Raw genomic sequence first — 48,061 nt, 5'->3', positions numbered from 1 at the left:
CTCGACATCCTGTCTCGCGAAAACGGTCGGCCGTCCTGGCCGCCCCCCTTCGGGCTTTTTCCGGTGGGACGCCTCGCCTGCGCTACCGGCCCCGAGGGCGATACCCGCCGGCTCTTCCGAGCACTGAGGTGGCGTGAGGTCGAGCCACCGCCCGCAGCACGCAGGCTCTCTGTAGGAGCCGATTCATCGGCGAACCCTCAACACGGCTAGCGCGAACGAGGCCTTGCGCCGCATCGTGCCGGCGGTTAACCGCTCGCCTCATCACTGCAAGGCCTCACTCGCTTGCTCGATGCCCTGAGGGTTCGCCGATGAAWCGGCTCCTACAGGAGACATCTGCGTTGCATGGGGGCGTGGCGTCGGTGCTCTCCGTTCAATCGACCTCAGCGTGAGGAAGAGCCGGCGGGTGCCAGCCTCGGGGGCGGTAGCGGAGGCGAGGGTGTCGGCTGGATCAGGCCCACAAGGGGGCCGGCCAGGACGGCCGGCCTTTTTCGCGAGACAGGATGTCGAGTCGGAAAACCCCAGTCGAAGCCCGGCCCGGCCCGGCCCGTAGGGCAATAGATAAACGGCCGCGCTCGCGGCCCTCCTTGGCGGGACGCCGCAGCGTGACCCCGAGGCTGGCACCCGCCGGCTCTTGCGACACACCGCAACCCATGTTGCGCATCGCACCAATTCTCAGGCATCATCGCGGTTCACCTTTTCCAGACCTTGCCGTGTCCCATACCGTCTACACCGCCGTCGTCTTCACCAGCGCCCGTATGGCCGCAGGGATGACGTCGCGTGCTCGTCGACCGTACATCGGATACTCGGCCGGGTAGGCTGTCGCGCGCTTTTCATACGCATCGACTAAAAAACCCGGCCCCGTGCCGGGTTTTTTTGTTTTCGATTCCTGAGACTTCATTTCCTCACTTCCTCCACGGCCCCAGGGCCACCGACCGATCTGGACCGCCATGACCGTTCGCCACTTCCTCTCCACCCAGGACTACAGCCGCGCCGAGATCGACGCCCTGCTCGCGCAGGCGGCGGAGTTCAAACGCTCGCCGCAAGGCCAGCAGCTGGCCGGCAAGTCGATCGCCCTGATGTTCTTCAACCCGTCCATGCGTACGCGCACCAGCTTCGAGCTGGGCGCCTTCCAGCTCGGTGGCCATGCCATCGTGCTGTCGCCGGGCAAGGACGCGTGGCCGATCGAGTTCGAGATGGGCACGGTGATGGACGGCGATACGGAAGAGCACATCGCCGAGGTGGCCCGGGTGCTGTCGCGTTACGTGGACATCATCGCCGTTCGCGCCTTTCCCAAGTTCGTCGACTGGCAGGTGGATCGCCAGGACAAGGTGCTCGAGTCGTTCGCGAAGTTCGCCACGGTGCCAGTGATCAATCTGGAGACGATTACCCATCCCTGCCAGGAGTTGGCGCATGCGCTGGCGCTGCAGGAGCATCTGGGCGACCTGCAGAACAAGAAGTACGTGCTGACCTGGACCTACCATCCGAAGCCGCTCAACACGGCGGTGGCCAATTCGGCGCTGATGATCGCAACGAAGATGGGCATGGACGTGACCCTGCTGTGCCCGACGCCGGAATATATCCTCGACGAGCGCTACATGGACTTCGCGAAGCAGAACGCGAAGGAAAATGGCGGTTCGCTCCAGGTTTCCCATGACATCGAATCTGCGTATCGCGGTGCCGACGTCATCTACGCGAAAAGCTGGGGCGCGATTCCCTACTTCGGCCGCTGGGACGAAGAGAAAGCCATCCGCGAGGCCAACAAGCACTTCATCGTCGACGAGGCCAAGATGGCCTTGACCAACCACGGTCTCTTCAGCCACTGCCTCCCGTTGCGCCGGAACATCAAGGCGACGGACGCGGTGATGGATTCGCCGGCCTGCATCGCCATCGACGAAGCCGAGAACCGTTTGCATGTGCAGAAAGCGGTGATGGCTTCGCTCATTTCCCAGTCGTCGGGCGTGAAGTCCGGCCTCGGTTTCTGATTCGACCTTTCCTTTTCGTCTATCCGTCCAACGTTTTTTCGGAGCCTTCATGTCCAGCCAAGATATCGTTCTCGCCTTTTCCGGCGGCCTCGACACCAGCTTCTGCGTGCCTTACCTGATGGAGCGCGGCTATGCCGTGCATACCGTGTTCGTCGATACCGGCGGCGTGTCGGCGGAAGAGCGCGAGTACATCGAGCAGCGTGCGCATGAGCTCGGTGCCGCCTCGCATCGCACGGTCGATGCCTCGCAGGCGATCTGGGACAGCTTCGTCACGCCGCTGATCTGGGCGGGCGAGTTCTACCAGGGTCAGTACCCGCTGCTGGTGTCCGACCGCTACCTCATCGTGAAGGCCTCGCTGGAGCGTTGCGACGAGCTCGGCACGAAGTTCTTCGCGCATGGTTGCACGGGTATGGGTAACGACCAGGTGCGCTTCGACCTGACCGTGCGCGCGCTCGGCGATTACACGATCATCGCACCGGTACGCGAGATTCAGCGCGAGCACACCCAGGTGCGCGCGTACGAGCAGAAGTATCTGGAAGACAAGGGCTTCGAAGTCCGCGCCAAGACCAAGCACTACACGATCAACGAGAACGTGCTCGGCGTGACGATCTCCGGCGGCGAGATCGATGCCTGGGAAATTCCGGGCGAGGGCGCGATCGGCTGGTGTGCGCCGCGTTCCGAATGGCCGTCCGAAGCGCTGCGCGTAGAGCTCGGTTTCGAGAAGGGCACGGCCGTGACGCTCAACGGCAAGCCGGCCTCGGGCCCGGAGATCCTCGGCTTCCTCAATCGTGAGCTGGCGAAATACGGCGTGGGTCGTAGCCTGTACACCGGCGACACCAATATCGGCCTGAAGGGTCGCATCGTATTCGAGGCGCCGGCGCTCACCGCGCTGCTGACCGCCCACCGCGCGCTGGAAGAGACCGTGCTGTCGAAGCAGCAGAACCGCTTCAAGCCGGAAATCGGCCGCAAGTGGACCGAGGTGGCCTATGAAGGTTTCTTCAACGATCCGATCAAGGCCGATCTCGAGGCCTACCTCGTCTCGACGCAGCGCAAGGTCGACGGCAAGGTCATCATCGAGACCCGCGGTGGTTCGGTGTACGCCGTGAAGGTGGAATCGAAGAACCTGCTGCACTCGGCCAAGGCCACCTATGCGCAGGCTGCCGACTGGGGCGTCGCCGAAGCCGAGGGCTTCATCAAGCTCTACGGCATGAGCTCGACGATCTGGGCGGAAGTCGACCGAGCCAACGGGAACTGATCCGGGACATGGATAAGCTCCTCGAGGACACCCTGACCCATCTGCGGGCGCTGGTCGGATACGACACGCGCAATCCGCCACGCGAGATCGGCACCGACGGCATCTTCGATTACCTGCGCGCGAACCTCCCGGGGTTTGACGTGCAGGTGACCGATTTCGGCGCGGGCGCCGTAAACCTGTACGCCGTGCGGGGCAAGCCGAAGTACCTGTTCAATGTCCACATGGACACCGTTCCGGATTCGCCGCACTGGACCGCGAACCCGCATGAGCTGCGGGTGACGGAAGACCGGGCGATCGGCCTGGGCGCCTGCGATATCAAGGGCGCGGCGGCGGCGCTCGTCGCCGTGGCCAATGCCACGCGGGGCGACATGGCCTTGCTGCTCTCGACCGACGAGGAAGCCAACGACGCGCGTTGCATTGACGGCTTCCTCGCCACGCCGCGCGATTACGAGGCGATCATCGTGGCCGAGCCGACCAAGGGTGAGGCCGTGCTGGCGCATCGTGGCATCCACTCGGTGCAGATGCGTTTCCAGGGCCGGGCAGGGCACGCCTCCGGCGAGCAGAAGCCGTCGGACAGCGCCCTGCACCAGGGCATTCGCTGGGGCGCGGCAGCGCTGGATCACGTGCAGAAGCTGTCGCACGAACGCTTCGGCGGTCTTACCGGCCTGCGCTTCAACATCGGCAAGGTCGAAGGCGGCATCAAGGCCAACGTGATCGCACCGACGGCGGACATCCGCTTCGGCTTCCGCCCGCTGCCTTCGATGGATGCCGACCAGTTGCTGGAAACCTTCCGCACCCTGGTCGAGCCGGCACCGGTGGAATAYGGCGAAACCTTCCGTGGCGATTCGCTGCCGGCAGGCGACACGGCGACGGCGGAGAGCCGTCGTCTCGCTGCCCGCGACATCGCCGACGAACTCGGCATCCCAGTGGGCAATGCGGTCGACTTCTGGACCGAGGCCGCGCTGTTCTCGAAGGCCGGTTACACGACCTTCGTCTACGGCCCCGGCGACATCGCCCAGGCCCATAGCGCCGACGAGTGGGTCCTTCTGGATCAGCTCGCACACTACGCACAGACCATCCATCGGATCGTGGACAGTGGAATCTAACAAGCACACCCGCAAAACGATCGTGCGCCTGCTGTCCTCGATGGGCAGCGCGCGCGAGATCCAGCAGTACCTCAAGCGCTTCTCGCAGCTGGACGCGGCGCGCTTCGCCGTGGTCAAGGTCGGTGGTGCCGTGTTGCGCGACGACCTGCCGGCGCTCACCTCGTCGCTGTCCTTCCTGCAGCAGGTTGGCCTCACGCCGATCGTACTGCACGGTGCCGGTCCGCAGCTCGACGAAGAACTGTCGGCCGCCGGCATCGAGAAGAAGACCGTCAACGGCCTGCGCGTGACCTCACCCGAAGCCCTCGCCATCGTCCGGCGCGTGTTCCAGGCGCAGAACCTGCGCCTGGTCGAGGCACTGCAGGAAGTCGACACGCGCGCTACGTCGGTACCGTCCGGCGTGTTCGCGGCCGACTTCCTCGACCACGAAACGCTCGGTCTCGTCGGCAAGGTGCGCGAAATCAACCTCGCACCGATCGAGGCCAGCCTGCGTGCGGGGTCCATTCCCGTCATCGCCAGCCTGGGCGAGACGGATTCGGGGCAGATCCTCAACATCAACGCCGACTTCGCGGCGAACGAGCTGGTGCGCGTTCTGCAGCCGTACAAGATCGTCTTCCTCACCGGTACGGGTGGCTTGCTCGACGGCGACGGTAACGTCATCGATTCGATCAACCTGTCGACCGAGTACGACCAGCTGCTCAAGCAGCCCTGGCTGCACTCCGGCATGCGCCTGAAGATCGAGCAGATCAAGGATCTTCTCGACGATCTGCCGCTGACCTCGTCGGTGTCGATCACGCGCCCCGCCGAGCTGGCGAAAGAGCTCTTCACGCATAAGGGCTCGGGCACCCTGGTGCGTCGCGGCGAACGCGTGCTGCGCTATGAATCGTGGGAGGGAGTCGACAAGGAACGCCTTCGCGAGCTGATCGAGTCGAGTTTTGGCCGTGCCGTGGTGCCCGACTACTTCGACCGCACGAACCTCTATCGTCTCTACGTTTCCGAGAACTATCGCGCCGCGATGGTCCTCACGCAGGACGAAGGTTTCGCGTACTTGGACAAGTTCGCCGTCCTGGACGAAGCGCAGGGCGAAGGCCTCGGGCGCGCGGTCTGGCAGGTGATGCGTGATGAGAACCCGAAGCTGTTCTGGCGCTCGCGCCACGGCAACGTGATCAATCATTTCTATTACGCGGAATCGGACGGTTGCTTCAAGCAGTCGCGCTGGAAGGTGTTCTGGTACGGCCTGGACAACTTCGCGGATATCGAACGCTGCGTGGCGCATTGCGCCACGCGCATCCCCACCTTGCAGGACTGACCGGTCATGGCAACCAAGACCATCGGCATCGTCGGCGCGCGCGGCCATACGGGCGCCGAACTGATCAAGCTCATCGCGAACCATCCGTACCTCGCACTCGCCTTCGTTTCCTCGCGTGAACTGGACGGGCAGCGCCTGGCCGATCACAGCGAGGCTTACACGGGTGAGCTGGCGTACAGCAATCTCGACCCGGAAGGCGTCGCGGCGCAGGCGGCGGACGTCGTCATCCTTGCGTTGCCGAACGGCAAGGCGGCACCGTACGTCGAGGCCATCGACAAGGCCGGCGGTTCCACCGTCATCGTCGACCTGTCCGCCGACTATCGCTTCGACGAGCGCTGGTACTACGGTCTGCCGGAGCTGTACCGCGATCGTTGGCGCGGCGAAAAGCGCATCAGCAATCCGGGTTGCTATGCCACGGCCATCCAGGTGTCGATCGCACCGATCAAGGATCTGTTGGCGGCACCGCCCGTCTCGTTCGGTGTTTCCGGTTACTCCGGCGCCGGTACCACGCCGTCGGACCGCAACGATCCGGAAAAGCTGCGCGACAATCTCATGCCCTATGCACTCACCGGTCATATGCACGAGAAGGAAGCGAGCCGCCACCTCGGGTTGCCGGTGGAATTCATGCCGCACGTCGCACCGCATTTTCGCGGGCTGACCGTGACGACGAACCTGTACCTGGCGAAGCCGGCCAAGCGCGAGGACATCGTGCTTCGCTTTGAGGCACGTTTCGACAAGGACAAGCTCATCCATGTGGTCGACGAGGCTCCATGGGTGAGCCAGGTAGCGAATCGGCATCACCTGGACATCGGTGGCTTCACGATGTCGGCCGATGGCCGTCGCGTGGTTGTCGTCGCTACGCTGGACAACCTGCTCAAGGGCGCCGCCACGCAGGCGATGCAGAACGTCAACCGTGCGCTCGGCTTCGACGAGCTCACCGCCATTCCGCTCTGAGCGAAAGGACCTTACGATGACCCAGCCGCTCTGGCAGAAATCCGATACGCAGGTCGATGCGCGCATCATGCGCTTCCTTGCCGGTAACGACGTGGTACTCGACCGCGAGTTCTTCCTGCACGACATCACCGCGAGCAAGGCGCACGTCGAAGGCCTGGCCAATATCGGCGTGGTCTCCGGCGAAGAGCGCGATGCGTTGCTTCGCGAACTCGACGTGCTGGCGGGCGACTTCTCGGCCGGCGTGTTCGTCCTCGACGATCGTTTCGAGGACGGGCACTCCGCCATCGAAGCACGCCTCACCGAGCGTCTTGGCGATGCGGGTCGGCGCGTGCATACAGGCCGCAGCCGCAACGACCAGATCCTCGTCGCCACGCGCCTGTGGCTGAAGGAAAAGCTGTCGACGCTGGAGACGCTGTGCCGCGCGATCGCCGAGGTGTGCCTGCAGCGCGCCGCCGGCGACTCGGTGCCGATGCCTGGTTACACGCATATCCAGCGCGCCGTGGTTTCGTCGACCGGCATGTGGTTCGCTGCCTTCGCCGAGGCCTTCATCGACAACACGCTGCGTGCGCGTCAGGCGCTCGCGTTGATCGACGCCAACCCCTTGGGCACGGCGGCCGGCTACGGCGTCAACGTGGCGCTGGATCGCGCCCACACGACGGCGGCGCTCGGCTTCGGTCGCATGCAGGTCTCGCCGATCTATGCCCAGCTGTCCCGTGGCAAGTTCGAGATGGCCGCCCTGGATGCCGTCGGCACCGCGCTGCTCGATACGCGCCGGCTGGCCTGGGATCTCTCGCTGTTTACCACGGCCGAGTTTGACTTCGTCAGCTTGCCCGGCGAGTACACGACGGGTTCGTCGATCATGCCGAACAAGCGCAACCCCGATGTCGTCGAACTGCTGCGGGCCAGCTACGCGAGCGTGGCCGCAGCACGTACGGAGATCGAGCAGTTGCTGTCCTTGCCGTCGGGCTACCAGCGCGACCTGCAGTTTTCGAAGGGCTCGCTGTTCCATGGGTTCTCGATGGGCCTGGGCGCGCTGGAGTTGCTGCCGGATCTTCTCGCCCGTTTCAGCTGGAAGGCGGAAAAGATGCGCGCCGCGATCGAACCGGCTATGTACGCGACGGATGTGGCGATCGAAGCGGCGGTAGCGGGTGTCCCATTCCGCGACGCCTACCGGGCCGCGGCTGAGACGGCGTCGTCGTCGGGCGAAGGACGTACGCCGGAATCCAGCCTCGCCGCGCGCACGTCGCCGGGCGCCGGCAACGACCTGATGCTGGACACGTTACGGGCAAGATTGTCAGCCCTGGCGGGCTGATCGCCGATAAATCGGCTCCTACCAAGCAGGGCGATGCCAGTTCGCGGCACCCTGCTCGGTAGGAGCCGGTTCATCGGCGATGCTCTCGTGGGAGCCGCTTCAGCGACGAACGGATGCGCCACAACGACAGGAAGGACCATGCCAACCGCTTTCGCTCCCCAGCCGCTCCCCCGCTGGCACCGCGCCGTCCTCAAGGTCGGTAGCAGCCTGTTGACCACGTCGGAAGGCAGCCTCACCGGCCGTCACGCCGAAGCCCTTGCGACCTTCGTCGCCCGCAGTCGCAGTGCCGGCCGCGAAGTTGTCATCGTGTCCTCCGGTGCCGTGGCAGCCGGACGAGGTCTCGCCACACCGGAGCGCGGCGCGGGCCTGACGGGGCGGCAAGCACTCGCCGCCCTCGGCCAGACGCGCCTCATCGCCCTCTGGCAGACTTTTTTTGATGCGCCAGTTGCCCAAGTGCTCCTCACTCACGACGACCTGCGCAACCGTCGCCGTTACCTCAATGCCCGTACCACGCTGCGCGAGCTTCTTTCGCTCGGTGCGATTCCGGTCATCAACGAAAACGACACCGTCGCCGTCGACGAACTCAAGCTCGGCGACAACGACAACCTCGCCGCGATCGTGGCGGCGCTTGTCGATGCGGACGTGCTGTTCATCGCGTCCGATATCGCTGGGTTGTACTCCGGCAACCCGCGCACCGATCCAGGCGCACAGCCCATAGACGACGTCGCCGAAATCACCGAGTCGCACCTGGCCAGCGCCGGAGGCGCCGGCAGCGCGGCAGGGACGGGCGGTATGCGCACGAAGCTCGAAGCGGCGGGCAAGGCCGCGGCGGCGGGCATCGAGACGATCCTGTTCGACGGCCGCGATGCCGCCTGTATCGACGGCCTGGCGGCAGGCGCGCTGACCGGCACCCGCCTGCGTGCACCACGTACCCGGATGGCCGCCCGCAAGTACTGGCTCCGCCACGCGCCGCCGGCCGGCAGGATCACGGTCGATGCCGGCGCCGTCGATGCCCTGCGTACCCGCGGTGCGTCGCTGCTTCCGGGCGGCGTGGTCGCGGCGGAAGGTGACTTTGCCCGCGGCGACGTGGTCGATATCGCTGACGAGAAAGCCCCCTTCGCGCGCGGCATCGCCCAGTACTCAGCCACCGATGTTCGCCGTATCGCCCGCCGGCACACGCGCGATATCGAGATCGCGCTGGGCTACAGTTACGGCGAGAACGTCGTCCACCGCGACGATCTCGTGGCCCTGACGTCATGAACGAGGTCGCGATGCCATCTTCCCTACGTGACAAGGCGCTGGCCTGCCGGGACGCCTCGGCGGCGATTGCAGGCCTGGATACCGAGGCGAAACGACGCCTCCTGCATGCCATGGCGAACGCCCTTGCCGCTGAGGAAGCCACCTTACTCGCGGCCAACGACAGGGACATGGACGCCGCTCGCGCCAACGGCACCAGCGACGCCATGCTCGACCGCCTGCGCCTCGATGCCACGCGGATCGCTGGCATCGTCGCGGCGATCCGCGAGGTGGCGACACTGCCGGATCCTGTCGGCATCACGACACGCCGCGAGACGCGTCCCAACGGAATCGTCGTCGAACGCGTGCGCATTCCGCTCGGCGTGATCGCAATGATCTACGAGGCGAGGCCGAACGTCACTGCCGATGCCGCCGCGTTGTGCCTGATGGCGGGGAACGCGGTGATCCTGCGTGGTGGCTCGGATGCGATGCATTCGAACATCGCGATCGCCACGGCCTTGCGTCGCGCCCTGAAGGCGAACAGCCTACCCGAGGCCGCGCTGACCTTGATCGACGATCCGCGTCGCGAAACCATGGTCGAGCTGCTCCAGCTCACCGACATTGTGGATCTCGCGATCCCCCGTGGCGGCGAAGGCCTGATCCGCTTCGTCGCGGAGCACGCGCGCGTGCCGGTCATCAAGCACTACAAGGGTGTCTGCCATCTTTACGTCGATCGCGAGGCAGATTCCGATCTCGCGCTACGGCTGCTTGTCGACGGGAAGACCAGTCGGCCAGGCGTGTGCAATGCGCTGGAGACCATGCTGGTTCATGCGGACATCGCCGCTGAATTCCTGCCGCGAGCCATCGCACGTCTACGCGAACTCGCGGTCGACGTGCGTGGCGACGATGCCACTCGCGCGCAGGTCGCCGACGTGACGCCAGCCACGGAAGACGACTACGCCGCCGAGTTCCTCGACCTTGTGATCGCGGTGCGCGTGGTCGACAACATCGATGAAGCCATCACGCACATCCGTCGCTTTGGCTCGGACCATACCGAAGTCATTGCCACGCGTGATGACGCGGCCGCCGGACATTTCATTCGTGCGATCCGCTCGGCCGTGGTGATGGTCAACGCCTCGTCGCGCTTCAGCGATGGCGGTGAGTTGGGGCTCGGTACCGAGATCGGCATTTCGACGACGCGCTTGCACGCCTATGGCCCGATGGGCGCGGAATCGTTGACGGTCGAGCGTTTCGTGGTACGTGGTGAAGGGCAGGTAAGGCACCCCACCTCGGAATGAGGTGCTGACGCGCGTGAGGGCCTAAGGAGCGATCAGATGCTGGATACCGACGACGAAACCGGGATGCTTTCCCGCTATTTTGTACGAAAGGGCATGAGCGATTGCAGTACATCGCAATTGATCGACCTTCTCACCGACGACGACCAGATCGTCCGGTCCTCGGCGGGTTTTCTCCTTCATATGTCCGGTGGAGATAACGCCGACTTCGAACGCCTTGCCGAGCTGGCGTCTCACGCCGAGGCCTACGTGCGCGAAGTGGCCGCGTATGTGTTAGGTCAATTCGGAACGCCCGATTACCGCTTTCATGCGCAGAGCATTCCTTTGCTGTCGCGCATGGCGCACGACGCGAATGACGAGGTCCGGCTCGCGGCCGTGTCGGCTCTCGGGCATCTTCGAGGAGACGCGGCCTGGGAAGTCATTCTCGCTTCGGCTCAGGACTCGTCACCGAACGTCCGCTGGGTCGTGGCGTGGCTGTTGGAGTTCATGGATGGGTCGGAGCATTCTGTGGCTGCCCTGGTGATGTTGACGTCCGACCCGGATTCGGACGTGCGTGCCGCTGCGCAAGAGAGCCTCGACGAGTTGCGGCGCGAAGGGGATCGCTAGGCCGACCCAAATCCGTGTGAATCCTCTCGCTCACGTCGATCATCGCGCACCGCGACTCCCATCGAATCTCGCAACGAACCGAGCTTTCGTCGCGCCTTACTGTCTCGTCAACGAGCCCTAATTGTTGGACCTACGTGTGCTCAGAGGGTGCCTACGCGTTGCGGTGAGATGAGCGCATGGATCGATGTCGTCCGTGAAAATACGATGCATTTGCGCCAATGACGGCGCGAACAATCGGGAAATTCGATGAACGACACATCCATCATTCCTGCCCTCGATCACGAGGCAGCGATCGTCGGCCTCGTAACGGGCGCTAACAGCAGCCTTCCTCCAACCTGGCTCGATGTGGTTCACGAGATTCAGCGCTGGACTTAAGACGGTTAGCGGGGCCCCCGGCGGGCCCCGCACTCATAGGGAGAGAGGTTGATGATCAGTCACATGAGTCATGCGCTTTCCGATCTTCCGGCGATTCGGGGGTTTTTGGAGCAAGTTGACAGCCGAGTTGTTCTGGGTGACTACGCGTCGTTCTGGCGAGCCATTGACGGGTTCGGTCTTCTTGTAGATCGTTCCGTATGGCGCACTTTCTACGCTTCCGTTGTGCAGAAGTTGGTCGTGGACCCGAAGTACAACGGCGGACGCGATTGGGGCGTTTACGGGTTCACTATCTGTGAATCGGACAAGATTCACTTTTCAATTCGATCAACGCTGGGTGCTTCCGTCGGTCGAAACGTCATTGATGCTCGGTCGGATCATGCTACGTCCGTAGCCTCCACTATGACGGCTCCGTCGGCGCTCATCGTCGCATCGGATGCGCCCGTTACATTCAACGTGTTCCAAGTGCCGGCCGAGGTCGATCTCGATGTCTTCGATCCCTCGGTCCGTATCCATGTTTGTGACCCGGTAATGGTTGACCCATGGACGAGGGTCGATGTTAGGGCGCCTCGTGAGACCCTTGAACTCGTAACTGATCCGGGGGACGAGTACTGCATCATTGAGCTCGCCATGCGATCTTCGATCGCGCAGAGATGGGAGTTTGATCGCCGCAGCGGCACACCGATTGGACCAGTACTAATTTCGCGTGACACTGCCGTACTGCGGTCGATGCTGGAGGAAATCGCCAGATTCCGATATGTGGCAGCCATGGATGACGTTCTCGATCTGGCAAACCATCCCGACTTCAATGTTCGGTGGGCGGCTGTTAGCTGTGCCTGGGCGATCGATCCTGTGGTCGGAGAGGCGGCGATACGACGGGCCGCTGGAGACGTCCATCCGTACATTCGCCGAGCCGCATCAGCCGCGCTCGGTAATTTAAGGAAGGGTGCTTCGAATGCCCATTGAACTGAGTGCCGTTACGTCTGAAATAATAGGTCTTGACGAATTTAGGAAGCGTGTTCTCGACAAGGTCGATCCGCACAACCCATCGACGTTGACTTCCATAGCCCTGGATTTGGCGGCCCTCGCCAATGACAAGGAACTGATGGTTCGTCAGGTAGCAATGGACATTAAGACCTGGCGGCGTCCCGAGTTTGCTATGTATTCCGCACAGAGTTGCATTCTCGATAGATTTGGCCCATTTACAGTCCGCGCAAACCTCTGGCCTTCAGTTGCCATGACGATGGGTGAGCGTGATGCGCTGTCGTATAACGCATTCCACGATCACAACTTCAGCTTCGCGACCACGAACTTGTATGGTCCCGGATACACGACCGATCTTTATGAGTTTCAGCTTCTCGGTGATTGGACCCGGGTCGGCGATGCCGTCTTGCTTGAGCATCTCGGAGAGAGGCGCCTCTCGGAAGGCATCGTCGTTGTTTATAGGAAGGGCCTGGATATGCACTCGCAAATCCCGCCGACTGGCCCTTCAGCATCGATCAACCTGATCGTCAACGACGACGATGTCTTGTTCAACGATCAGTTCTATTTTGATCCGGTCCGAGGAATCATTATCGGGACGGTCGAGAATGTAGTCGAGAAACGTTTGTCGGCTCTATCGCTCGGAAGATTTCTGGCATCAGAAGCGTCATTCGCGGCGTTGCACGCCATCTCGCGTACGAATAAATGCAAACGGTCCAGGCGTCTTTGTAACGATCTTCTCGCATGATCGTGCGTGGCAGTCATGGCGGCTTTCCGTTCTCCGTGGTGCTCTCGTCGTCAGCTTTTTGCAGGACGTGTTTCGCGACTTCGACAAGGCTCATTGTAGATAAAAGACTGCTATGAGAATGCACGTTCCCCGTCATAACCCAGGCAATAGCCCTGCATAGTTTGGAAAGGAGTCGTAACACAATTGCTTCGGACGTATGACAACGGTGTCGTACGGCGTGCAATAGGCGCAAAAGCGGATGCGCCATCTGCACGGCAATTGGCGAGGCTGTAGGTTTCGCACACTGGGAGATGGAGAGTATGAATCGAATTATGTTTGTCGGCGTTATCGCAATGGCCTTTGCAGGGGTTGCGCAGAGTGCATCGACTCCGTACAGATACACGGTAGTTCGAGCCGAGTCATCGGGCGCCACCGCCTTCTTTGCTTTGAACTTCGCACGAAGCCAAGCCGCCGCTATTTGTCAGTCGCGCTTCCGCGGAATGCTTGTCGGCGTTCCTCAGTCATGGGTTTTCAAGAGAGGCAATATGTTCAGCGCGTCGGTAACAGTGACGTGCCAGTTCACCTAATAGATCGGCCATGATGTGTGGGCTTGGCGTCTTTGCTACGTGCGTATTCGCCAAGCCCTTTCTCTCGACTCAAGCAGGACGTGTCTGGATTGCGAAAATGTCGAGCGTCGTTTGGACGGCTCGTTCCGGTCCCGTGGTTATGTCCTATTGGAGGAGCGAATTAATGGCTTTGAGGTCATTTAGTTCTACCGTGCCCGCCGCCTGTTTTAAGAGTAGCTTGTCGAGGATGAATTGGTGGCGAGCTCGAGAGTAAGTGCCGAGTGCTACGGACAGGTTCAGCTCCGCCGCTAACACGTCCGCTAAGGTACGCGTGCCGATCTCCAGACCTGCCTGCGTTGCATCGAGCGCGCCGTCCGATGATTCAGCGGCGGACTTAGTCGATTCGATTTTGCTTATGCCGCCAATGACGGAGCGATAGCGGTTTTGGATCTCGCGCGCGACCTGGCGACGTGTACTTTCCAGCTCGTCCTGCGCGGCGTCGCGCTGGTGTATTGCTTGTCGCACACTGGATTGCGCAGTATTCCTGCCGAAGATGGGGATTTTTAGCACAATGCCAACGGTGATCGTGCCGCGACCTTTGTCGCCGCGGCCGTTAGCGGCGGCCACTGCGTTCTCATTCCGCGGCCAGATACCTGTCTTCCTATATGCGACAGTTGTATCGATGGTCGGCAGGTGATGAGCGCGAGCCGAAGAAATGCGTTGTTCAGCCGATTCAACCTCGTACTGTAACGCGAGGACGATTGGGCTTTGCTCCGCTGCCTGTGAAACCCAGCTTTCCAGACCGCTAAGTGAGGGGAGGTCCAAGGGAAGCTGGGCTCGTAACTTTTTCAGGACTTCTGTCGGCTGGCCGGTGATCTGGGTCAGGGCTTCACGCGAATCGGAAAGCTCCTTTTCTGCGTCGATCACCGATGCTTTCGCAGTGCTGCGGCGAGCCCTCGCGTTCTGTACGTCACTGACGGCCGACAATCCGACGTAAGAGCGTTGCTCGGCCAGTTCCAGCTGGTGTACTACGCCTCGCTCGCTCTCTTTTGCAAACGACAGGGCATCATCGTTCATCAACACTCTGAAGTAGGTGGTGGCAACGCGGCCGGCTAGTTGCTGAAGTGCAGCGTCGTAGGCTGCATTCTGAGCGTATGAGCTCAACCTTGCAGCCCTCAAGTCGGCGGAATTGGCCAAGGAAAGGATGCTCTGGCTGGCCGTGATCGACGCGCTGCGCTTGCGGGTGACATCCGTGGTTCTTTGATTGTTCGTCTCGCCGGAGCTGCCATCTGAAGTTTGCCATCCCTGCGTCATGACGGAGCCATGGGAGGCTTGCTCGCTCAGGCTTATCTTGGCGGAGATGCTCGGAAGGAGCGGTGCTCGAGCAAGGGCAATTCCTTCGCTCGCTGAGCGTCTTAGCGAGTTGAAGCGAGAGAGGGTTGGGTCGTTAGAGCGAGCATGGTTGTAGGCGTCCAGCAAGTCGCTAGCGTAAATGCAAGACGGCATTGCTGCTATTGCAAGTGCCACGGGCATGGGTATCAAACGCATGATTTTGTCTCGCGGTGTTTAGATCGCGGCACTTCGTCATGGCACGGCCGCACTGGCCGTATGCTGCGCGATCATGTTTCACCGGGGAATTGGAGTTCACCTCGCTTGTGAGTAGGAGATGGCTTTATCCCTCGAGAACGCCTTGTTCCGCTGTCTACCGTGGGATGCGCGTCCTCCGCGTTCGCGGACTCGCGCACTGCTCTACGGCTCATGCCGCGAAGCTATGCGAGGTTCGGTGGCAGGGGCCCGGTGCGTTTCTATAAACTGAATGACGAAGCAATGGCGAGTGCGCTCAGGTCAGCTGCGAAAGTCCGCTCCGGATACGCTGGGACACATCGATCATGGGATGCCACGCTCGCTCTATTGCATCGGCGAGCATGTCCCTGTCCATTGCTACTGTCTCAAGGCGGCCGCCTTCGTCGGGAAGGAATTCAATCAAGACCCGCTGCCCATCGATCCACGCCTGTTCCCCAGCAAGAAACTCAGGATCCTCGAAACTACCCATGCCCGGCTCAGGCGGCATCGCAAACGCCGTACGTACATCGCTAGGCGCGTTGCGAAGCAGCTCCATGGCTCGCTCGTAGGTGCCGTCCTCATCGTCCAGCGCAAGCTCGACGCGATCCATGCGCGAGCCGACGAACAGCTCGATGGAACCCGTGAAAATGGCATGCACCGCAAAGCCGTCGAGGCGGGCACGCGGGTTCTTCATCACCTGGCGCAGGGCAGTGACGTAGCGATCCGTCACCTCGGGATGTTCGCGGAGCCAGGCGCTGCTCACGTCGTCGCACACGGTGACGTGCCCGTCGACCTTCGCTTCGATACCGGCGTGCGATAGACCGGCCGGACGATCGGGTAGGGTGACAGGCAAGCCGCCCGCCTTCAGCCCGAACATGACCCGACCCGGCGCGACGCGCAGCCAGTGCGTCACGGCCTGTACGACAAATCCGTCGCCACGTTCGCTATACGGCGCCGGGAACAGCTCCTGCACGCTCATGCCTGCGTCCCGCGCCACGCCTCGATCGCTTCCACAGCGCCGAGGCAATCGGCGAACCGGTTGTACAGCGGCGTCGGCGAAAGACGAATCACGTCGGGCTCGCGCCAGTCGCCGATGATTCCCTGCTGCTCGAGATAACCGAACAAGGCACGCCCCGCCTCACGACCCGCACGCACGCGCACGGAAAGCTGCGCGCCCCGCTGCAGCGGATCGTTCGGCGTCACGATGTCGAGCGTATCGTCCAGACGGCTACGGATGAGCCAGTCCAGGTACGAGGTAAGACGACGACTCTTAGCCACGAGGTTAGGCATGCCGGCGCGCGTGAATACATCCAGCGAGGCCCGCAAAGGCGCCAGCGCGAGAATCGGCGGGTTCGACAGCTGCCAGCCGTCTGCTCCGGGCGTGGGCACGAACTGCGGACCCATCTGGAAGCGCGTGGACTTGTCGTGCCCCCACCAGCCAGCGAAGCGCGGCACATCGGCGGTGGCGTGGCGTTCGTGGACGAAGCACCCGGCGACCGCGCCCGGGCCGGCGTTGAGATATTTGTACGTGCACCACACCGCGAAATCCGCGCCGCTGTCGTGCAGCGCCAGTGGCAGGTTACCGACGGCATGGGCGAGGTCGAAGCCTATGAGGCAGCCCTGCGCGCGCGCCAGACGGACGATGGCCGCCAGGTCGAAGACCTGTCCGGTGCGATATTGCACGCCTGGCAGTACGACGAGCGCCACGCGGTGCCCGTGTTCAGCGATCGCAGCCTCGATCGCCGCCATCGACAACGTGCCGCCGGGGCCATCGGGCTGAATCTCGATAAGGTCGGTAGCCGGATCGAATCCATGGAAACGCACCTGTGACTCGAGAGCATAGCGATCGGTCGGAAAGGCACCGGCTTCCATGAGGATGGCCGGGCGCTCGACCGTCGGGCGATAGAAGCTGACCATCATCAGGTGAAGGTTGACCCCAAGCGTGTTCATGGCGACCACTTCGTGCGGCTGCGCGCCGACCACCTCGGCCATCGCGTCGCGCACGTACTCGTGGTAGTGCATCCACGGCGAGCGACCGCGGAAGTGCGCTTCGACAGCGAGCTCCGACCAGTCGGCCAGTTCCGCCTCGACTGCGGCGCGGACGCCCTTGGGCTGCAGGCCGAGCGAGTTGCCGCAGAAGTAGAGGGTCTCCCGCCCGTGATGCGGCGGGATGTGGAATTCGTCGCGGAACGCGCGCAGGGGATCGGCCGCATCCTGGGACTGGGCCCAACCGCGCGTCGCTTCGAAACCGGTCATACGTTGACTACCTTGGGTATCAGGAGGGCATGTGGGCCGCCACCTCGGCGCAACCCTTGTCGAACGAGGCATTCCACTTGGCATCGCCATTGGGGCGGATGCAGCGGAGCTGGATCGCATAGCCGCCACTGTAGAAATAACGCTCGTAGTAGTCGAGCTTTACCGTGCCTTCCTTCGCCGTGTAGACGTTCTCGGTGGGCGAGGTGGCCTTGCCGGCGACGTATTCCTTCAGGCCCGAGGCGTGGCTGCGCATATTGCCCGAGAACTGCTGGAAACCGTTGAGGTTGGGCACCTGTTGCAGCGTGATCGAGACGCGCGCCAGGGTCGCATCCGCCGCGGAGGAGCCCGGTACCTGGAAGACCTGGGTTTCCGTCACGTCGCCCTGTGACTGCATGATCGGCACCCAGTTGTCCGGCACCGGCACGTGGAGGGYGCCTCCCGCCAGGGAGACATCGGTGGCCGCCGCGAAGGGGCTGGCCAGCAGGAGGACGAACGGAAGGGTACGCAGGAGGCGCTTCACGATTGAGGATTCCCCGATAGGCCGCGGCGGCGCGGCGCAACGCGGGCATTCTTGCACAGGGCCCGGCCGCGCATGGCCCACCACAGTGTGCGTTACGTCACGCCACGGCGGACATGGTCTGGAAGCGCGACAGGGGTACGCCCAGCCACTCCAGTGCCGTGCCGTGGAAGAGCCGAGCGCGGGAGGCATCGTCGAGCCCCAGGGCCTCGATGCCGCTGCCCGGCTCCTGCTCGCCCAGGGGGAACGGGTAGTCGGTGCCGAGCATCACGCGGTCGGTGCCGGCCACCTCGAGCAGGTAGCGCAGCGCGGCGTCGTCGTGCACGCAGGAGTCGAAATACAGCCGCGAAAGGTACTCGCGCGGATTGCGCGCGTTGTCGGTCGCCACCAGGTCCGGACGCATCCGGAAGCCATGTTCGATACGACCGATCGAATAGGGGAAACTGCCACCGCCGTGGGCGAGCATGATCTTCAGTGAGGGCAGTCGCTCCAGCACGCCGCCGAAGATCAGTGCGCAGGCAGCCCGTGCCTGCTCGGCGGGCATGCCGACCAGCCACGGCAGCCAGTACTTGGGCATCGATTCGGTGCCCATCATGTCCCACGGGTGGACCAGCACGGCGGCATCGAGATCGGCGGCGGCTTCGAAGAACGGGAACAGCTCGGGCGCATCGAGATTCCACTCGTTGCAATGCGAGCCGATCTGCACGCCCTGAAGGCCGAGTTCGTCGATACAGCGCTCCATTTCACGGATCGCCAGCGAYGGCGACTGCAGCGGCACCGTGCCGATACCCGCATAGTGGCGTGGGTGCGCCTGGCACACGGCGGCCATGTCGTCGTTGAGATGGGTATGCAGTTCCAGGGCCTGATGGCCCTTTGCCCAATACGAGAACATCACCGGCACCGTCGAGACCACCTGCACGCCCACGCCGAAACGCGCGTAGTCGGCGATGCGGTGATCCGCGTCGAAGGCGGACTCCCAGACCTCCCGGAAGAAGCGGCCGTCCTTGTAGATCCGGTGATGGCCGCTGGAGTGGGTCATCACCGGAAAGCGGTCGTCGCCGTAGCGGGCCGCGAGATCGGGCCAGTCACGGGGCAGGATGTGCGCGTGGGTGTCGATCTTCAGCATGGGGCCGAGTGTAGCGCCGGCCGCGGTCGGGGGCCTCTCGCGGTGCAGCACGCCGGAGCGCGCGCCGCACGATCGGGATCACGCCGGAGTGACGGAGCGCCGGGTGACCACGTGCGCCACGGTATCCACGTTGTCCGTGAGCCGGTCGGTCAGGCGCCCGATGGCTTCGGCCAGCTCCCGGTCCTTCGTTCGCGCCAGTGCCTGCACCAGCGTCCGTTGATGCAAGCGCAGATCCGGGGGCACGGTTGCGCCTTCCGCCACCGTCAGCGCCTCGCCTTGCGCACGCAGCGCCGTGGCGGCCTCGCGGATGAATGGGCCGACGTGCGCCCATTCCTCGGGTACCTGGTCGATGTCGATCAGGGCTTCGAGGGTCATCGCCGTACGGGCGAGGCGATTGCCGTTGGCGTACAGGGTTTCGGCCAGCTCCTGCAGCACGGCGGGCGTGCCGGGCTCGGCGCGCAACCGATCGACGGATGCCTGTGCATTGGTTCGCGCGGTTCGCGTGGCATTGCGCACCTGGTGACGCGTCGTCCGATCGGCCGGTTCGACCAGGGTGTCGAGGTAATCGGCATACGCACAAAGCATGTCCGACAACGCGATACGCGCGCGACTGCGCTCCCACGAAGGCCAGAGTACGTAGGCCAGCAGGGCCATGGCACTGCCCAGGGCGGTATTGAGCACGCGATCGGACATCGCATTGAAGGGATCGACGCCGTCGAACGACAGCAGGACGACCACGGTGCCGGTCAGCGCCGCCACCGCGATGCCGTAGTGCGCGCCGGCGAGATAGCGGAAGGCCACGCAGAGCACGCCCATCACCGCGATATGTGCCCAGACGATGTCCGGGGTCAGGCGTAGCACGAACGTCGTGAGCATCAGGCCGAGCACGGTGCCGACGACACGCAACAGGCCAAAGTTGAACGTGGCGGCGAAGTCGGGACGCAGCACGATGGCCGCCGTCATCGGTAGCCAGTAGCCGTGCGGCAGATGAAAGTAACGCGACACCGCGAAGGCCAGGGTAAGCACGACAGCGCAACGCACGGCATGTCGAAACGCCACGGAGTGGGGCGTGATGTTCGCGCGCAGCGTGGCCAGCGGTGATGCGCTGCGCAAGGTGTCCGGAAGCGAGGTTTCCGCGCGCTGGGCGCGTTCTTCACCGCGACTGCCGGCCCAGTTCGTGTTGCGGACCACGGCGGCGAGCTGGCCGGACAAGGCCTGGATATGGGCTCCGAGGCCCGTGCCGGTCGAGCCGGCGAGCAGCGCCCGCTCGCTTGCCTGGAGCGTTGCCAGGGCGCGTTCGGCGCGCTGCGGTGGCTCGGCTGCGTCCAGCGCGTCGGCGGTCGCGGTGAGCACGCGGGCCGCATCGTTGCGGAACATCTCGCCCATGGATTCGCGCTTCAGTTCGAGCTCGGCCATGGCGACAAGCTCGAGGCGTATGCGCTCGGCCAGTTCCAGCAGGACGCGGAAGGCTTCCATCGCACGTCCGTGCGCATGATGACGGCCGAGCAGGGTGACTTGCAGCGCGTTCATCGCATCGGTGATACCAGGGGCTTCGCCATCCTTGTGCGGCTTTTGGGCGAGGTCCGCGAGGCCGCGATAGACCAGGGCGAGCGCGGCTCGCTCCGGCCGGTAGCGCTGCAGTGGCCATGCCGCGATGGAAAACGCGGCCAGGAGCATGCCGCCGGCAAAGATGAGTCCACCGCCGGCGAGTGCGCCGTCGATGCTCTTGGGCGTGGCCGCCGTGATCACCAGGAGCAGCATGCTGGTCATGCCCACGCGTGCGATATCCGCGCCGAACACGACGAGCAAACCGCCGAAGAAGCCGCACGCGATGCAGGCGATGCACATCGCCAGCACCTGGTCGCCCAGCAGGAAGCCGATCAGCGAAGCGAGACCCGCGGCGAGTGCGGCGAGGAAGAGGCGGTTCAGGCGTTGCTGGTACGGGCCGGGCTGGTCGGAGAACATGGTATCCAGCGCGCCGGCCGCGATGCCGATGCCGACTTCCGCGTGTCCGAACGCGATGCCGGCAGTCAGCGGCAGGACGACCGCTGCGGTATTGCGCAAGGCAACCCGCATCGGTACGTCCGGCCGTTTCGTCCGGATCAACGTGTCGACGACGCTGGCGCGGAACGAGTAAGTCTGGCTCATCCGATCACGAGGCGCGCCCGGCGAATTCGCCAGTGAGCGTATTCACCGTGACTTTCTCGCCATTGGTGATGTATTCCGGCACCTGCACTTCGATGCCGGTCTGCAGCTTTGCCGGCTTGTTGCGCTTGGTGGCGCTGGAGCCCTTCAGTTCCGGCGCGGTGTCGACCACGGTGAGGACAACCGAGGTCGGCACCTGCAGGCCGACCGGCGCTTCGTCGATCACCTGCACGTAGTAGCCCTCGAGTTCCTCGACGACATAGCCGGCGTTCTCGCCGACCACATCGGGTCCGAGCGTGTACTGCGTGTAATCCTCATCGTCCATGAAGACGAAATTGTCGCCGTCCATGTACGAGAACTTCGCCTGGCGGCGCTCGAGGCTGACTTCCTTGAGCTCGTCTTCGGCGCGCAGGCTGAGGTCGAACTTGCGCTGGCCGGGGATCGAATACAGCGTGAACCGGAAGGTCACGTTGCCGCCGCGCGCCGAGGGCGAGCTGCGTTCGATATCGCGGACCTGGTACACGGTGCCGTCGTGCTCGACGACATTACCTTTCTTCACATCAGATGCTTTCATGGCGTTCGACTTCGATGTCTTGGGAGTGGGGTACGTGGCGTGGGTTATTTCGGGGCGAGGCGAACGGCGCCGTCGAGGCGGATCGTTTCGCCGTTGAGATAGCGGCTGTTGATGATGAAGGCCACGGTGTCGGCGAACTCTTCCGGGCGGCCAAGACGCGACGGGAAGGGAATCGACGCGGACAGCGACTCCTGCACCGCCGGTGGCATGCCGTCGACCATGGGCGTCCAGAAGATGCCCGGTGCGATGGTGTTCACGCGGATGCCGAAACGGGCCAGCTCGCGTGCCATCGGCAGGGTCATGCCGACCACGCCGCCTTTCGACGCCGAGTAGGCGGCCTGGCCGATCTGGCCTTCGTAGGCGGCGACCGAGGCCGTGTTGATGATGACGCCGCGCTCGCCGTCTTCGCCGGCGGCATTGGCCTGGATCCATTGCGCAGCGGCCTTGGCCACGTTGAAGCTGCCGACGAGGTTCACCATGACGGTGCCCGAGAAGGTCGACAGCGGCATCGGGCCTTCCTTGCCGAGCACGCGGCCCGCGCCGAGAATGCCGGCGCAGTTGACCACGACGTTGAGTCCACCCATGGCGGCCTGGGCGGCGGCGACGTTGGCGGTCACACCCTCTTCGGACGTGACATCGGTGCGCTGGAAGCTCGCGTTCTTGCCGAGCGCGGCGGCAGCGGCATGACCCTTCTCCTCGTTGACGTCGAAGAGGGCGACCTTCGCGCCGGCGGCGACGAGGCGTTGCGCGACGGCGTGGCCGAGACCGGATGCGCCGCCGGTGATGACGGCCCTGACCTGTTCGAGCTGCATGACTACTCCGCTGGTACGACTGACAAAGAAGCCAATCTTAGCCGAGGGCCGACCCGCACGGCTTGCGGCGCCGCCGCAGCCGTTGCCGGTATCCCTGTGGGAGCCGATTCATCGGCGAAAAACCAACGGAGCGGATTAGCTGCAACCCCATCGCCGGCAAAGCCGGCTCCCACATGGAGCAGCCTGGTCGCCGCCGTAGGCCATCAGGCTTTCGCGAGAAGGGCGGCCAATTCGGCGGAATCCGCGAGCCCGGCAAACGGCACGACTGGCTTCGGCGGCGTTTCCGGTTCCGACAGGAACAGGCCCCACACCCCTACGTCCCACCACTGGCCCAGTTTGTACCCGGCCTTCGGCCAGATACCCGCCGGAGTGAAGCCCATGGCCCCGTGCATCGCCACGCTGCTTTCGCCGGGCAAGGTAATCACGCCGACGGCCTGATTGATGCCCTGCAGCCGCATGGCATCGAGCAAGGCGCCGTAGAGGCGACGCGCAATGCCGCGGCGCCGCGCGTTCTCATGCACGTAGATCGATGTCTCGGCAATCCAGTCGTAGGCGGCGCGTTCGCGGAAGCGGCCCGCATATGCGTACGCGAGCAGTTCGCCATGGTCGTCCCAGACCAGCCACGGATGGGTGGCAAGGCGCGCGCGGATGCGTCCGCGCATGGCATTCTCGCCCGGCAGATCGGTTTCGAAAGTGATTGCGCTGGAGGCGACGATAGGCGCGTAGATGGCGTGGCAGGCGGCGGCGTCGGCCTCGGTGGCGATGCGGATCAAAGCGGCTTTTCCATGAAGATGCTGGCGGGATGCGCGCGATGATCGCCGAAGGGTGGGCAGCGGCGATAGCCGGAGCGTTCATAGAGCTCGATCGATTCGGTCTGTGCCGTGCCGGTTTCCAGCTTCACCCGCGTACCGCCGTTTGCACGCACCTGGGCCTCGAGCGCCTCGAGCATCTCCTTGCCCAGCCCCATGCCACGGCAGGCCGGCACGACGTACATGTATTTCAGTTCCACGTAGTCGCCATGGTCGACGCCGGCGCCGCAGGCGAGCGGCGTGCCATCGACGCGCGCGGTCATGAAGGTCACGTGCGGCTGGCGAAGGCTCTCCACGCCCACATGCGGCGGTAACGGCTGGTGGTAGAGGTCGGAAAGATAGCCATGCAACTGCTCGATCAACGGCAGCACGTCGTCGCGACCCGGATCGTCGATCGCGAACACCAGGCTGGGCGGTTCCGGGGCGACGATCAGGTCGCCATCGTTGAGGTGGCGCAGGAAGAAGCGATCGCAGCTGAAATGGCCGGTGCCACCTATCGGCGCGTCGATACGTGCGAAGCCGTGGCGCAGATAAAGCACCTGGGCCGCGTCCATGCCCGTGAGTGTTTCCAGGTAAATGCGCTGGAAGCCGGCACGGCGCGCGGCATCGAGGCATCGACGCATCAACCGGGAGGCCGCACCGATGCCACGTGCCTTGGGCAGGAAATACATCTTGCGCAGTTCGCAGGTGTCGTCGTCGCCGCCTTCCAGTGGCGCGATACCCGCGCCGCCAATCGCGTGGCCGTCTTTCTCGACAACGAAATAGGCATGGCGGGGGCGGGCATAGGCGGTGGACAGGCCATCGACTTCGGGATCGTGGATCGCGAAGCCGGGGCCGTCGGCGCCGAATTCAGGCATGACATGGCGGATCACGGCGGCCATGTCGGCGTCGTCCCGCGGCTCGATGGGGCGGATCATGTAATCGGTTCGCATAAGCCGATGCTGCCACGGATCGGCTTCGTTGCGGAATGGCGGCCCGCAGGCCGCCCTCTTACGCCGCGGTTCGCGCCCGGGTGACGCGGCTCGCCGTTTCCTTGCCGAGCTGACCGGCGAGCCACGCACCGGTCTCGATCAGGCGGTCCAGGTCGACGCCGGTGGTCATGCCCATGCCATGCAGCATGTACACCACGTCCTCGCTCGCCACATTGCCGGTAGCGCCCTTCGCATAGGGGCAGCCGCCGGTGCCGGAGACGGCGCTGTCGACCACGCGGACGCCTTCCTCCAGGCAGGACAGGATGTTCGCCAGAGCCTGTCCATACGTGTCATGGAAATGTACCGCGAGGGCGCTCATCGGCACCTCGCTGGCCACGGCGCGCAGCATGTCGCGGGCTTTCGCCGGGGTACCCACGCCGATCGTGTCGCCGAGGGATATCTCGTGGCAGCCCAGCTCATGCAGGCGTCGCGCCACGCGCACCACATCGGCGACGGGCACCTCGCCCTGGTAGGGGCAGCCCAGCACGGTCGATACATATCCACGCACGGCGACACCATCGGCACGCGCGCGCTCCATCACGGGCACGAAGCGTTCGATGGACTCGTCGATGGAGGCATTGATGTTGGTGCGATTGAACGCCTCGGAGGCGGCGGTGAACACGGCTACTTCCGTCGCCCCCACGTCGCGTGCTCGCTCGTAGCCCTGCAGGTTGGGTACGAGTACCGGGTAAACCACACCGGGCGCCTTACGAATACCGCGGAAGACCTCGGCGGCATCGGCGAGCTGGGGCACCCACTTCGGGCTGACAAAGCTCGTTGCCTCGATGGTGGCGAGGCCGGTCGCGGAGAGGCGGTCGATCAGCTCGATCTTGACCGCGGCTGCGAGCATCGCCTTCTCGTTCTGCAGGCCGTCACGCGGACCGACTTCGACGATGCGTACGTGATTCGATGCGTTCATGGATGTCTCGTTCAAACGGGATCGGCAAAGCGGACAAGGATCGCGTCGGCGTCGACGAAATCGCCTTGCGCGGCGGATACCGACTCGATGGTGCCGGCGCGCGGCGCCTTCAAGGCGAGTTCCATCTTCATCGCTTCCATCACCAGCAGCTCCTGCCCTTCCTCGACCACGTCGCCCGCGGCAGCGCGGACCAGCACGATGCGACCCGGCATCGGCGCGGCCAGGTGGCGTGCGGTCGTCCCCTGCGCACCGGCCCAGGCGAAGGCGGGCGCGCGTTCGACGTTCCAGCGCCGGCCGGCGTCGTCATGTACGCGGATACGCATGCCGAGCATACCCAGCGGCAGGCGCCGGGCCTGACCGTCGAAGCGTGCCGACAGCACATCGCCAGCGAGACGTGCGCCGGCAACCGTGCAGGTCGCGTCGCCGCTGCGCAAGGTGTAGTCGCCGCCATGCCCGTGGGCATCGATCTCGTGGCGGATATCGCCTTCCATCAGGGCGACGACGCGTTTGCYCGCATGGCCGATGCGCCACGCATCGGCGCTGGCCCAGGGGGAATGCGGATCGGCGGCGGCGCCTTGCTGCGCCCGTTCATCGGTGAGTAACACGGCAGTCGCCGCAGCGAACAACTCGGTGTTGCCCGCGACGCTGTCGCCGGTCAGGAATTCCTCAAGGTGGCGGTCGAGATAGCCGGTGTCGATGCGCCCTTCGACGACCGCAGGATGACGAGCCAGCCGCTCGAGGAAACCGACATTGGATTTCGGCCCGACGATGTCGATCACCGACAGCGCTTCGCGCAGTCGTTCCAGCGCCTGCTCGCGATTGCGATCGTGAACGATGAGCTTGGCGATCATCGGGTCGTAGAAGATCGTCACCGTGTCGCCAGCGATCACGCCGCCGTCGAGGCGGACGTGACGCGAGGGCGTCGGAAGGTTCAACGCCAGGAGACGACCGGAGCCGGGCAGGAAGTTCGCTTCCGGGTCCTCGGCATACAGGCGCACCTCGATCGCGTGCCCGTGCGCGTGGACATCCTGCTGGGCGAGCGGAAGCGGTTCGCCGGCGGCCACACGCAACTGCCATTCCACCAGGTCCAGGCCGAGCGTTTCCTCGGTGACGGGGTGCTCGACCTGGAGGCGCGTATTCATCTCCATGAAGAAGAATTCGCCGTCCTGGGCCACGATGAACTCGACGGTGCCCGCGCCCACGTAATCGACGGCGCGGGCGGCAGCCACTGCGGCGGCGCCCATGCGCTCGCGACGCGCATCGTCCAGGAAGGGCGACGGGGTTTCCTCGAGCACCTTCTGGTAGCGCCGCTGCGCCGAGCACTCGCGTTCGTTGAGATGGATGAGGTTGCCATGCGTATCGCCGAAGACCTGGAACTCGATGTGCCGCGGATGCTCCACATAGCGCTCGAGGATGACGCGGGTATCGCCGAAGGCATTGGCGGCCTCGCGCTGGGCCGAGGCCAGGGCTTCCCCGAAGCTCGCGGCGTCGCGGCAAATGCGCATGCCCTTGCCACCGCCGCCCGAGGCCGCCTTGATCATCAGCGGGAAGCCGGTTTGGGCTGCCTCGATGGCCAGTCGCGCCGGATCCTGGTCTTCGCCGTGATAGCCGGGCACCAGCGGCACCGCGTGGGTCGCCATCAGCGCCTTGGCGGCGGCCTTGGAGCCCATGGCGTCGATGCTTTCCGGGCGGGGTCCGATGAAGGCGATGCCGGCCGCGGCGCAGGCGCGCGCGAAATCGGTGTTTTCCGACAGGAAGCCATAGCCGGGGTGGATCGCCTGGGCACCCGTTTTCAGGGCGACCTCGATGATCGCGTCGCCGCGCAGGTAGGACTCGGCCGGTCGAGGCCCGCCGATGGGCCAGGCCTCGTCGGCGAGCCGCACGTGCTGAGCGTCCGCGTCGGCCGTGGAGTACACGGCAACGGTACGGATGCCCAGGCGGCGGCAGGTCCGGATCACGCGGCAGGCGATCTCACCACGGTTGGCGATCAGAATGCAGTCGAACATGCGGCTCCCAAGGGGGCGTCGTAGGGGAAAGGGAAGGGCGGGCACGCTAGCAGATTACGCGCCCGCGGCGGGTTGCGCCGCAGCATCACGAGGGCTGCGCGATTTGCAGTCAGGCGGCGGGTCGCCTAGCCTTGAGGGCCCCCAAGGTCGCCCACACGTCCTTTCACTACTCTTCATAGCGAGAATTTTCATGCAGATTGCCAACCGCCATGCCGTTTCTTTCCACTACACGCTGACCGACGACCAGGGCAACGTCATCGACAGCTCGGACGGCCGCGAGCCGCTCGCCTATATCCACGGCGAAGGCCACATCGTGCCGGGTCTGGAAAAGGCGCTGGAAGGTCGGTCGGTCGGTGACCAGTTCAAGGTCGACGTCTCGCCCGAGGAAGGCTATGGCGTGCGCCACGACGAGCTGGTCCAGACGGTTCCGCGTGCGGCTTTCCAGGGTGTGGAAGATCTGCAGCCGGGCATGCAGTTCCAGGGTCGTAACGACCAGGGCAGCATCAACGTCACCGTGTCCAAGATCGAAGGCGACAACGTCACAGTCGACGGCAACCACCCCTTGGCCGGCCAGACGCTGCACTTCGCCGTCGAGATCACCGGTGTGCGCGATGCGAGCGAAGAAGAGCTCGCCCACGGCCACATCCACGGTGAGGGTGGTCACCACCACTAAGCCGGTCCAACGGCTCCCGCTGTGGTAGGAGCCGATTCATCGGCGATTGGGCCTCGGGGCTAAACCGCTCCGTTGGCTTTTCGCCGATGAATCGGCTCCTACATGTATTTATTAGTACCAGTCGAGCAACGAAACGCCGACGCCCAGGTAGGTGGCGCGGTGGTTGTAGTCGATGAGGCTCTCGCCGTAACCGTTGAACACCTCGAGATAGCCACGCAGGTTGTGCACGACCGGGAAGCTCCACGTGCCGCGCAGCGAGCCGTGCGAGCGATCGCCGGTGCGGAACGAATGGCGGGCAGTCAACGCGAACTCATTGGCGCCCATCTCGTGAACGACCTGGATTTCGCCGCGCCCCATGTAGTCCTGGATGTCGGGGTTATCGTCTTCCTTGCCGCCCTCCGGGATGCGCCACCACGGTCGCAGATTCACGACCCAGTTTTCCCTCTCGAAACCGAAATCGGCAACGACGCGGTTCCAGCTGCGTGACAGGGGGTCGGCGCGTCCGTTGGACTGGTGATTCACGCCGATGTCGGCGAGACGACCGTTCCAACCGAAGATGTTGTAGTTGGTGTTGAACACCAGCAGGGCTTCCGGCTCGTAGTTGGTCTCACGGAACGGACGCGAATTTTCCTTGTTGTAGACCTGCCAGCGCGACGACTGGGTATAACCCACCCACAGGTCGCCGTTATCGCCGAAGACATTTTCCCAGACCTTGGTTTTCAGACTGATCTGGAACTTCGCTTCGACGTTCTGCAGCTCCTGCGGCTCCGTCACCGTGTGGTCCGGCGCGGGGCTGGAAGGGGTCTTGTTCTGCTTGGTCGTACCGAAGAACGGCAGCGCATACGTCGGCTTGTAGCCACGCAGGTTGAACGTGCCCAGCTTGCTCTCGGGCGAGAGTTCCCAACGACTGTCGAGCAGCGACACCGGGCGGGCCACGTCGTTGGAGTTGCGAGTGGCAAGGTCGACGCTCACCGACTCGCCCTTTTCATCCTTCTTCTTGGCCGCCTGCGGGAGCCTGTCGCGTCCAGTCGCCTTGTCGTAGCACAGCAGTCGCTGGGCATCGGTCTCGATGGCCGAGCAGGCGCGGATGTCGATGGGGCTCGGGTTCTGCGCGAGGGCGAGCCCCGCGTGGAGGCACGCGTAGGCGCCAAGAGCGCCTGCGGCATGGAAACGGTTCATGTGGTGTCACTCCCTGCATGCCCAATGCGGCATGGCGAGCCGGGAGTGTAGCCGCCACGAATGTGTGAATAACGTGCATTGTTGCCGTTAATCGCAAGAAACGACGCAGGGCCACGGCTGGGCCCTGCGTCGTTATGTCTTACCCGGTCACTGGCCGCTGGCGCCCGAGTGCTGGACCCAGCGCTGGTACTCGGCCTTGCTGATCTTCCCGTCGCGGTTGGCATCCGCATACTGGAAGTCGTTCGCCAGCAGCGGGAACGCTGAGGCCTGCGTGGCGGTGATGGAGCCCTTGCCACCCGACAGCGTCGCGAAGTCGGGCGCGGGACCGGACGGTTTGGCCGGGGCGGGAGCGCTGTTGACGGTGACCGGGCCCTGCGTCGTCGGCATGGTCGTTCCGGTCGCGCCGGCGTCGGGGTTCGGCGGCGGGGGTGCCGGCGGCAGCGGCGGTGGAGGCGGCGGTGGMGCGTCCGACGCCGGCGGCGGCATGCTGCTGGGCGGCATGTCGGCGGGCGGCGGTGGTGGTGTGGCCTCACCCGGCGGCGGTGGCGGGACCCTCGCGGGCGGTGGAACATCCTGGGCGAACGCCACGCCTGCCAGCAGCAGCGATGCGCCGAGTGCAACGGCGCGAACTTGCTTATTCATCGAAAGCCTCCTTTCGTCAGCGGTGGTGGGACGACACATTGCCGACGCTAGCAAGGGACGATTTAATGGCGACCCAACTGCGAACAGGCCTATACCGTGGCATCACGCGTATCCGACGGCTCCTCCACGGACGACGTGCTCCGTCTGTCGCGACGATCGGCGCAGTTGCTTCACCTCGCCGCCCAGGGGCTCCTGCGCCGGCGTACGCGAAAAGCCCGGCCGGCGGATATCGCCTCGACCGTTGCAGCGATGGGCCTGCTCCAGATCGACACCATCAACGTTGTCGCGCGCAGCCCCTACATGGTGCTGTTTTCACGCCTCGGCGCGTACCGCATCGAATGGCTGGACGAATCGCTGGCCAAGGGTGAGATTGCCGAATGCTGGGCGCACGAGGCGTCCTTCGTGCCGTCGTCCGAATACCGGTTTCACCGTGATTACCGGTCGGGTCGCGGTGGCCACTGGGCACAGAAAATGGCGGAGCGGACACGGGCCGACGCCGGCGCTGACATGGACCTCCTGCTCGAACGGATCCGGCGCGAAGGCCCCTTGCGCGCCGCCGATTTCGAGCGCGACACGCCCGCGGTCAAGGGGTGGTGGGGCTGGAAGCCGGAAAAGCGCTGGCTGGAAGCCTGGTTCGCCCTCGGCGCCCTGATGGTGGATCGCCGCGAGCGCTTCCAGCGTGTCTACGACCTCGCCGAGCGGGTAACGGCACGCTGGGCCGAGCCGCCGGCCGTGGGAACGCTGGAGGAGGCGGACGTGCGTCGCCACTTCATCCTGCAGAGTGTTCATGCCCTGGGCATTGCGAGGGCACGCTGGATCGCCGACTACTTCCGACTACGCCCGCGGGTGACCGAGGCGGAACTGGCGCCCCTGGTCGCCGAGGGCCTGCTGCTCGAGGTCGGGGTCGACGGCTGGGATGACCTTGCCTACGTGCACCGCGACAACGCATCGCTGTTGAGCGAGGCCGCGGGCCATCGGCTGCGAGCCACGCGAACCACCCTGCTGTCGCCGTTCGATCCGGTCGTGTGGGACCGTGCCCGCGCGATGGATCTCTTCGACTTCGAATACACGCTGGAGTGCTATACCCCGGCCGCGAAGCGGACCTATGGGTATTACGTGCTGCCCATCCTGCATCGCGGGCGTCTGGTGGGCCGCCTGGATGGGAAGGCGCATCGGCAGGAAGGCCTGTTCGAGGTGATCGGTGTCTGGCTGGAGGCCGGGGTATCCGCCTCGCCCGGACTGGTCGCCGGGATCGCCTCGGCCCTCGGTGAATGCGCGGCCTGGCATGGCACGCCGCGCATCTCGGTCGGGCTCAGCCAGCCGCAAGGGCTGGCCAGGCTCATTCGTACCGCGCTGGAGGGGTGATCAGCGCGTGGACGCGGGCGCCGGAGTATCGGCGCAGGACTTGCCGTGCAGGGCGTCCTTCAGTTGCGACGCCAGCGATGCGCAGCGGTTCTGCAACTGATCGCGCATGTCCGGGTCCTGGGACTGGCGAAGCAGGGTGGTACGCATCATTTCGTAGCGCGGCTCGATCTGGTCGCGGGCGAACACGCCGGCCGCCAGGTGGCAGCTCTTATAGCTGGCCAGATACTCGTCGCAGGCAGCAACGCCCGTGCTGGTCGGCAGCGGACCGGACGCGGCCGCCGGGGTCGCGCCGGACTTGGTGGTCTTGCCGGCCGGGACGTTGGTCACCGTGGTCGTCGCTGAACGCGACTTGGTCGTGCCGGTCGAGCTGGTCGGCGTCGCCGTCACCGTCTGTGTGGTCGTGGGTTTCGGTTTGTGGTCGGAGCAGGCGGCCAAGGCAAGGGCACACAAGGCCAACGGCAGGAAGCGGGTGAGGTGTTGGGTCATGGTCGGTCCCCCTAGGGCGTGGCGTGGAAGGATGGTAGGTGAAAAGTCGCAATGCGGGTGCGACGGGGCGCAAGCATGGTCCGCCAGGGGGTGAACGTGGCGTCAGGGCGGCCCCGGGAGGCGCCTGGTGGGGGTGCCGTCGCTATTTATCGAAGGGACGAGTATAGTTCGCCGACTGTGTTTGCCGGGGTCATAGAGTTACGTTGACCCGATGCAGCTGATCACGTATCCGCAACATCGCTTCGCTCCTCGCGTTTCCTTGCACACCAGTTCCAGCGACGATCAACCGATCGTCGGTTTTATTCGCTACACAATGTATTGGAGTGTTTCTATGTCGGATCGTGAAATCGGCACCGTCAAGTGGTTCAACGACGCCAAGGGCTTCGGCTTTATCTCCCGTGAGAACGGCCCGGACGTGTTCGTTCACTTCCGCGCTATCCAGGGCAACGGCTTCAAGTCCCTCGCCGAAGGCGAGAAGGTCTCCTTCAAGGTCGTCAACGGCCAGAAGGGTCTGCAGGCTGAGGAAGTCAACAAGGCGTAAGCCTGCTGACGCACTCGCTGCATGAAAAGCCGGGCGGAGACGTCCGGCTTTTTTCATGCCTGAGATTTATCTCAAGGTCGGTGCCCAAGCCCGGTAAAGCCCGATTTATTCCTAAGAATTTCGCGTTTTTCACAAAAAAAGTCGTGATAGACGTCAATAAATCGTCCTATGTAGGCATTCCCCTACATAACTCGCGCCAAATGTGGTTATCATCCACCTTACTGTGTCTGCGCGGTCACGCGAGTGGCCCGATGTAAGCGCGAAGTTTACGCTCCATCGCCTCACCCGGTCCTGCATTCCCAGTAAGTCGCCGGCTCGCGAGCCGGGTTTTCGAGTGTTGGATAGAGGTGTGTGTGATGGCAACTGGTACTGTTAAGTGGTTCAACGATGCGAAGGGCTTTGGCTTCATCACTCAGGATGAAGGCGGTCCGGACGTGTTCGTCCATTTCCGTTCGATCCAGGGCAACGGCTTCAAGTCGCTGCAGGAAGGTCAGAAGGTTGAGTACACCGTGACCCAGGGCCAGAAGGGCCCGCAGGCGGACAACGTCAATCCGAAGTAACTCTGTTCGGGTTGGCTAGCGCCTCCCGTTCTTGCAAGACTTCTGCTCTCTCGGCGCAGCCGCGCCGAGAGAGCGTTTGGCTGCATGACCGATCGCGCTGAACCCACGATTTTCCCGGAATCCGCCCCACGCGAGGCGATTTCGCTGCATATGGCCGACGGCGCCTCCGCCGATCTGGTCCTTTACCGTCCCGATGGGGACGAGATGGCCGCCTTGCTCTGGGTCCCCGCACTCGGTGTGGCTGCCCGTCATTATGAACCCTTCGCTCTCGCGCTTACTGCGCGCGGCATTGCCGTGGCCGTGCATGAATGGCGGGGTATCGGGTCCAGTGATCGCCGGGCCGGCCGCCATGCCGACTGGGGCTACCGCGAGCTCCTCACGGACGACCTGCCCACCAGTCTTGCCGCCCTGCGCGATGCCGTCCCGTCGGTACCACTCTTTGTGGGCGGACACAGCCTGGGCGGCCAGCTCGCCAGCCTGCTTGCCGCGACCAGCCCCATGCCGCTGGCGGGCCTGGCTCTCGTCGGGAGCGGCTCGCCGTACTGGCGGTGTTTCAAGCCGTGGGTGGGTCTGGCCCTCGTCGCTGCGCCCGCGCTCGCCAACCTCGTGGGATGGCTGCCCGGCCGCCGGGTGGGTTTCGGCGGCAACGAGGCTCGGGGTGTGATTGGTGACTGGTCACGCACGGGGCGCACCGGGCGGTACGCCGGGCGAGGCATCGACGCCGATCTCGAAGCCGCCTTGCGCGGGCAGCGCGCGCCGGTCTTCGCCCAGCGCCTGCGTGACGACTGGTTCGGTCCCGAGACATCGCTGGCCTTCCTTCTCGGCAAGATGCCCGAGGCACCGCAACGCACCGACGTCATCGGTCCCGATGATCTCGCCGGCGCACCGGCCGACCACTTCGCGTGGATGAAGGTGCCGCAGGAGATCGCACGTCGCCTTGCCGAGTGGATGCAGGCTGTCTAGGACACGCATCGGCTACGCTTGAACCCTACGACACGCGGAGAAGTAGCCATGACCACGGTCCCCATCGACGGCAAGCAGCGCGATCTCGGTGGCGGCTTCGTCGTACGCCGGATGCTGCCGCACCTGAAGGCTCGCCATGTCGGGCCATTCGTCTTTTTCGACCAGATGGGGCCGGCCACCTTTGGTGAAGACACCGGCATGGACGTACGGCCGCATCCGCATATCGGGCTGGCGACGGTCACCTGGCTGTTCGCCGGTGCGATCCGTCACCGTGACAGCCTCGGTAGCGCCGTCGATATTCATCCGGGTGACGTGAACTGGATGACGGCGGGGCGGGGCATCGTGCATTCCGAACGTACGCCACCGGATGAACGTCACCACGGGCAGGACCTGCATGGCATCCAGGTCTGGGTCGCCTTGCCCAGGACGCACGAAGACATCGACCCCGAATTTCACCACCACAGTGCCGCCACCCTACCTGCGGTGAGTCGCGATGGCGCCAGGCTCATCGTCATCGCAGGCGACGCCTTCGGTGTGACGTCGCCGGTGCGTGTCTATGCGCCGATGTTCTTCGTCGAGGCGCGCCTCGAAGCCGGGGCGACGCTGACTATGCCGGAGCAGCATGCGGAATGGGGCGCGTATGTGGTCGAGGGCGCCGCGCGTTTCGGCGACCTCGATCTGGGCGCCCTCGACATGGGGGTGGCCTATGGCGGCGAGCCTCCCGTACTCACGGCTCGCGAGCCATCGCTGGTCATGCTGTTCGGTGGCGCGCCACTCGATGGCGAGCGCCATCTGTGGTGGAATTTCGTCGCGAGTTCGCAGGAACGGATCGAGGCGGCCAAGGTAGCCTGGTCGGAAGGTCGTTTTCCGGTCGTTCCCGGCGATGCTTACGAGCGGATTCCCCTGCCCACCTATTGAATGGAGCCCGTGATGGCACGCTTTGCCAGCTTTCGCGACTTCTATCCCTATTACCTGGGCGAGCATGCCGACGTGCGTTGCCGGCGCCTGCATTTCGTGGGCAGCTGGGTGGTGCTCGCGGCATTGACGATGCTCGTCGCCACCGGCCAGCTGCGCTGGTTGTGGCTGGCGCTGGTCGGCGGCTACGGCTTCGCATGGGTGGGGCACTTCGTTTTCGAGAAGAATCGCCCGGCCACCTTCAAGCATCCGCTTTATAGCCTGATGGGTGACTGGGCGATGTTCTGGGACATCCTGCGTGGACGCGTTTCGTTGCGCTGAGGGCGCACGCACGCGTCCACGGCCGGACTCAGGCCACTTCCGCCGACGGCGATCGGGCAGCCTCCCGTGTCGACCGGCGTGTCGCACTCCACGACGGCAGATCCATGGCGTCACGTGCCACGCGGCACACCTCGATCAGGCGCTCCACGTCGTCGTCGCTCATCCCAGCGTTGAGGGTCAGGCGAAGTAGCGAACGGTTGACCGTCGTCGCGGGCGCGCTGAAGACCGAGCCGAACACGCCATGACGTTCCATGACGTCGCGCACATGCCCGGTAAGGATCTCCACGCCGGCTTCGAACGCCACGATCTGCTCCGTGCCATCGGCGATGGGGTAGTCCAGTTCGGTCAACTCTGTGCGCACGCGACGCGTGACCTGGCGGAGTCGCTGGCGTCGCCAGCCCTCGGACTGAATCACCCGATGCGAGGCCGACAGACCGGCCAGCTCATGCGGAAGCAGCGATGAGCTGAAAATGGCCGGCAGCGCCTCGCAGCCGAAATAGTCCTTGAAGGCGGTCGTGCAGGCGATGAAGCCGGCGCGGGAGCAATAGGCCTTGGCCAGGCTCGCGGTGACGAAGTGGACGCGGTGATTGAGCCCGAGGCTGGCCACCAGGCCTTCACCCCGCACCCCATGCGTACCGAGCGAATGCGACTCGTCGACCACCAGCACGCAACCGTGGTCATGGGCGACCTGGGCTATCTCGACAAGGGGAGCCATGCTGCCGTTGGTGCTGTACACGGCATCGACGACGATGACGCCAGGGCCGTTTCGCATCACCTGGCGTTCGAGGTGAGTCATGTCGTTGTGCAGGACAGACACGGCTCGGGCACCCGCGCTGCGGATGCCTTCCCACAGCGACGCGTGGGCGAGCATGTCGACGTAGACGGGCACGCGCTCGCCCGCGATCGACTGGATGAGTCCCACGTTGGCGGCAAATCCCGACTGCGCGAGGATGCCATCCTCACTGCCGACGGCGCGTGCGAGCTCCGCCTCGACGCGATGCAGCGGATCGTCGGCGTGTTGCTGGAACAGTGCGGACATCATCATGCCCAGGCCGCCGCTCGCCAGCGCCTCGCGTTGTGCTTCCACGATGGCCGGATGCCCGGCAATGGCCAGATAGTCGTTGCTCTGCAGCATCAGGTCGGCACTCGTTGACTGCCGGCCGCGCAAAATGTGACGGCCGCCCCAGTCGATGGCAACCCGTTCGTTGTGAAATTTGTCGACCCTGCGTTGAACGAATTCCGGAAGCGTCGGTGCCTGGGCGATGCGGTGCAAGACGGAAACGTTTTCCATGACGATCTCTCTCTCTGGCAAAGGGGGATGGGCGATATCCACGGCGCCGTTGAAAACAGCGCACGCACGTCCACCTCGCCCAGGCAGACGCATGAAGATGAGAGAGGCGTCCTACGGGGTCCACGAACGGACTCCGGCCTCGTGCCATTACCAAGAGAGACGTCGTGACGCCCGCGCGTCGGAACGACCACGCGACCACGCACGACAAAGGACGCCCGACGCACCGGATGATCCGGTACGAAAGCGTCCTCTTATTGAGAAATGAGCCCGATTAGATGAAGCGCGGCCTGCTGTCCGCGGAGAGACTGAGGTCCTGCTCGCGCAGCCAGCTCCGGTACGACTTGATGTGCTGCAGCCGGAAACGCTCCACGTCGTCGATCAGCGCGTAGTAGTACCACTGTTCGCCGGACACCGCCGTGGCGGGGTACATGTGGGCTTCCGGATTCTCCACACCCTTGTGGTAGAAGCCGTCGCGGGAGCGGAACCAGGGCAGGGCTTCGCCGCCGCGGAGGGCGTCGAGCACGGTCTGGGGGGCGCCCAGATCTGCCGCAATTTCATAGTGGGTGCGCAGGTCCTCATCGGTCTGGACGAGGAGGAAGCGGCCGATACCCCAGGCATCGATCAGCAAAAGCCCGGTGGGATTGCAGTGCACATAGCACTCCACCGGCTGGAACGTGGCAGTGACGCTCTGCAGGACTTCGCGAAACGCCGGGTCACGCAGGAAGCGAAAATTACCCAGCGCCAGGGTTTCGGCCACGAAGGCGCTGGCCCGCTCGAAGTAGCGCCGCTGCAGCTCGGTGATGGCTGTCTGGAGCTTTTCGATGGCCAGGGGGTCGTTCTTGCGGATGAACCGGTCGATGACACCCGAATTGAAGGCATCGATGGCCGTGGCGTCGTCCGCACGGCCCGTCAGCAGGATCTTGCCGATATGCGGATTCGGCAAGCGCTTGCAAAAGGTGATGCCGTCCATCTCGGGCATGGCCTGGTCGACAACCACCACGGAAATCTCCGCGAAGCGCTCCGGGTCGTAGACCACCCGGTGGATCGAGTCGATATCGAGCGCCACAAGTTCTTGCGTTTCGGAGGGTCGATCCTTCCAGCGATACAGCCAGCCGCCCCCTGGGACCGGGCGGCTGCCGTTGTTGCCCAGGGTGGCCAACGCGCTACGCGGCGAACTGAAGGTACGGACGCGGACCATCGGGTCGAGCAGGAGCGGCACGACGTCGAGATACTCCTCGTGGTCGTCCACGAGGAAAGTCGTCGTTGGAAAGTGGAAGGGCTGGATATCGCCCTGCGAGTTCAACGTCATCACTGCCGGTCCCCGGTCTCCGCATGCGGAAAGGTTAGGGTGAATTCGGTGAATTCACCCAGATTCGTTCGGCAGACGATGCCACCTCCCATATGCTCCATCGCCGCGCGGCAAAAAGCGAGACCTATTCCTAGCCCGGTGATCGATCCGGTACCGGGGCTGTCGCTCGAATAGGAGTAAAAGCGGTTGAAAATGCGGGGAACGACGTCAGGCGGGATGCCCGGACCGGTATCGTAGACACGGATGCGGCTGGCCCGTTCACCCGGTTCGATGAACACGCCGATATCGCCCTTGCCCGCCCGATCGGTATGAAAAAGTGCATTGCGGAGCAAATTGAACAGGACGTGCACGACCAGGCTCTCCTCGCCGAGGAGGCGGAAATCGCCGGTCGGCGACAGCGTGATCCGCTCGCGCTCGGCGCGGGATCCATACGGAAAGCGCCGCAGCGCCTGTTCCACGCACTCGCGGGCGGTGAGGGGGATCAGCGGCACCTCACCGATCGGCCGGGCTGACAGCAGCAGCATGTCGATGATGGTGTTGGCGTAGGTGACCTCGCGCTCCATGACGCCGATACTGCGCTCCAGCGCATGCAGGTTCTGCGCACGCAGCTCCGGCACGGGCAGGCCTCCGCCCTCGGCCAGGCGATGGCTGCGGATCAGGTCGGGCATGAAACGGGCGACGGCACGTGCCGCGATGCGCAGCGATCCGAGCGGCGTGCGCAATTCGTGGGCGATATTGTTCGAGGCGGCGGTCAGCGCTTCGATGCGCGATTGCTCGGCCATCGTGGACGATACCGTGCACGTGGCACCGCCGACCATGCCGAACAGCAGCAGGGGCAGGTACTCGAGCATCGTCTGCGTATGCAGGTGCGCCTCGGGCGAGAGCACGAAAACCAGGCCTGCGAGCAGGCTGCCGATGCTGAAAACAAGGAGAAAGCTGACGATGTCGAAGAGCATCATCAGCAACATCACGCAGGCCAGGTGCGTCATCAGCCAGGCCGGCGTGGCGTTGCGCAGGGTCATGTAACCGACGAAGAAAGGCATCGCCACCGTCATGGCGAAATACCAGTACGTCGGCAGGTGCGTGCGCAAACGGCGCGGCCACCAGGGCAGGAGGGCGAGCGGAATGAAGGTGGCGCTGCAGACCAGCCGCATCGGCAGGTTTTCGTAGGGCTGCGGAAACAGGTACGCCCACACCGGGTAGTAGACGGCGAGGCAGAAGCTGCCGACCACGCCGATCGCGACCATCTTCGGCTGCGAGTAACGGGTGCGCAGGAACATCGTGGTTTCGAAGCGTGCCATGGCGCGCGCAAGCAGCCACCACTGCATGCGGAGGAAGCCGGTCGGCCGTTCGGGCGCGGATCCGGTCATCTCAGCGGAATCGCTGGTGACAGGACTGGCAGGCATCGCCGACCGGTTTCAAGACGGCGGCGAGGGCCTCGCAGGTGCCAGGCGTGGCGTCGACGGCCTGGTCGAGCGCCTTCAGCAGGCCGTCGTCGGCCTGGGCGAACGCAGGCTCCATGTCCGGGAAGGCCTCGCGAATGTCGCCGGCCGTCTCGCGCAGGCGGCCCAGATGGCTGGCGCTGCCCTTGGCATCGCACTGTTTCGCCCGCACGTTGGCCTGCAGTACGCCCATGTGGTGTTGCATCACGGCCATGACGCCATCGTGGAACGGCGTGCCCTGGCGAAGTGCCGACAGAGCGAACGTGGCGCCCATGGCGCCTACGGCCAGCCCCAGGATGACGAGAAGCAACGCGCGCATCGGTGATCCATGGCTTTCCGGACTGTCAGCATAGCGGACGGTCCCATTCTTTCAATATGAGACAATGAGCGTCATACCCCACACCGAGATCCCCGTGAGTACGGCCCAGGCCGAACGTTTCGCCGGCATCGAGCGGCTCTATGGCCGCGGCACCCTGGATCGCCTCGCTCACGCACACGTGTGCGTCATCGGTGTGGGTGGCGTCGGCTCGTGGGCCGCCGAAGCGCTGGCGCGCAGCGGCATCGGCAGGCTCACCCTGATCGATGGCGACGACGTCTGCCTGTCCAATACCAACCGGCAGATGCATGCCCTGGATGGCCAGTACGGCAAGCCCAAGGTCGGTGTCGTCGCCGAGCGGGCACACGCGATCAGCCCGACCCTCCGGCTCGAAGCCATGGAGCGTTTCCTGACACCGTCCACCCTGGACGAACTGCTCGATCGCAACTACGACGTGGTGATCGATGCCTGCGATGCGCTCAAGGTCAAGCTGGAGACCGTGGTCTGGTGTCGCCGGCGCAAGGTGCCCCTGGTCACCGTGGGGGCCGCGGGCGGTCGCACCGATCCGACCCTGATCCGCGTTCGCGACCTGTCGCGCACCGAGCATGACGCCATGCTCAGCATGATCAGGAAGAAGCTCCGCCAGGAGCATGGCTTCCCACGTAACCCCGATCGTTTCTTCGGCGTCTCGGCGGTGTATTCAATGCAGAACGTGCAGTACCCGCAGCCCGACGGCAGTGTGTGCGGCGTGCGACCGCCGGGCAGCGATGCCTTGAAGCTCGACTGCGGTGGCGGCCTCGGTGCGGCCACGCATGTCACGGGTGCGTTCGCTTTTGCCGCGGTCGGCAAGGCTCTCGAAAAGCTGACGGCCACCAAGGCCTGAGCCTCAGCGAACCTCGGCGACGATACGCAAGGCGGTTTCCAGTCGGTCGATGTCTTCCTCCGCCCCGAGGCACAGCCGCAGGCCTTCGGCGTGCTCGCCATCGGCCGCCAGCGGTGTCGACGGCGTGAGTCGCACCCCACGCGCCATGGCTCTCGCCTCCAGGCCTTCCGCGCCGTCGCCCGGCAGCCAGACATGCAGGCCGTTCGCGGTCACCAGGTCGTCGCCGAGGAGACGGCGGGCGAGACGGTTGCGCTCGACCATGCGCTCGGCGAGGTTCGCCAGCAGCGCGTCCGCGACGCCATCGGCCATCCATCCGGCCACGATGGCGGGGAACAGCGAAGGCAGTCCATCGGTGCTCAGGCGTATCGCCGAGGCTGCGCGCTGCTGGCTCGCATCGTCGGGAAGCAATAACCAGCCCACGCGTAGTCCTGGCCCCAGTACCTTGCCGATGCCGCCCGCGTGCAGGCAGCGGTCGGGGGCGAATTCGGCCAGTGGGGGAAGCGCATCGCTGTGCTGCCATGCCAGTGGCGAGTAGACATCGCCCTCGATGAGGGTCAGGTCGCGTTCCGTCGCCACGGCCGCGATCTGTCGACGACGCGCCAGCGACATCGTCGACGTGGTCGGGTTCTGCAGTGTCGGCTGCACGTAGACACAGCGGGCGCCGGTCGTCGCGGCCAAACGCTCCAGCTCGGCAGGCAGCATGCCTTCGCCATCCATGCGCACGCCGGCGACGCGGATGCCGCGCGCTTCGGCGCTGGCACGAAAGCCGTGGTAGGTCGACGATGCCACGATAAGTGTATCGCCGGGGGCGCAGGCCTCGTCCAGCGCCAGCGATAACGCATGCCGCGCGCCGAGGGTCACGACCAGGCGGCGGGGATCGACGACGACATGGCCGCAGCGTCGCCGCATCCAGCCGGCGATCGCTTCGCGCGTGCCCAGGCTGCCGTCCATCGATGGATAGGCCAGCAGTTCGGGGTTCACCGGGAAAGCGGCCAGGGCATCGGCAAGCCGTGTCGCTGCCGCCGTGCGCAGGGGGAGATTGACGGCCAGGTCGTAGTGGGCGTTCATCCAGCCATTGTAGGGTGGCAACGGGTACGCTTACGTCATGTGGTGCGTCTATCTCATCGAATGCCGCAACGGCGCCTGGTACGCGGGGATCACCAACGATCTGCCCGCGCGTTACGCCGCGCACGTCGCCGGGAAAGGGGCGCGCTACACGCGGGCCAATCCGCCCGTGCGCCTGCTCGGCTCGCGTGCCTTCGCCGACCGGTCGGCGGCATCGAAGGCCGAGTGGGCGGTCAAGCGCCTGCCCAGGCAGCGAAAGCTCGCCTGGCTTCAGGAGACCGCAGACGCGCCAGCTGGCGACACGACGGCCGCCGATCGCGGCACAATGTGAGCGACCGCTCCGCAACGATGCAGGAAAACCCTTTGCAAACGCGCTTCCACACCAAGGTCACCCAGGACTGGCAGGACTGGATCCGCGAGGCCCTGGCTGCCGGCAACGCGCCGGCCGAGCTGCTGTTGACCATGAAGCAACATCAGTTCGATGACGGCGTGGCCCGCGAGGCGATCGTCACGGCCTTGTTCGGCAGTGCGACTGCCCCGGCGGCGGCGCACGCCTCGGCGCTGACGCCGTTTCATGGGCGTCTGGACGAAGGCCACGTGCTACGCACGCCCGATCGCGATGTGCGCGTCCTGCTGCGTATCGCCCGGCCGACGATCGCCGTGCTCGACGGCGTGCTCAGCGACGAGGAATGCGATGCGCTCAAGCAGATGGCCATGCCGCGGCTCGAGCGCTCGGCCGTGGTCGGCGTCGCGGACGGGGTGAATACCGTCATGGATATCCGTACCAGCGATGGCGCCTATTTTCAGCGCGCCGAGAGCGATTTGATCCGGCGTATCGACGCACGCACCGCGGCGATCATGCGCTTGCCGGAAGACCATGGCGAAGGGCTGCAGGTCATGCGCTATGGCCAGGGCGGTGAGTACCTGCCGCACTTCGATTATTTCCAGCCGGAGGAAAAGGGTAGCCAACCGCATCTGGCCACCGGCGGTCAGCGGGTCTCCACCCTGATCATGTACCTGCACGATGTCGACGCCGGTGGCGAGACGATCTTCCCCCGCATCGATTTCAGCTACGTGCCGCGCAAGGGGCAGGGGTTGTACTTCGAATACACCGCGGCCGACGGCTCGCTCGATCCGCTTTCGCTGCACGGCGGTGCACCGGTAATGCGAGGCGAGAAATGGATCGTGACCAAGTGGATGCGCGAGCGCGCCTTCGCCGGCTGAGCGTTCGTCCCCGACCGTGACCTCTGGCCTATATCGGGCCAGGGTCGGAGCCCGCAATCTCGCGGGATACCAGGGGAGAGGTGCCAATGCGCAATTGTGGGTGTGGGAGCCGCTTCAGCGGCGAAAAGCTTACAGAGCAGAGACGCCGTCGCATGCCCACTGACGCATTTCGCCTCGCCATCGCCGCAGTCCTCTTATGCAGTACCGCCGCCTCAGCCCAAGACCGCACACCACCGTCGGCGTCTACATCGGCCGTTGCACCCGTGACGCCCGTTACCCCCGTGCCCGCGGCAACAGCTGCCCCCGTGCCGACCGAGATTCCCTTCGCCTCGCCGCACGCCGCCTTCGTCCGCACGCCCAGCGCGCCGACCGCGTGGGGTGGACCTCGCACGGGGCAAGAGGCGACGCTGTCCGATCGGGTGGTGTCGTATCGCATCCAGGCTCGCCTGGACCCGGAGAAACACACGGTCGACGGCCAGCAGCAGCTGACCTGGCGCAACCGCAGCGACCGGCCGGTGAGCGCGGTCTTCCTCCATCTCTATCTCAATGCCTTCGAAGGCCAGGGCAGCACCTTTTTTACCGAGCGCGGCGTGCTGGCGGCGCACGGTGGCTCACGTGGCGTCGCCGAGGTGAAGAAGGGCGAGTGGGGCCACATCGACCTCGGCAACGTCGATCAGGACGGTGCGCCGCTGAAGTGGCGCTACGTGCATCCGGACGGCGGCCCCGCCACCGATCACACGGTCGTTCGCATCGATCTCGCGCAGGCGGTGCCCGCGGGCGGCAGCGTCACCCTCGACATGAACTTCCACAGCCAGCTGCCGCGGGTGATCGAGCGCACGGGTTACGTCGGTAAATTCCATCTGGTCGGCCAGTGGTTCCCGAAGATCGGCGTCCTCGAGCTACCGGGCGAGCGTGGGGCAACCGAGCCACGCTGGAACGTGCATGAGTTCCACTTCAACAGCGAGTTCTATGCCGACTTCGGCGAGTACGACGTGCGCATGACCGTGCCTAAAGACTATGTCGTTGGCGCCGTCGGCGAGCAACAGGGCGACCCCACGCCGGAAGGTAACGATCTCACCTGGCACTTCATTCAGGCCGATGTGCATGACTTCGCCTGGATGGCCGCTCCGGGTTACAAGACGCTGGATGGCGAGTACACGGGGCCCGGTAGCCCGCGGGTCAAGGTGCGCGTCATCTATCCGGCGGAGTACGCGGTGGATGCGAAGCCGGTGCTCAAGGCGTCGATTGATTCGATCGCCTATTTCTCGCAGACGCTCGGTCCCTATCCGTACAAGACGCTCACCGCCGTCGTGCCGCCGTTGAACGCCAGCGAAGCCGGCGGCATGGAGTACCCGACGTTCTTCACCGCCGATAACTACAACCCGGTGGCGCCGAAGACCTTGAACGAATACCTGCTGGACTTCGTGACCATCCACGAGTTCGGACATGGCTATTTCTATGGGCTTCTCGCCTCGAACGAGTTCGAGGAGCCGATGCTCGACGAGGGATTGAACGAGTACTGGGACGACCGGATGCTGCGCGAGCGCGACCAGATGGTGTACCTGACGCAGCCGGTGTGGAAGTTCTTCGGTGTCGAGGCGCCACTCGGACCGTTCATGCTCGAACGGATGGTCGCGACGCTCGCTCATCCGGCCGATCCGCTCGGCCAGAATGCATGGGACCGCCTGTCCAGTTCGGCGTATGCGACCGTGTATTCACGCACCGCCACGGCCATGCACGATCTCGAGGAGCGCCTCGGCAAGCCGGTGATGGAGAAAGCCTTCCGCGACTACTACACCACCTGGCATTTCCGTCATCCGTCGATCGCCGACCTGCAGGCAAGCCTCGCCGAATCGTCCGGCAAGCCCGCCGTCGTGTCCCAGGTTTTCGAACAGTACGTCTACGGTACCGACACCGTGGACGATCGCATCAGCGAGATTGTCAGCGACGAAGTGCTGCCCCTCGCCGGTACGTCGATCAAGGACGGTAAGCGTGTCGAGTTGAGTAACGACGACAACGACGAAGCCGTCGAGAAGCAGCGCGACAGCTGGGAAAAGACGCATCCGGATGCGAAGCCTGGCACCGGCCCGTTCCCGTGGAAGACGACCGTCACCGTGCGTCGGGACGGTGCCCAGGTGGCACAGACACTGAAGGTGACCTTCGCCGACGACTCGGTGGAAACCGTACGCTGGGATGACGATCGGCGCTGGGCACGGTTCGTCTTCACCAAGCCGGTGAAGGCCACCTCGGCCGAACTCGACCCGGAGCACAGGATTTACCTCGACGCGAACAAGCTCAACGACTCGCGAACCGTCAAGGCAGATCACGCCGCCTCGAACCGCTGGGGCTCGGATTTCGCTGCCCTGCTGCAGGGTATCTACACTGTGCTGGGGACCCTATGAACAGCCATTCCAAACGTTCGGCCCTTGCCGCCATCGGTAGCGGTGCCCTTGCCGGCCTGCAGTGGCGCCTGCTGCTGTTGTGGGTCCTGATCTCGCTGCTGCCGACGCTGGTCGTCGCGCTGCCGCTATGGAGCACGCTCGATGCGCTGCTCGGACACTCCGTCCACGCCGAGGCATGGGCGCAGCACTTCGATGGCTTGATGTTCGGCGATGTGTTCGTCGCCCTGGGCCGCGACAATCCATGGATCGGCATGGCCTTCGTCGCGGGTCTGATCCTTACCCTGGCGATTTCGCCGTTTCTCACCGGCATGGCCGTGGCGGGTGGCCGCGCCGGACGTGCGCTGAGCTTCGGTGGCCTGTTGCAGGGTGGCGCGACCGAATACGGGCGGATGCTGCGCGTCCTGGTGTTGGCGCTGATTCCCTACGCCCTGTTCGCCCTGGTGGCGAAAGCGGCGTCGTCCTTCGCGGACGACAAGACGGACGCGGCGCTGCTACCCGCGACGGCCGACATGTATGCCTATGGTGCGCTCGCCGTCGCCTTGGTGGTCTTCGCGATCGCGCAGGCGGTGGTTGAATCCGCGCGTGCCCAGTTCGTCGCCGACATCGGGTTGCGTTCGGCGTTTCGTGCCCTGGGGCGTGGCTTCATGCAGTTCGTGCGCCGCCCGTTCGCCAGCTTGCTGGTGTACCTGGTGATCACCCTCGTCGGTACGCTGCTGGCGGTCTTGATCGCCGCGTGGCGGGGTCACACGGTGGCGGCGGGAAGTGGCCTGCTCGTTGCTTTCCTGATCGTGCAGCTGGGCGTCATCGTCATCGCGTGGATGCGTACCGCGCGCCTGCTGGCGATGGCGGGTATCGCCGCGGTCAGTCCAGCGCATCGTCGCCGCCGTACGGATTTCGCGCCGGCGCTTTGATGGCCGGCGTTTGCGCCGTGCGAGCGATCAGCTCGCGCGGCGGACTTCGCGGTGTGGCGGGTAGTAGGCGAACAGATGCGTCGCCCCGCCGAGGAAATCGATGTTGTCGATGTGCTCGCCACCCAGGCGCTCGGCGACGTGGTCGGAGGCTTCGTTGCCGATGCGTACGAGGCTGATGACGCGCTGGGCGTGCATCTCGTTCCAGGCGAAGGCGAGGATGGCTTCTCCCGCTTCCGTCGCATAGCCGTGATGACGGTGCTCCGGCTTCAGCATCCAGCCAAGCTCGAGGTCGGGCCAGCCTTCCGGTTTCATCAGGCCGGCACGGCCGATGAACTCACCGGTCTGTTTCAGTTCGATCGCCCACATGCCACAGCCACGGAGGGCCCAATGGCCGAGCAGCATGGCCATCGAGCGCCAGGCGTTCATGCGATCGAGAGGCTGGCCGTCACCGATCCAGCGCGTACTCTCGGCGTCCGCGAGCATTTTCGCGTAGTCGTCGAAATGGCGTTCGGTGAGGGCGGTCAGCCGCAGGCGCGGCGTTTCCAGAACAGGGATATCGGACATTGCCATCGAAGTGACCAAGGGATCAGCCGAGCAGGGCGGCGAGGGCGCGGGTACTTAGCGCGAGGCTGTCCTGCCAGGACAAGCCGGTTATTTTCTCACCAGTTGCAGCGTCGTTAAAGCTCTCGTTCTCATTTGGCGGAAGGAGATGGCGATAATCGATTGTGATTTCAGTACCTTGCGGAAGGTTCTTCGAGGCAAAAATAAATCCCAGGTGCCAGATTCCGGTCGGTTCGAAGCTGTGATTGACGTAGCACTCGTCCGGCCAGTCGGGCGAAACGGTGTATCGGTCCTCGAACCAGCGGGCCGCGGCGAACTGGTTGGCGGCCAGGGCGGGCGTGGCGAGGATCTCGGCCCAGGTGTGCGTACGGTCGATGGCATCGGGCGCGGTCACGATGCGTCCGGCGTCGACGGCTTCGTCGACGAACAAGCCCTTGCCGGCGCCGGGAATACCGGAATCGGCGATGCGGTAACGCGGCAGGATCATCGGATCATCAGGCCCCTGTTCCCGCCGGCAGGGCGAAAAAAGCGCCGCCGGCACGGGGCGCGAGTGTAGCGCGTTCGGCCGGCGACGGAAGGGGTGGGAGGCTCAGTCGTCGGTGTGTGCGCTCGCGGCCTTGGCCGGACGAGCAGGCCGGCTCTTCTTTGCCGGCTTGGCGCCGTCGACGAGGATGGATTCGCGATTCCGGTCGACCAGCGACTGGCCGATGCCCTTGACCGAGGTCAGCTGGTCGGCACTGTCGAAGTCGCCGTTGGCCTCGCGCCAGGCAATGATGGCCTGGGCCTTGGCGAGGCCGACGCCATCCAGTGCCTGGGCGAGGGCGTTGGCATCGGCCGTGTTGATGTTGACGGGCGTGCCGGCCATGGCTGGCAAGGTGACGAGAAGGGCGGTGAGGGCGAGGGCGAGACGTTTCATGGAGGCTCCTGGTGGGGCGCGCCGGATGGCGCCGAAGCACTCTGACTGGCCTTCCGGCGCGGGCGAACCGGTGATACGCCGCAGTCGATGTGCGCTCCGGGCGCGGCGCGGGCCACGCGCCGGCCCACCCGGCGTCGGCGAAGCACGCTCATGAGGCGCTGTTACAATCGCTCTCTGACCCCACGAGTCCTTCCCCCATGGATACCTCTCGCATTTCTTCCTTCGTCAGCGGCCTCTGGGACGCGGAAATCGTCCCACAGCTGGTCGAGTACATCCGCATACCCAACAAGTCGCCGATGTTCGACACGAAATGGCGCGAGCACGGCTACATGGATCAGGCGGTCGCCCTCATGGAGAACTGGGCACGCACCAAGCTGGGTGCCCTCGAGGGTGCCTCGCTCGAAGTCGTCCGCCTGGAAGGCCGTACGCCGCTGATCTACATCGACGTGCCGGCGCAGGGCGTACAGGGCGCGGGCACGGATGAAACCGTGGTGCTTTACGGTCATCTGGATAAGCAGCCTGAGATGACGGGCTGGGCCGAGGACCTCGGTCCGTGGACGCCGGTGATCAAGGGCGACAAGCTTTACGGTCGCGGCGGCGCGGACGACGGCTATGCCATCTTCGGCTCGCTTGCCGCCTTGCTGGCGCTCCGTGATCAGGGCGTGCCGCATGCGCGCTGCGTGATCATGATCGAAGCCTG

Annotated in this window: 49 protein-coding genes and 1 pseudogene (1 of these 50 running past the window's edge); 25 read left to right on the top strand and 25 right to left on the bottom strand. The window is 64.7% G+C overall.

Annotated elements, in window-relative coordinates:
* Positions 1–724 precede the first annotated feature (724 nt).
* Positions 725–898: a hypothetical protein gene (locus tag AC1DYM_RS11410; protein WP_477338329.1), complete on the bottom strand. Its 174-nt coding sequence runs from the start codon at positions 896–898 to the stop codon at positions 725–727.
* A gap of 49 nt (positions 899–947) precedes the next feature.
* On the opposite strand from AC1DYM_RS11410, the gene AC1DYM_RS11405 reads away from it, so the two are divergent.
* The 12 genes from AC1DYM_RS11405 to AC1DYM_RS11350 all read left to right on the top strand — a co-directional run bounded on the left by AC1DYM_RS11405 (position 948) and on the right by AC1DYM_RS11350 (position 13,153).
* Positions 948–1,982 (top strand): N-acetylornithine carbamoyltransferase, encoded by a 1,035-nt coding sequence (locus tag AC1DYM_RS11405; RefSeq protein WP_477338327.1) that lies wholly within the window; start codon positions 948–950, stop codon positions 1,980–1,982.
* A 49-nt stretch (positions 1,983–2,031) separates the two neighbouring features.
* A complete protein-coding gene (locus AC1DYM_RS11400) occupies positions 2,032–3,237 on the top strand; it encodes an argininosuccinate synthase (RefSeq protein WP_046978926.1) in 1,206 nt (401 codons plus the stop codon).
* An 8-nt stretch (positions 3,238–3,245) separates the two neighbouring features.
* Positions 3,246–4,343: an acetylornithine deacetylase gene (locus tag AC1DYM_RS11395; RefSeq protein ID WP_477338325.1), complete on the top strand. Its 1,098-nt coding sequence runs from the start codon at positions 3,246–3,248 to the stop codon at positions 4,341–4,343.
* Positions 4,333–5,649 carry an acetylglutamate kinase gene (locus tag AC1DYM_RS11390; RefSeq protein WP_046978924.1) on the top strand — a complete coding sequence of 439 codons (1,317 nt, stop codon included), beginning with the start codon at positions 4,333–4,335 and terminating at the stop codon, positions 5,647–5,649. Before AC1DYM_RS11395 ends, AC1DYM_RS11390 begins: the two co-directional genes overlap by 11 nt.
* Before the next feature lie 6 nt (positions 5,650–5,655).
* The gene (argC, locus tag AC1DYM_RS11385) at positions 5,656–6,603 is read left to right on the top strand and encodes an N-acetyl-gamma-glutamyl-phosphate reductase (RefSeq protein WP_477338323.1); all 948 of its coding nucleotides are present in this window, start codon (positions 5,656–5,658) and stop codon (positions 6,601–6,603) included.
* Positions 6,604–6,619: 16 nt separating this feature from the next.
* Positions 6,620–7,915, top strand: a complete 1,296-nt coding sequence (locus AC1DYM_RS11380) for an argininosuccinate lyase (RefSeq protein ID WP_477338321.1) — start codon at positions 6,620–6,622, stop codon at positions 7,913–7,915.
* Between the two features lie 138 nt (positions 7,916–8,053).
* Positions 8,054–9,175 (top strand): glutamate 5-kinase, encoded by a 1,122-nt coding sequence (gene proB, locus AC1DYM_RS11375; RefSeq protein WP_477338319.1) that lies wholly within the window; start codon positions 8,054–8,056, stop codon positions 9,173–9,175.
* An 11-nt stretch (positions 9,176–9,186) separates the two neighbouring features.
* A complete protein-coding gene (locus AC1DYM_RS11370) occupies positions 9,187–10,449 on the top strand; it encodes a glutamate-5-semialdehyde dehydrogenase (protein WP_477338317.1) in 1,263 nt (420 codons plus the stop codon).
* 36 nt (positions 10,450–10,485) lie between these two features.
* Positions 10,486–11,052 carry a HEAT repeat domain-containing protein gene (locus tag AC1DYM_RS11365; protein WP_477338315.1) on the top strand — a complete coding sequence of 189 codons (567 nt, stop codon included), beginning with the start codon at positions 10,486–10,488 and terminating at the stop codon, positions 11,050–11,052.
* 246 nt (positions 11,053–11,298) lie between these two features.
* Entirely contained in the window at positions 11,299–11,427 is a 129-nt protein-coding gene (locus AC1DYM_RS11360) for a hypothetical protein (RefSeq protein ID WP_477338313.1), read from the top strand.
* A 51-nt stretch (positions 11,428–11,478) separates the two neighbouring features.
* Complete coding sequence (locus AC1DYM_RS11355; protein WP_477338311.1) at positions 11,479–12,390, top strand: HEAT repeat domain-containing protein; 912 nt, start codon at positions 11,479–11,481, stop codon at positions 12,388–12,390.
* A complete protein-coding gene (locus AC1DYM_RS11350) occupies positions 12,380–13,153 on the top strand; it encodes a hypothetical protein (RefSeq protein ID WP_477338309.1) in 774 nt (257 codons plus the stop codon). Before AC1DYM_RS11355 ends, AC1DYM_RS11350 begins: the two co-directional genes overlap by 11 nt.
* Positions 13,154–13,863: 710 nt before the next feature.
* Here AC1DYM_RS11350 and AC1DYM_RS11345 read toward each other — a convergent pair.
* From AC1DYM_RS11345 to AC1DYM_RS11285, 13 genes and pseudogenes are all read right to left on the bottom strand, one after another.
* Positions 13,864–15,204: a TolC family outer membrane protein gene (locus tag AC1DYM_RS11345; protein ID WP_477338337.1), complete on the bottom strand. Its 1,341-nt coding sequence runs from the start codon at positions 15,202–15,204 to the stop codon at positions 13,864–13,866.
* Between the two features lie 334 nt (positions 15,205–15,538).
* Positions 15,539–16,240, bottom strand: coding sequence for a hypothetical protein (locus AC1DYM_RS11340; RefSeq protein WP_477338307.1), 702 nt, complete (start codon positions 16,238–16,240; stop codon positions 15,539–15,541).
* Entirely contained in the window at positions 16,237–17,517 is a 1,281-nt protein-coding gene (kynU, locus tag AC1DYM_RS11335) for a kynureninase (RefSeq protein WP_477338305.1), read from the bottom strand. The genes AC1DYM_RS11340 and kynU overlap by 4 nt, the downstream gene beginning before the upstream one ends.
* Before the next feature lie 19 nt (positions 17,518–17,536).
* Positions 17,537–18,037, bottom strand: a complete 501-nt coding sequence (locus AC1DYM_RS11330) for a hypothetical protein (RefSeq protein WP_477338303.1) — start codon at positions 18,035–18,037, stop codon at positions 17,537–17,539.
* A gap of 97 nt (positions 18,038–18,134) precedes the next feature.
* On the bottom strand, positions 18,135–19,160 hold the full coding sequence (locus tag AC1DYM_RS11325; RefSeq protein WP_477338301.1) for an amidohydrolase family protein: 1,026 nt from the start codon (positions 19,158–19,160) through the stop codon (positions 18,135–18,137).
* Positions 19,161–19,238: 78 nt separating this feature from the next.
* Positions 19,239–21,308, bottom strand: coding sequence for an FUSC family protein (locus AC1DYM_RS11320; protein WP_477338299.1), 2,070 nt, complete (start codon positions 21,306–21,308; stop codon positions 19,239–19,241).
* 4 nt (positions 21,309–21,312) lie between these two features.
* Positions 21,313–21,879 carry an elongation factor P-like protein EfpL gene (efpL, locus tag AC1DYM_RS11315; RefSeq protein ID WP_477338297.1) on the bottom strand — a complete coding sequence of 189 codons (567 nt, stop codon included), beginning with the start codon at positions 21,877–21,879 and terminating at the stop codon, positions 21,313–21,315.
* Positions 21,880–21,923: 44 nt separating this feature from the next.
* Positions 21,924–22,691, bottom strand: coding sequence for an SDR family NAD(P)-dependent oxidoreductase (locus AC1DYM_RS11310; protein ID WP_477338296.1), 768 nt, complete (start codon positions 22,689–22,691; stop codon positions 21,924–21,926).
* Between the two features lie 203 nt (positions 22,692–22,894).
* Positions 22,895–23,464 (bottom strand): N-acetyltransferase family protein, encoded by a 570-nt coding sequence (locus AC1DYM_RS11305; protein ID WP_477338294.1) that lies wholly within the window; start codon positions 23,462–23,464, stop codon positions 22,895–22,897.
* On the bottom strand, positions 23,461–23,796 hold the full coding sequence (locus tag AC1DYM_RS11300; protein WP_477338335.1) for a GNAT family N-acetyltransferase: 336 nt from the start codon (positions 23,794–23,796) through the stop codon (positions 23,461–23,463). The genes AC1DYM_RS11305 and AC1DYM_RS11300 overlap by 4 nt, the downstream gene beginning before the upstream one ends.
* Before the next feature lie 150 nt (positions 23,797–23,946).
* Positions 23,947–24,432 (bottom strand): annotated as a pseudogene (locus tag AC1DYM_RS11295) (GNAT family N-acetyltransferase); the annotation flags it as partial.
* Between the two features lie 58 nt (positions 24,433–24,490).
* On the bottom strand, positions 24,491–25,390 hold the full coding sequence (locus tag AC1DYM_RS11290) for a hydroxymethylglutaryl-CoA lyase (RefSeq protein WP_477338292.1): 900 nt from the start codon (positions 25,388–25,390) through the stop codon (positions 24,491–24,493).
* 11 nt (positions 25,391–25,401) lie between these two features.
* The gene (locus tag AC1DYM_RS11285; protein WP_477338290.1) at positions 25,402–27,396 is read right to left on the bottom strand and encodes an acetyl/propionyl/methylcrotonyl-CoA carboxylase subunit alpha; all 1,995 of its coding nucleotides are present in this window, start codon (positions 27,394–27,396) and stop codon (positions 25,402–25,404) included.
* A gap of 190 nt (positions 27,397–27,586) precedes the next feature.
* Between AC1DYM_RS11285 and AC1DYM_RS11280 the strand changes: the two genes are divergently transcribed.
* The gene (locus tag AC1DYM_RS11280; RefSeq protein WP_046967388.1) at positions 27,587–28,069 is read left to right on the top strand and encodes an FKBP-type peptidyl-prolyl cis-trans isomerase; all 483 of its coding nucleotides are present in this window, start codon (positions 27,587–27,589) and stop codon (positions 28,067–28,069) included.
* Positions 28,070–28,180: 111 nt separating this feature from the next.
* Here AC1DYM_RS11280 and AC1DYM_RS11275 read toward each other — a convergent pair whose 3' ends face one another.
* Entirely contained in the window at positions 28,181–29,248 is a 1,068-nt protein-coding gene (locus AC1DYM_RS11275; RefSeq protein ID WP_477338288.1) for a phospholipase A, read from the bottom strand.
* A gap of 147 nt (positions 29,249–29,395) precedes the next feature.
* Entirely contained in the window at positions 29,396–29,890 is a 495-nt protein-coding gene (locus AC1DYM_RS11270; protein WP_477338286.1) for an EF-hand domain-containing protein, read from the bottom strand.
* Between the two features lie 96 nt (positions 29,891–29,986).
* On the opposite strand from AC1DYM_RS11270, the gene AC1DYM_RS11265 reads away from it, so the two are divergent.
* Complete coding sequence (locus AC1DYM_RS11265) at positions 29,987–31,255, top strand: winged helix-turn-helix domain-containing protein (protein WP_477338284.1); 1,269 nt, start codon at positions 29,987–29,989, stop codon at positions 31,253–31,255.
* On the opposite strand, the gene AC1DYM_RS11260 is transcribed toward AC1DYM_RS11265, so the two are convergent.
* On the bottom strand, positions 31,256–31,741 hold the full coding sequence (locus AC1DYM_RS11260) for a hypothetical protein (RefSeq protein WP_477338283.1): 486 nt from the start codon (positions 31,739–31,741) through the stop codon (positions 31,256–31,258).
* 331 nt (positions 31,742–32,072) lie between these two features.
* On the opposite strand from AC1DYM_RS11260, the gene AC1DYM_RS11255 reads away from it, so the two are divergent.
* The 5 genes from AC1DYM_RS11255 (at position 32,073) to AC1DYM_RS11235 (ending at position 35,041) form a co-directional block, all read left to right on the top strand.
* Complete coding sequence (locus tag AC1DYM_RS11255) at positions 32,073–32,282, top strand: cold-shock protein (protein WP_046967385.1); 210 nt, start codon at positions 32,073–32,075, stop codon at positions 32,280–32,282.
* Between the two features lie 356 nt (positions 32,283–32,638).
* Positions 32,639–32,842, top strand: a complete 204-nt coding sequence (gene cspE, locus AC1DYM_RS11250; protein WP_046967384.1) for a transcription antiterminator/RNA stability regulator CspE — start codon at positions 32,639–32,641, stop codon at positions 32,840–32,842.
* Between the two features lie 84 nt (positions 32,843–32,926).
* Positions 32,927–33,805 (top strand): alpha/beta hydrolase family protein, encoded by an 879-nt coding sequence (locus AC1DYM_RS11245; RefSeq protein WP_477338281.1) that lies wholly within the window; start codon positions 32,927–32,929, stop codon positions 33,803–33,805.
* 48 nt (positions 33,806–33,853) lie between these two features.
* Positions 33,854–34,723: a pirin family protein gene (locus AC1DYM_RS11240; RefSeq protein ID WP_477338279.1), complete on the top strand. Its 870-nt coding sequence runs from the start codon at positions 33,854–33,856 to the stop codon at positions 34,721–34,723.
* Between the two features lie 12 nt (positions 34,724–34,735).
* Positions 34,736–35,041, top strand: a complete 306-nt coding sequence (locus AC1DYM_RS11235; protein WP_477338277.1) for an Mpo1-like protein — start codon at positions 34,736–34,738, stop codon at positions 35,039–35,041.
* A gap of 28 nt (positions 35,042–35,069) precedes the next feature.
* Here the strand turns inward: AC1DYM_RS11235 and cqsA are convergent, their stop codons facing one another.
* The 4 genes from cqsA to AC1DYM_RS11215 form a co-directional block, all read right to left on the bottom strand.
* A complete protein-coding gene (cqsA, locus tag AC1DYM_RS11230; protein ID WP_477338275.1) occupies positions 35,070–36,332 on the bottom strand; it encodes an alpha-hydroxyketone-type quorum-sensing autoinducer synthase in 1,263 nt (420 codons plus the stop codon).
* A gap of 271 nt (positions 36,333–36,603) precedes the next feature.
* Positions 36,604–37,641 carry a response regulator gene (locus AC1DYM_RS11225; RefSeq protein ID WP_052767135.1) on the bottom strand — a complete coding sequence of 346 codons (1,038 nt, stop codon included), beginning with the start codon at positions 37,639–37,641 and terminating at the stop codon, positions 36,604–36,606.
* Positions 37,641–39,011, bottom strand: coding sequence for a sensor histidine kinase (locus AC1DYM_RS11220; protein WP_477338273.1), 1,371 nt, complete (start codon positions 39,009–39,011; stop codon positions 37,641–37,643). The genes AC1DYM_RS11225 and AC1DYM_RS11220 overlap by 1 nt, the downstream gene beginning before the upstream one ends.
* 1 nt (position 39,012) lies before the next feature.
* On the bottom strand, positions 39,013–39,402 hold the full coding sequence (locus tag AC1DYM_RS11215) for a cytochrome c (RefSeq protein WP_477338271.1): 390 nt from the start codon (positions 39,400–39,402) through the stop codon (positions 39,013–39,015).
* A 64-nt stretch (positions 39,403–39,466) separates the two neighbouring features.
* On the opposite strand from AC1DYM_RS11215, the gene AC1DYM_RS11210 reads away from it, so the two are divergent.
* Complete coding sequence (locus tag AC1DYM_RS11210) at positions 39,467–40,282, top strand: tRNA threonylcarbamoyladenosine dehydratase (protein ID WP_477338269.1); 816 nt, start codon at positions 39,467–39,469, stop codon at positions 40,280–40,282.
* Between the two features lie 3 nt (positions 40,283–40,285).
* On the opposite strand, the gene AC1DYM_RS11205 is transcribed toward AC1DYM_RS11210, so the two are convergent.
* Positions 40,286–41,350 (bottom strand): aminotransferase-like domain-containing protein, encoded by a 1,065-nt coding sequence (locus AC1DYM_RS11205; RefSeq protein WP_477338267.1) that lies wholly within the window; start codon positions 41,348–41,350, stop codon positions 40,286–40,288.
* 37 nt (positions 41,351–41,387) lie between these two features.
* Here AC1DYM_RS11205 and AC1DYM_RS11200 point away from each other — a divergent pair, with 37 nt between their 5' ends.
* The 4 genes from AC1DYM_RS11200 to AC1DYM_RS11185 all read left to right on the top strand — a co-directional run bounded on the left by AC1DYM_RS11200 (position 41,388) and on the right by AC1DYM_RS11185 (position 45,884).
* Entirely contained in the window at positions 41,388–41,678 is a 291-nt protein-coding gene (locus AC1DYM_RS11200; RefSeq protein ID WP_477338265.1) for a GIY-YIG nuclease family protein, read from the top strand.
* A gap of 32 nt (positions 41,679–41,710) precedes the next feature.
* On the top strand, positions 41,711–42,571 hold the full coding sequence (locus AC1DYM_RS11195; protein ID WP_477338263.1) for a 2OG-Fe(II) oxygenase: 861 nt from the start codon (positions 41,711–41,713) through the stop codon (positions 42,569–42,571).
* Positions 42,572–42,834: 263 nt separating this feature from the next.
* Positions 42,835–44,973: a M1 family metallopeptidase gene (locus AC1DYM_RS11190; RefSeq protein ID WP_477338261.1), complete on the top strand. Its 2,139-nt coding sequence runs from the start codon at positions 42,835–42,837 to the stop codon at positions 44,971–44,973.
* Positions 44,970–45,884 (top strand): hypothetical protein, encoded by a 915-nt coding sequence (locus AC1DYM_RS11185; RefSeq protein WP_477338259.1) that lies wholly within the window; start codon positions 44,970–44,972, stop codon positions 45,882–45,884. The genes AC1DYM_RS11190 and AC1DYM_RS11185 overlap by 4 nt, the downstream gene beginning before the upstream one ends.
* Positions 45,885–45,911: 27 nt before the next feature.
* Here the strand turns inward: AC1DYM_RS11185 and AC1DYM_RS11180 are convergent, their stop codons facing one another.
* The 3 genes from AC1DYM_RS11180 to AC1DYM_RS11170 form a co-directional block, all read right to left on the bottom strand.
* Positions 45,912–46,448, bottom strand: a complete 537-nt coding sequence (locus tag AC1DYM_RS11180) for a GNAT family N-acetyltransferase (protein ID WP_046967374.1) — start codon at positions 46,446–46,448, stop codon at positions 45,912–45,914.
* A gap of 22 nt (positions 46,449–46,470) precedes the next feature.
* Complete coding sequence (locus AC1DYM_RS11175; RefSeq protein WP_477338257.1) at positions 46,471–46,932, bottom strand: SET domain-containing protein-lysine N-methyltransferase; 462 nt, start codon at positions 46,930–46,932, stop codon at positions 46,471–46,473.
* 102 nt (positions 46,933–47,034) lie between these two features.
* Positions 47,035–47,361: a ComEA family DNA-binding protein gene (locus AC1DYM_RS11170; RefSeq protein WP_477338255.1), complete on the bottom strand. Its 327-nt coding sequence runs from the start codon at positions 47,359–47,361 to the stop codon at positions 47,035–47,037.
* Between the two features lie 197 nt (positions 47,362–47,558).
* On the opposite strand from AC1DYM_RS11170, the gene AC1DYM_RS11165 reads away from it, so the two are divergent.
* Positions 47,559–48,061 carry the 5' end (the start) of a M20 family metallopeptidase gene (locus tag AC1DYM_RS11165; RefSeq protein WP_477338253.1) on the top strand. 940 nt of this gene lie beyond the right edge of the window, so only the first 503 of its 1,443 coding nucleotides appear in the window; it begins with the start codon at positions 47,559–47,561; the stop codon falls past the right edge of the window.

The sequence above is a fragment of the Luteibacter sp. P1_D3 genome, from assembly GCF_056406135.1.
Note: the sequence above shows the minus strand (reverse complement) of the source record. Positions and strands in the feature narration are given on the sequence as shown.

What these genes read in the sequence shown, in the direction of transcription:
- AC1DYM_RS11410 (WP_477338329.1), bottom strand. Translation starts at nt 898, where the DNA reads ATGAAGTCTCAGGAATCGAAAACAAAAAAACCCGGCACGGGGCCGGGT.
- AC1DYM_RS11405 (WP_477338327.1), top strand. Translation starts at nt 948, where the DNA reads ATGACCGTTCGCCACTTCCTCTCCACCCAGGACTACAGCCGCGCCGAG.
- AC1DYM_RS11400 (WP_046978926.1), top strand. Translation starts at nt 2,032, where the DNA reads ATGTCCAGCCAAGATATCGTTCTCGCCTTTTCCGGCGGCCTCGACACC.
- argC (WP_477338323.1), top strand. Translation starts at nt 5,656, where the DNA reads ATGGCAACCAAGACCATCGGCATCGTCGGCGCGCGCGGCCATACGGGC.
- AC1DYM_RS11380 (WP_477338321.1), top strand. Translation starts at nt 6,620, where the DNA reads ATGACCCAGCCGCTCTGGCAGAAATCCGATACGCAGGTCGATGCGCGC.
- proB (WP_477338319.1), top strand. Translation starts at nt 8,054, where the DNA reads ATGCCAACCGCTTTCGCTCCCCAGCCGCTCCCCCGCTGGCACCGCGCC.
- AC1DYM_RS11370 (WP_477338317.1), top strand. Translation starts at nt 9,187, where the DNA reads ATGCCATCTTCCCTACGTGACAAGGCGCTGGCCTGCCGGGACGCCTCG.
- AC1DYM_RS11365 (WP_477338315.1), top strand. Translation starts at nt 10,486, where the DNA reads ATGCTGGATACCGACGACGAAACCGGGATGCTTTCCCGCTATTTTGTA.
- AC1DYM_RS11360 (WP_477338313.1), top strand. Translation starts at nt 11,299, where the DNA reads ATGAACGACACATCCATCATTCCTGCCCTCGATCACGAGGCAGCGATC.
- AC1DYM_RS11355 (WP_477338311.1), top strand. Translation starts at nt 11,479, where the DNA reads ATGATCAGTCACATGAGTCATGCGCTTTCCGATCTTCCGGCGATTCGG.
- AC1DYM_RS11350 (WP_477338309.1), top strand. Translation starts at nt 12,380, where the DNA reads ATGCCCATTGAACTGAGTGCCGTTACGTCTGAAATAATAGGTCTTGAC.
- AC1DYM_RS11345 (WP_477338337.1), bottom strand. Translation starts at nt 15,204, where the DNA reads ATGCCGTCTTGCATTTACGCTAGCGACTTGCTGGACGCCTACAACCAT.
- AC1DYM_RS11340 (WP_477338307.1), bottom strand. Translation starts at nt 16,240, where the DNA reads ATGAGCGTGCAGGAGCTGTTCCCGGCGCCGTATAGCGAACGTGGCGAC.
- kynU (WP_477338305.1), bottom strand. Translation starts at nt 17,517, where the DNA reads ATGACCGGTTTCGAAGCGACGCGCGGTTGGGCCCAGTCCCAGGATGCG.
- AC1DYM_RS11320 (WP_477338299.1), bottom strand. Translation starts at nt 21,308, where the DNA reads ATGAGCCAGACTTACTCGTTCCGCGCCAGCGTCGTCGACACGTTGATC.
- efpL (WP_477338297.1), bottom strand. Translation starts at nt 21,879, where the DNA reads ATGAAAGCATCTGATGTGAAGAAAGGTAATGTCGTCGAGCACGACGGC.
- AC1DYM_RS11310 (WP_477338296.1), bottom strand. Translation starts at nt 22,691, where the DNA reads ATGCAGCTCGAACAGGTCAGGGCCGTCATCACCGGCGGCGCATCCGGT.
- AC1DYM_RS11290 (WP_477338292.1), bottom strand. Translation starts at nt 25,390, where the DNA reads ATGAACGCATCGAATCACGTACGCATCGTCGAAGTCGGTCCGCGTGAC.
- AC1DYM_RS11280 (WP_046967388.1), top strand. Translation starts at nt 27,587, where the DNA reads ATGCAGATTGCCAACCGCCATGCCGTTTCTTTCCACTACACGCTGACC.
- AC1DYM_RS11275 (WP_477338288.1), bottom strand. Translation starts at nt 29,248, where the DNA reads ATGAACCGTTTCCATGCCGCAGGCGCTCTTGGCGCCTACGCGTGCCTC.
- AC1DYM_RS11260 (WP_477338283.1), bottom strand. Translation starts at nt 31,741, where the DNA reads ATGACCCAACACCTCACCCGCTTCCTGCCGTTGGCCTTGTGTGCCCTT.
- AC1DYM_RS11255 (WP_046967385.1), top strand. Translation starts at nt 32,073, where the DNA reads ATGTCGGATCGTGAAATCGGCACCGTCAAGTGGTTCAACGACGCCAAG.
- cspE (WP_046967384.1), top strand. Translation starts at nt 32,639, where the DNA reads ATGGCAACTGGTACTGTTAAGTGGTTCAACGATGCGAAGGGCTTTGGC.
- AC1DYM_RS11245 (WP_477338281.1), top strand. Translation starts at nt 32,927, where the DNA reads ATGACCGATCGCGCTGAACCCACGATTTTCCCGGAATCCGCCCCACGC.
- AC1DYM_RS11240 (WP_477338279.1), top strand. Translation starts at nt 33,854, where the DNA reads ATGACCACGGTCCCCATCGACGGCAAGCAGCGCGATCTCGGTGGCGGC.
- AC1DYM_RS11235 (WP_477338277.1), top strand. Translation starts at nt 34,736, where the DNA reads ATGGCACGCTTTGCCAGCTTTCGCGACTTCTATCCCTATTACCTGGGC.
- cqsA (WP_477338275.1), bottom strand. Translation starts at nt 36,332, where the DNA reads ATGGAAAACGTTTCCGTCTTGCACCGCATCGCCCAGGCACCGACGCTT.
- AC1DYM_RS11225 (WP_052767135.1), bottom strand. Translation starts at nt 37,641, where the DNA reads ATGACGTTGAACTCGCAGGGCGATATCCAGCCCTTCCACTTTCCAACG.
- AC1DYM_RS11220 (WP_477338273.1), bottom strand. Translation starts at nt 39,011, where the DNA reads ATGACCGGATCCGCGCCCGAACGGCCGACCGGCTTCCTCCGCATGCAG.
- AC1DYM_RS11215 (WP_477338271.1), bottom strand. Translation starts at nt 39,402, where the DNA reads ATGCGCGCGTTGCTTCTCGTCATCCTGGGGCTGGCCGTAGGCGCCATG.
- AC1DYM_RS11210 (WP_477338269.1), top strand. Translation starts at nt 39,467, where the DNA reads ATGAGCGTCATACCCCACACCGAGATCCCCGTGAGTACGGCCCAGGCC.
- AC1DYM_RS11205 (WP_477338267.1), bottom strand. Translation starts at nt 41,350, where the DNA reads ATGAACGCCCACTACGACCTGGCCGTCAATCTCCCCCTGCGCACGGCG.
- AC1DYM_RS11200 (WP_477338265.1), top strand. Translation starts at nt 41,388, where the DNA reads ATGTGGTGCGTCTATCTCATCGAATGCCGCAACGGCGCCTGGTACGCG.
- AC1DYM_RS11185 (WP_477338259.1), top strand. Translation starts at nt 44,970, where the DNA reads ATGAACAGCCATTCCAAACGTTCGGCCCTTGCCGCCATCGGTAGCGGT.
- AC1DYM_RS11180 (WP_046967374.1), bottom strand. Translation starts at nt 46,448, where the DNA reads ATGTCCGATATCCCTGTTCTGGAAACGCCGCGCCTGCGGCTGACCGCC.
- AC1DYM_RS11175 (WP_477338257.1), bottom strand. Translation starts at nt 46,932, where the DNA reads ATGATCCTGCCGCGTTACCGCATCGCCGATTCCGGTATTCCCGGCGCC.
- AC1DYM_RS11170 (WP_477338255.1), bottom strand. Translation starts at nt 47,361, where the DNA reads ATGAAACGTCTCGCCCTCGCCCTCACCGCCCTTCTCGTCACCTTGCCA.